Origin of the sequence: Stenotrophomonas sp. 22385 (assembly GCF_052045085.1) — a bacterium.
Classification (GTDB): domain Bacteria; phylum Pseudomonadota; class Gammaproteobacteria; order Xanthomonadales; family Xanthomonadaceae; genus Stenotrophomonas.
The window spans coordinates 56,620-111,981 of the sequence record NZ_JBQEOG010000007.1; the positions used below are offsets into that span (position 1 = coordinate 56,620).

54 protein-coding genes and 2 pseudogenes (2 of these 56 cut by a window edge) are annotated in these 55,362 nt (G+C 66.7%); 39 read left to right on the top strand and 17 right to left on the bottom strand.

Features of this window, described 5'->3' with window-relative positions:
• The 3 genes from ACTJI4_RS13425 to ACTJI4_RS13435 form a co-directional block, all read left to right on the top strand.
• A protein-coding gene (locus ACTJI4_RS13425; RefSeq protein WP_093535545.1) for a DUF4156 domain-containing protein crosses the window boundary here: on the top strand, positions 1–251 show its 3' portion. The gene continues 67 nt to the left of window position 1, outside the view; the window shows 251 of its 318 coding nt (coding positions 68–318); its start codon lies beyond the left edge, outside the window; the stop codon is at positions 249–251.
• Positions 252–364: 113 nt separating this feature from the next.
• Complete coding sequence (locus ACTJI4_RS13430; protein ID WP_282244530.1) at positions 365–1,381, top strand: 3-oxoacyl-ACP synthase III; 1,017 nt, start codon at positions 365–367, stop codon at positions 1,379–1,381.
• A gap of 80 nt (positions 1,382–1,461) precedes the next feature.
• The gene (locus ACTJI4_RS13435; RefSeq protein WP_440869612.1) at positions 1,462–2,352 is read left to right on the top strand and encodes an alpha/beta fold hydrolase; all 891 of its coding nucleotides are present in this window, start codon (positions 1,462–1,464) and stop codon (positions 2,350–2,352) included.
• 142 nt (positions 2,353–2,494) lie between these two features.
• Here the strand turns inward: ACTJI4_RS13435 and ACTJI4_RS13440 are convergent, their stop codons facing one another.
• Positions 2,495–2,872, bottom strand: coding sequence for a YkgJ family cysteine cluster protein (locus ACTJI4_RS13440; RefSeq protein WP_068848335.1), 378 nt, complete (start codon positions 2,870–2,872; stop codon positions 2,495–2,497).
• Between the two features lie 102 nt (positions 2,873–2,974).
• Here ACTJI4_RS13440 and oleC point away from each other — a divergent pair, with 102 nt between their 5' ends.
• From oleC to ACTJI4_RS13455, 3 genes are all read left to right on the top strand, one after another.
• Positions 2,975–4,630, top strand: coding sequence for an olefin beta-lactone synthetase (oleC, locus tag ACTJI4_RS13445; protein WP_440869613.1), 1,656 nt, complete (start codon positions 2,975–2,977; stop codon positions 4,628–4,630).
• Positions 4,627–5,637, top strand: coding sequence for a 2-alkyl-3-oxoalkanoate reductase (gene oleD, locus ACTJI4_RS13450; protein ID WP_392923505.1), 1,011 nt, complete (start codon positions 4,627–4,629; stop codon positions 5,635–5,637). The genes oleC and oleD overlap by 4 nt, the downstream gene beginning before the upstream one ends.
• A 61-nt stretch (positions 5,638–5,698) precedes the next feature.
• Positions 5,699–5,854, top strand: a complete 156-nt coding sequence (locus ACTJI4_RS13455) for a DUF1328 domain-containing protein (RefSeq protein WP_068854496.1) — start codon at positions 5,699–5,701, stop codon at positions 5,852–5,854.
• Positions 5,855–5,952: 98 nt separating this feature from the next.
• Here ACTJI4_RS13455 and ddlA read toward each other — a convergent pair.
• A pseudogene (gene ddlA, locus ACTJI4_RS13460) lies at positions 5,953–7,054 on the bottom strand (D-alanine--D-alanine ligase).
• A 121-nt stretch (positions 7,055–7,175) separates the two neighbouring features.
• On the opposite strand from ddlA, the gene ACTJI4_RS13465 reads away from it, so the two are divergent.
• The 3 genes from ACTJI4_RS13465 to ACTJI4_RS13475 are packed head-to-tail and all read left to right on the top strand — an operon-like array spanning position 7,176 to position 10,206.
• Positions 7,176–7,817, top strand: a complete 642-nt coding sequence (locus tag ACTJI4_RS13465; RefSeq protein ID WP_440869614.1) for a ubiquinone biosynthesis accessory factor UbiJ — start codon at positions 7,176–7,178, stop codon at positions 7,815–7,817.
• Positions 7,814–9,472 carry a ubiquinone biosynthesis regulatory protein kinase UbiB gene (ubiB, locus tag ACTJI4_RS13470; RefSeq protein ID WP_392923510.1) on the top strand — a complete coding sequence of 553 codons (1,659 nt, stop codon included), beginning with the start codon at positions 7,814–7,816 and terminating at the stop codon, positions 9,470–9,472. The genes ACTJI4_RS13465 and ubiB overlap by 4 nt, the downstream gene beginning before the upstream one ends.
• A gap of 11 nt (positions 9,473–9,483) precedes the next feature.
• Entirely contained in the window at positions 9,484–10,206 is a 723-nt protein-coding gene (locus tag ACTJI4_RS13475) for a pseudouridine synthase (RefSeq protein ID WP_440869754.1), read from the top strand.
• 42 nt (positions 10,207–10,248) lie between these two features.
• Here the strand turns inward: ACTJI4_RS13475 and ACTJI4_RS13480 are convergent, their stop codons facing one another.
• Positions 10,249–10,800, bottom strand: coding sequence for a DUF2059 domain-containing protein (locus tag ACTJI4_RS13480; RefSeq protein WP_392923616.1), 552 nt, complete (start codon positions 10,798–10,800; stop codon positions 10,249–10,251).
• A gap of 143 nt (positions 10,801–10,943) precedes the next feature.
• Here ACTJI4_RS13480 and arfB point away from each other — a divergent pair, with 143 nt between their 5' ends.
• The 3 genes from arfB (at position 10,944) to dcp (ending at position 14,245) form a co-directional block, all read left to right on the top strand.
• Positions 10,944–11,375 carry an alternative ribosome rescue aminoacyl-tRNA hydrolase ArfB gene (arfB, locus tag ACTJI4_RS13485; RefSeq protein WP_093535185.1) on the top strand — a complete coding sequence of 144 codons (432 nt, stop codon included), beginning with the start codon at positions 10,944–10,946 and terminating at the stop codon, positions 11,373–11,375.
• A 46-nt stretch (positions 11,376–11,421) separates the two neighbouring features.
• Positions 11,422–11,982, top strand: coding sequence for a lysophospholipid acyltransferase family protein (locus tag ACTJI4_RS13490; protein ID WP_392923618.1), 561 nt, complete (start codon positions 11,422–11,424; stop codon positions 11,980–11,982).
• A 106-nt stretch (positions 11,983–12,088) separates the two neighbouring features.
• Positions 12,089–14,245, top strand: coding sequence for a peptidyl-dipeptidase Dcp (gene dcp, locus ACTJI4_RS13495; protein ID WP_392923518.1), 2,157 nt, complete (start codon positions 12,089–12,091; stop codon positions 14,243–14,245).
• 61 nt (positions 14,246–14,306) lie between these two features.
• On the opposite strand, the gene ACTJI4_RS13500 is transcribed toward dcp, so the two are convergent.
• Both ACTJI4_RS13500 and ACTJI4_RS13505 read right to left on the bottom strand, forming a co-directional pair.
• Positions 14,307–14,750, bottom strand: coding sequence for a 3-dehydroquinate dehydratase (locus tag ACTJI4_RS13500; RefSeq protein ID WP_392923521.1), 444 nt, complete (start codon positions 14,748–14,750; stop codon positions 14,307–14,309).
• A 3-nt stretch (positions 14,751–14,753) separates the two neighbouring features.
• The gene (locus ACTJI4_RS13505; protein WP_440869615.1) at positions 14,754–15,158 is read right to left on the bottom strand and encodes a hypothetical protein; all 405 of its coding nucleotides are present in this window, start codon (positions 15,156–15,158) and stop codon (positions 14,754–14,756) included.
• Between the two features lie 169 nt (positions 15,159–15,327).
• Here ACTJI4_RS13505 and lepB point away from each other — a divergent pair, with 169 nt between their 5' ends.
• Positions 15,328–15,954, top strand: coding sequence for a signal peptidase I (gene lepB, locus ACTJI4_RS13510; RefSeq protein WP_392923527.1), 627 nt, complete (start codon positions 15,328–15,330; stop codon positions 15,952–15,954).
• A 179-nt stretch (positions 15,955–16,133) separates the two neighbouring features.
• Positions 16,134–17,405, top strand: a complete 1,272-nt coding sequence (locus tag ACTJI4_RS13515; RefSeq protein ID WP_440869616.1) for an MFS transporter — start codon at positions 16,134–16,136, stop codon at positions 17,403–17,405.
• Here the strand turns inward: ACTJI4_RS13515 and ACTJI4_RS13520 are convergent.
• Together ACTJI4_RS13520 and ACTJI4_RS13525 are read right to left on the bottom strand one after the other, a co-directional pair.
• Positions 17,395–18,300 carry a LysR substrate-binding domain-containing protein gene (locus tag ACTJI4_RS13520; protein WP_392923531.1) on the bottom strand — a complete coding sequence of 302 codons (906 nt, stop codon included), beginning with the start codon at positions 18,298–18,300 and terminating at the stop codon, positions 17,395–17,397. The two genes, ACTJI4_RS13515 and ACTJI4_RS13520, sit on opposite strands and share 11 nt — an antisense overlap.
• Positions 18,301–18,309: 9 nt before the next feature.
• Positions 18,310–19,278, bottom strand: a complete 969-nt coding sequence (locus ACTJI4_RS13525) for a LysR family transcriptional regulator (RefSeq protein WP_440869617.1) — start codon at positions 19,276–19,278, stop codon at positions 18,310–18,312.
• A gap of 106 nt (positions 19,279–19,384) precedes the next feature.
• Here ACTJI4_RS13525 and aceB point away from each other — a divergent pair, with 106 nt between their 5' ends.
• The 4 genes from aceB to ACTJI4_RS13545 all read left to right on the top strand — a co-directional run bounded on the left by aceB (position 19,385) and on the right by ACTJI4_RS13545 (position 26,208).
• Positions 19,385–21,034 (top strand): malate synthase A, encoded by a 1,650-nt coding sequence (aceB, locus tag ACTJI4_RS13530; protein ID WP_392923538.1) that lies wholly within the window; start codon positions 19,385–19,387, stop codon positions 21,032–21,034.
• Positions 21,035–21,053: 19 nt separating this feature from the next.
• Positions 21,054–22,337: an isocitrate lyase gene (aceA, locus tag ACTJI4_RS13535; RefSeq protein ID WP_392923541.1), complete on the top strand. Its 1,284-nt coding sequence runs from the start codon at positions 21,054–21,056 to the stop codon at positions 22,335–22,337.
• A 334-nt stretch (positions 22,338–22,671) separates the two neighbouring features.
• The gene (locus ACTJI4_RS13540) at positions 22,672–23,715 is read left to right on the top strand and encodes a GGDEF domain-containing protein (RefSeq protein WP_392923545.1); all 1,044 of its coding nucleotides are present in this window, start codon (positions 22,672–22,674) and stop codon (positions 23,713–23,715) included.
• 12 nt (positions 23,716–23,727) lie between these two features.
• On the top strand, positions 23,728–26,208 hold the full coding sequence (locus ACTJI4_RS13545; RefSeq protein WP_440869618.1) for a putative peptide modification system cyclase: 2,481 nt from the start codon (positions 23,728–23,730) through the stop codon (positions 26,206–26,208).
• A 24-nt stretch (positions 26,209–26,232) separates the two neighbouring features.
• Here ACTJI4_RS13545 and ACTJI4_RS13550 read toward each other — a convergent pair whose 3' ends face one another.
• A complete protein-coding gene (locus tag ACTJI4_RS13550; RefSeq protein WP_392923550.1) occupies positions 26,233–26,535 on the bottom strand; it encodes an NHLP-related RiPP peptide in 303 nt (100 codons plus the stop codon).
• Positions 26,536–26,714: 179 nt separating this feature from the next.
• On the opposite strand from ACTJI4_RS13550, the gene ACTJI4_RS13555 reads away from it, so the two are divergent.
• Positions 26,715–27,878, top strand: a complete 1,164-nt coding sequence (locus ACTJI4_RS13555; RefSeq protein WP_440869619.1) for a putative peptide maturation dehydrogenase — start codon at positions 26,715–26,717, stop codon at positions 27,876–27,878.
• On the opposite strand, the gene ACTJI4_RS13560 is transcribed toward ACTJI4_RS13555, so the two are convergent.
• From ACTJI4_RS13560 to ACTJI4_RS13570, 3 genes are read right to left on the bottom strand one after another with little or no spacing between them, the layout of a single operon-like run.
• Positions 27,873–29,858 (bottom strand): acetyl-CoA carboxylase biotin carboxylase subunit, encoded by a 1,986-nt coding sequence (locus ACTJI4_RS13560; RefSeq protein WP_440869620.1) that lies wholly within the window; start codon positions 29,856–29,858, stop codon positions 27,873–27,875. The two genes, ACTJI4_RS13555 and ACTJI4_RS13560, sit on opposite strands and share 6 nt — an antisense overlap.
• 32 nt (positions 29,859–29,890) lie before the next feature.
• Complete coding sequence (locus ACTJI4_RS13565; RefSeq protein WP_440869621.1) at positions 29,891–31,501, bottom strand: carboxyl transferase domain-containing protein; 1,611 nt, start codon at positions 31,499–31,501, stop codon at positions 29,891–29,893.
• A 10-nt stretch (positions 31,502–31,511) separates the two neighbouring features.
• The gene (locus tag ACTJI4_RS13570; protein ID WP_440869622.1) at positions 31,512–32,675 is read right to left on the bottom strand and encodes an isovaleryl-CoA dehydrogenase; all 1,164 of its coding nucleotides are present in this window, start codon (positions 32,673–32,675) and stop codon (positions 31,512–31,514) included.
• Between the two features lie 102 nt (positions 32,676–32,777).
• On the opposite strand from ACTJI4_RS13570, the gene ACTJI4_RS13575 reads away from it, so the two are divergent.
• The 3 genes from ACTJI4_RS13575 to ACTJI4_RS13585 all read left to right on the top strand — a co-directional run bounded on the left by ACTJI4_RS13575 (position 32,778) and on the right by ACTJI4_RS13585 (position 35,608).
• The gene (locus tag ACTJI4_RS13575) at positions 32,778–33,392 is read left to right on the top strand and encodes a TetR/AcrR family transcriptional regulator (RefSeq protein WP_392923564.1); all 615 of its coding nucleotides are present in this window, start codon (positions 32,778–32,780) and stop codon (positions 33,390–33,392) included.
• Between the two features lie 105 nt (positions 33,393–33,497).
• A complete protein-coding gene (locus ACTJI4_RS13580) occupies positions 33,498–34,016 on the top strand; it encodes a c-type cytochrome (RefSeq protein WP_392923567.1) in 519 nt (172 codons plus the stop codon).
• Between the two features lie 146 nt (positions 34,017–34,162).
• On the top strand, positions 34,163–35,608 hold the full coding sequence (locus ACTJI4_RS13585; protein WP_440869623.1) for an ExeM/NucH family extracellular endonuclease: 1,446 nt from the start codon (positions 34,163–34,165) through the stop codon (positions 35,606–35,608).
• A 54-nt stretch (positions 35,609–35,662) separates the two neighbouring features.
• Here ACTJI4_RS13585 and ACTJI4_RS13590 read toward each other — a convergent pair whose 3' ends face one another.
• Positions 35,663–36,520, bottom strand: a complete 858-nt coding sequence (locus ACTJI4_RS13590; RefSeq protein WP_440869624.1) for an EamA/RhaT family transporter — start codon at positions 36,518–36,520, stop codon at positions 35,663–35,665.
• A gap of 55 nt (positions 36,521–36,575) precedes the next feature.
• Between ACTJI4_RS13590 and ACTJI4_RS13595 the strand changes: the two genes are divergently transcribed.
• The 7 genes from ACTJI4_RS13595 to ACTJI4_RS13625 all read left to right on the top strand — a co-directional run bounded on the left by ACTJI4_RS13595 (position 36,576) and on the right by ACTJI4_RS13625 (position 45,114).
• Positions 36,576–37,250, top strand: coding sequence for an alpha/beta hydrolase (locus ACTJI4_RS13595; RefSeq protein ID WP_440869625.1), 675 nt, complete (start codon positions 36,576–36,578; stop codon positions 37,248–37,250).
• A complete protein-coding gene (zapE, locus tag ACTJI4_RS13600) occupies positions 37,247–38,347 on the top strand; it encodes a cell division protein ZapE (RefSeq protein WP_184126211.1) in 1,101 nt (366 codons plus the stop codon). Before ACTJI4_RS13595 ends, zapE begins: the two co-directional genes overlap by 4 nt.
• 544 nt (positions 38,348–38,891) lie before the next feature.
• Entirely contained in the window at positions 38,892–41,276 is a 2,385-nt protein-coding gene (locus tag ACTJI4_RS13605) for a ribonucleoside-diphosphate reductase subunit alpha (RefSeq protein ID WP_440869626.1), read from the top strand.
• Between the two features lie 146 nt (positions 41,277–41,422).
• A complete protein-coding gene (locus tag ACTJI4_RS13610; protein ID WP_422509792.1) occupies positions 41,423–42,442 on the top strand; it encodes a ribonucleotide-diphosphate reductase subunit beta in 1,020 nt (339 codons plus the stop codon).
• A gap of 105 nt (positions 42,443–42,547) precedes the next feature.
• Complete coding sequence (locus ACTJI4_RS13615; RefSeq protein ID WP_068848408.1) at positions 42,548–42,961, top strand: acyl-CoA thioesterase; 414 nt, start codon at positions 42,548–42,550, stop codon at positions 42,959–42,961.
• A gap of 48 nt (positions 42,962–43,009) precedes the next feature.
• On the top strand, positions 43,010–43,831 hold the full coding sequence (locus ACTJI4_RS13620; protein ID WP_440869627.1) for an NAD-dependent protein deacetylase: 822 nt from the start codon (positions 43,010–43,012) through the stop codon (positions 43,829–43,831).
• Between the two features lie 176 nt (positions 43,832–44,007).
• Positions 44,008–45,114, top strand: coding sequence for an NADH:flavin oxidoreductase/NADH oxidase (locus tag ACTJI4_RS13625; protein WP_440869628.1), 1,107 nt, complete (start codon positions 44,008–44,010; stop codon positions 45,112–45,114).
• 90 nt (positions 45,115–45,204) lie between these two features.
• Here the strand turns inward: ACTJI4_RS13625 and ACTJI4_RS13630 are convergent, their stop codons facing one another.
• Positions 45,205–46,131, bottom strand: a complete 927-nt coding sequence (locus tag ACTJI4_RS13630; RefSeq protein WP_440869629.1) for a LysR family transcriptional regulator — start codon at positions 46,129–46,131, stop codon at positions 45,205–45,207.
• A gap of 135 nt (positions 46,132–46,266) precedes the next feature.
• Here ACTJI4_RS13630 and ACTJI4_RS13635 point away from each other — a divergent pair, with 135 nt between their 5' ends.
• The gene (locus tag ACTJI4_RS13635) at positions 46,267–46,536 is read left to right on the top strand and encodes a DUF2798 domain-containing protein (RefSeq protein ID WP_440869630.1); all 270 of its coding nucleotides are present in this window, start codon (positions 46,267–46,269) and stop codon (positions 46,534–46,536) included.
• Between the two features lie 117 nt (positions 46,537–46,653).
• Positions 46,654–46,824, top strand: coding sequence for a hypothetical protein (locus ACTJI4_RS13640; RefSeq protein WP_440869631.1), 171 nt, complete (start codon positions 46,654–46,656; stop codon positions 46,822–46,824).
• Positions 46,825–46,853: 29 nt separating this feature from the next.
• Here ACTJI4_RS13640 and ACTJI4_RS13645 read toward each other — a convergent pair whose 3' ends face one another.
• The gene (locus ACTJI4_RS13645; RefSeq protein WP_440869632.1) at positions 46,854–47,102 is read right to left on the bottom strand and encodes a hypothetical protein; all 249 of its coding nucleotides are present in this window, start codon (positions 47,100–47,102) and stop codon (positions 46,854–46,856) included.
• 38 nt (positions 47,103–47,140) lie between these two features.
• Between ACTJI4_RS13645 and purU the strand changes: the two genes are divergently transcribed.
• The gene (gene purU / locus ACTJI4_RS13650; RefSeq protein ID WP_440869633.1) at positions 47,141–47,992 is read left to right on the top strand and encodes a formyltetrahydrofolate deformylase; all 852 of its coding nucleotides are present in this window, start codon (positions 47,141–47,143) and stop codon (positions 47,990–47,992) included.
• 130 nt (positions 47,993–48,122) lie between these two features.
• Complete coding sequence (locus tag ACTJI4_RS13655) at positions 48,123–48,761, top strand: LysE family translocator (RefSeq protein WP_440869634.1); 639 nt, start codon at positions 48,123–48,125, stop codon at positions 48,759–48,761.
• A 73-nt stretch (positions 48,762–48,834) separates the two neighbouring features.
• On the opposite strand, the gene ACTJI4_RS13660 is transcribed toward ACTJI4_RS13655, so the two are convergent.
• From ACTJI4_RS13660 to ACTJI4_RS13670, 3 genes are all read right to left on the bottom strand, one after another.
• A complete protein-coding gene (locus ACTJI4_RS13660) occupies positions 48,835–49,314 on the bottom strand; it encodes a GNAT family N-acetyltransferase (protein WP_440869635.1) in 480 nt (159 codons plus the stop codon).
• Between the two features lie 60 nt (positions 49,315–49,374).
• A complete protein-coding gene (locus ACTJI4_RS13665; protein WP_440869636.1) occupies positions 49,375–49,698 on the bottom strand; it encodes a SymE family type I addiction module toxin in 324 nt (107 codons plus the stop codon).
• A 458-nt stretch (positions 49,699–50,156) separates the two neighbouring features.
• The gene (locus ACTJI4_RS13670; protein WP_440869637.1) at positions 50,157–51,050 is read right to left on the bottom strand and encodes a LysR family transcriptional regulator; all 894 of its coding nucleotides are present in this window, start codon (positions 51,048–51,050) and stop codon (positions 50,157–50,159) included.
• 111 nt (positions 51,051–51,161) lie between these two features.
• Here ACTJI4_RS13670 and ACTJI4_RS13675 point away from each other — a divergent pair, with 111 nt between their 5' ends.
• The 6 genes and pseudogenes from ACTJI4_RS13675 to ACTJI4_RS13700 all read left to right on the top strand — a co-directional run.
• The gene (locus ACTJI4_RS13675) at positions 51,162–52,220 is read left to right on the top strand and encodes an alpha/beta hydrolase (RefSeq protein WP_440869638.1); all 1,059 of its coding nucleotides are present in this window, start codon (positions 51,162–51,164) and stop codon (positions 52,218–52,220) included.
• Positions 52,217–53,425, top strand: coding sequence for an MFS transporter (locus tag ACTJI4_RS13680; RefSeq protein ID WP_440869639.1), 1,209 nt, complete (start codon positions 52,217–52,219; stop codon positions 53,423–53,425). Before ACTJI4_RS13675 ends, ACTJI4_RS13680 begins: the two co-directional genes overlap by 4 nt.
• Before the next feature lie 137 nt (positions 53,426–53,562).
• A pseudogene (locus ACTJI4_RS13685) lies at positions 53,563–53,889 on the top strand (cyclophilin-like fold protein); the annotation flags it as partial.
• A 63-nt stretch (positions 53,890–53,952) separates the two neighbouring features.
• The gene (locus ACTJI4_RS13690) at positions 53,953–54,402 is read left to right on the top strand and encodes a (R)-mandelonitrile lyase (protein WP_440869755.1); all 450 of its coding nucleotides are present in this window, start codon (positions 53,953–53,955) and stop codon (positions 54,400–54,402) included.
• Complete coding sequence (locus ACTJI4_RS13695; protein WP_440869640.1) at positions 54,380–55,168, top strand: carboxymuconolactone decarboxylase family protein; 789 nt, start codon at positions 54,380–54,382, stop codon at positions 55,166–55,168. The genes ACTJI4_RS13690 and ACTJI4_RS13695 overlap by 23 nt, the downstream gene beginning before the upstream one ends.
• Positions 55,169–55,218: 50 nt before the next feature.
• Positions 55,219–55,362, top strand: partial view of a putative quinol monooxygenase gene (locus ACTJI4_RS13700; protein ID WP_392924634.1) — the 5' end (the start) only. Its footprint extends 234 nt past the window's final position; 144 of the gene's 378 nt are visible here — the first part of the coding sequence; it begins with the start codon at positions 55,219–55,221; the stop codon falls past the right edge of the window.

Consider the following 55,362-nt stretch of genomic DNA (forward strand, 5'->3'; position numbering starts at 1 on the left):
CGGTGGGCAAGACCGTCCGCGTGCTGCCGTCCGGCCCGGTTCCCACAGGCTGCGTAACCAAGGGAGAGGTGGTGGTCACCGTGAAGGACAAGGTCGGCTTCTATAACCGCAACCCGTTGCGGGTGCAGGAAGAACTGGAAACCCTGGCCCGCAATGAGGCCCCCAGTGCCGGTGCCAACGCGGTCCAGGCCTCCGGCCTGCCGGCGGATGGCAGCCAGCGCTTTGCTGCCTTCCAGTGCCCGCCACGCTGAACCCGTCAGGTCCGGGCCGCAACCATACGCCCGGACGTGAATTCGTAAAGGTGCGGTGAAGGCGCAGGGGGCTTACAATAGCGCCCCCTTTGCCTGAGCCTTGGCGCTAACTGATGCTCTTCAAGAATGTATCGATCGCCGGCCTGGCGCACATCGACGCGCCGCACACGCTGACGTCCAAGGAAATCAACGAACGTCTGCAGCCGACGCTGGATCGCCTGGGTATCCGTACCGACGTGCTGGGCGATATCGCCGGCATCCACGCCCGCCGCCTGTGGGACGCGGACATGCTCGCCTCCGACGCCGCCACCCTTGCTGCGCGCAAGGCGCTGGACGACGCCGGCATCGGCGCCGACAAGATCGGCCTGCTGGTCAACACGTCGGTCAGCCGCGACTACCTGGAGCCGTCCACGGCCAGCATCGTCTCGGGCAACCTGGGCGTCAGCGACCAGTGCATGACCTTCGATGTCGCCAATGCCTGCCTGGCCTTCATCAACGGCATGGACATCGCCGCCCGCATGCTTGAACGCGGCGAGATCGACTATGCGCTGATCGTCGATGGCGAGACCGCCAACCTCGTCTACGAGAAGACCCTCGAGCGCATGGCCCTGCCGGGCGTGACCGCCGACGACTTCCGTAACGAGATGGCCGCCCTGACCCTGGGCTGCGGCGCTGCCGCCATGGTCATGGCGCGCACCGAACTGGTGCCCGACGCGCCGCGTTACCGCGGTGGCGTGACCCGCTCGGCCACCGAGTGGAACCAGCTGTGCCGCGGCAACCTGGACCGCATGGTCACCGACACCCGCATGCTGCTGATCGAAGGCATCAAGCTGGCCCAGAAGACCTTCCTGGCCGCCCGCGAAGCACTGGGCTGGGCGGTGGAGGAACTGGACCAGTTCGTCATCCACCAGGTCAGCCAGCCGCACACCGCTGCCTTCATCAAGAACTTCGGGATCGACCCGAAGAAGGTGATGACCATCTTCGGTGAGCACGGCAACATCGGCCCGGCCTCGGTGCCGATCGTGCTGAGCAAGCTCAAGGAGCTGGGCCGCCTGAAGAAGGGCGACCGCATCGCGCTGCTCGGCATCGGTTCGGGCCTGAACTGCTCGATGGCCGAAGTGGTCTGGTAAGCGGCCACTTCCGCGCCGCTGCGCGGTTCTTCCCATACTCGAGGGCCGGTTCTACCGGCCCTTTTCACAGGTGCGCTTCCATGCCCAAGCTTCCCGGTTACCCCGCCCATCCCCAGCGCTTCGAGGTCCGCCCCGGCCTGACCATGGGCTACCTCGACGAAGGCCCGCGCGACGGCGAGGTGGTGGTGATGGTCCACGGCAACCCCTCGTGGAGCTATTACTGGCGCACGCTGGTGGCCGGGCTGTCGGACCGCTACCGCTGCATCGTGCCCGACCACATCGGCATGGGCCTGTCGGACAAGCCCGATGACGCGCACTACGAATACACCCTGCAGTCGCGCGTGGACGACCTGGACGCGCTGCTGGCGCACCTGGGCATCACCGGCCCGGTCACCCTGGCCGTGCACGACTGGGGCGGCATGATCGGCTTTGGCTGGGCGCTGTCGCACCATGACCAGGTCAAGCGCCTGGTGGTACTCAACACCGCCGCGTTCCCGATGCCGGCGGCCAAGCAGATGCCGTGGCAGATCGCACTGGGTCGGCACTGGAAGATCGGCGAGTGGATCATCCGCACCTTCAACGCGTTCTCGTCCGGTGCCTCGTGGCTGGGCGTGGAGCGGAAGATGCCGGCCGACGTGCGCCGCGCCTACGTGTCGCCGTACAACAGCTACGCCAACCGGATCAGCACCATCCGCTTCATGCAGGACATTCCGCTGAGCCCGGCCGACAAGGCCTGGTCGCTGCTGGACCGCGCCGGCAAGGCGCTGCCGTCGTTCGCCGACCGCCCGGCCTTCATCGGCTGGGGCCTGCGCGATTTCGTGTTCGACCACCACTTCCTGGCAGGCTTCCAGGCGGCGCTGCCGCAGGCGCAGGTGCACGCGTTCGAGGATGCCGGGCACTACGTGCTGGAAGACAAGCACGAAGTCCTGGTGCCTGAAATCCGAGCTTTCCTGGACCAGAACCCGATTTAACGGAGTACCGACCAACGGTCGGTACCTACCCCGAGGCGGTAGGTGACGCAGGCAGCGGCAACGCCGTTGCCAACGTCGCTCGTCGACGGCCCGAAGGGTGCCCGCCGCAGGCGGGCATACCGTTGGTCGTCACGCGCACCGGTCACGCCGCGTCGGGGTGGTCCGCGCCATCCCGCCAGGCCCAGCTCTCCAGGCTCAACGCCGGCAGCCCATGGATCGCCCGCGCCTTGTCGCACTGAGGGCTGGCCTTGCCGAACTCCCACGACGCATCCACCTCGCGGCACACGCTGGGGCGGTTGGGGTGGATGCTGCAGCGTGAATACACCCCGATCTCCGCATCCAGCGCCACGCAGCGCACCGGCTTGGAATGGGTGCCGCGCATGCACAGGCGATGCGGGTCGAGCGGTTCGGTCAGTTGATGCGGCACGCCGCCGGGGGTGACCTCGTCCGATTCCATCCAGTGAAAGGCCACGCGGTACTGGGTGCAGCAGGCGCCGCACGTCATGCAGGGATGGGACATGGGCGGGCCGCCTCGGGCGGCAGGGGATGGAAAGGCGAGGCGCGAATTTTCCACGCCTGCGGCCGCCGCGCAAGAATTTTCTGCAGCGGCGACAATGAACGGATGAACAGCCCGATCAACATCGCCGCGCGCCTGCCCGAACTGGCCCGCGAACGCCCCGACCAGATCGCCATCCGCTGCCCCGGCCGGCCCGGCCCCGGGGGGATGGCGCGCTATGACGTGACCCTCGATTACCGCACCCTGGACGCCCGCAGCGACGCGATGGCCGCCGGTCTGGCCGCCTATGGCATCGGCCGCGGCGTGCGTGCGGCAGTGATGGTGCGGCCCTCGCCGGAGTTCTTCCTGCTGATGTTTGCGCTGTTCAAGAACGGCGCGGTGCCGGTGCTGGTCGACCCGGGCATCGACAAGCGCGCGCTGAAGCAGTGCCTGGACGAGGCCCAGCCGGACGCCTTCATCGGCATCGGCCTGGCCCACGTGGCGCGGCTGGTGCTGCGCTGGTGCCCGGCCGCCACGCGCCTGGTCACGGTCGGCCGCCGTTGGGGCTGGGGTGGCACCACCCTGGACCAGCTGGAAGCGCAGGGCGCGCGCCAGCCGCAGCCGATGGCCGCCACCGACGGCGAGGATGTCGCCGCCATCCTGTTCACCAGCGGCTCGACCGGCGTGCCCAAGGGCGTGGTCTACCGCCACCGCCATTTCGTCGGCCAGGTGGACCTGCTGCGCTCGGCCTTCGGCATGGAAGCCGGCGGGGTCGACCTGCCCACCTTCCCGCCGTTCGCGCTGTTCGACCCGGCGCTGGGACTGACCTCGGTCATTCCGGACATGGACCCGACCCGCCCGGCCAAGGCCGACCCGCGCAGGCTGCACGATGCCATCGCCCGCTTCGGCGTGACCCAGCTGTTCGGCTCGCCCGCGCTGATGCGGGTGCTGGCCGACCATGGCCAGCCGCTGCCGGGCGTGCGCCGGGTGACCTCGGCCGGCGCGCCGGTGCCGCCGGACGTGGTGGCCCGCATCCGCCGCCTGCTGCCCGACGACGCCCAGTTCTGGACCCCCTATGGCGCCACCGAGTGTCTGCCGGTGGCGGTGATCGAAGGCCGCGAACTGGAAAGCACCCGCCAGGCCACCGAAGCCGGCGCCGGAACCTGCGTGGGCCGCGTGGTGGCGCCCAACGAAGTGCGCATCATCGCCATCGACGATGCCCCGCTGCCGCACTGGTCGAAGGCGCGCGAAGTCGCGCAGGGCGTGGTCGGTGAAATCACCGTGGCCGGCCCGACCGCCACCGACAGCTACTTCAATCGCCCGCAGGCCACCGCCGCGGCCAAGATCACCGAAACGCGCGCCGACGGCAGCACCCGCGTGGTGCACCGCATGGGCGATGTCGGCTACTTCGATGCAGACGGCCGGCTGTGGTTCTGCGGGCGCAAGACCCAGCGCCTGGAAACCGCGCACGGCCCGCTGTACACCGAACAGGTGGAACCGGTGTTCAACGCACTCGACGGCATCGCCCGCACCGCCCTGGTCGGCGTGGGCCCTGTTGGCAGGCAGCTGCCGGTGCTCTGCTATGAACTGCAGCCGGGCACCGCCGATTCACCGGCCCTGCATCAGCGGCTGCGCGATGAAGCCGCCGCACATGCCGGCACGCTGCGCATCGAACGCTTCCTGCTGCACCCCGGCTTCCCGGTCGATATCCGCCACAACGCCAAGATCGGCCGCGAGAAGCTCGCGCTCTGGGCGGCAACCCGAATGGAACAACCCGCATGAAGATCCTTGTCACCGGTGGTGGTGGTTTCCTCGGCCAGGCGCTGTGCCGTGGCCTGGTCGCACGCGGCCATGAGGTCCTCAGTTTCAACCGCGGCGACTACCCGCCACTGGCTGCGCTGGGCGTGGGCCAGATCCGCGGCGACCTGGCCGACGCCGACGCCGTGCGCCACGCGGTGGCCGGGGTGGATGCGGTGTTCCACAACGGCGCCAAGGCCGGCGCGTGGGGCAGCTACGAGAGCTACCACCTGGCCAACGTGGTCGGCACCGACAACGTCATTGCCGCCTGCCGCAGCAACGGCGTGCGCACGCTGGTGTACACCTCCACGCCCAGCGTCACCCACCGCGCCACCCATCCGGTGGAAGGGCTGGGCGCCCACGAGGTGCCCTACGGTGAGAACTTCCAGGCCCCGTACGCAGCCACCAAGACCCTCGCCGAGCAACGCGTGCTGGCCGCCAACGACGCCACCCTGGCCACCGTCGCACTGCGCCCGCGCCTGATCTGGGGCCCGGGCGACCAGCAGCTGGTGCCGCGCCTGGCCGAGCGCGCGCGCGCCGGCCGCCTGCGCTTCGTCGGCGATGGCACCAACCTGGTCGATACCACCTACATCGACAACGCCGCGCTGGCGCACTTCCTGGCCTTCGAACACCTGGCCCCGGGCGCAGCGTGCGCCGGCAAGGCGTACTTCATCTCCAACGGCGAACCGCTGCCGATGCGCGAACTGCTCAACAAACTGATGGCCGCCGTCGGCGCGCCGCCGGTGGAGAAGTCGATCAGCTTCAAGACCGCTTACCGCATCGGCGCGGTGGCCGAACGGCTGTGGCCGCTGCTGCGCCTGCGCGGCGAACCGCCGATGACCCGGTTCCTCGCCGAGCAGCTCTGCACGCCGCACTGGTACAGCATGGAGCCGGCGCGACGCGACTTCGGCTACGTGCCGCAGGTCAGCATTGACGAAGGACTCACGAGGCTGAAGGCTTCATCGCGCGGCGAGGAATCCATCACTTCCTGAACACCGGGGGTTGGTGAAGATGGCAGCACGCCAATCCGGCACGCACGACGCGAGGATCGACATGCTGCACTACGCCGTAATCTTTTTTGTCATCGCCATCATTGCGGCGGTGCTCGGCTTCTCCGGCATCGCCGGCGCTGCCAGCAACATTGCCTGGATCCTGTTTGTGGTGTTCCTGATCCTGGCGATCATTTCGATGTTCCGTAAGCGAGGGTAGTAGCGCAGGGTCCTGCGCGCCCCCTCTCTCCGGGCACGCCGGATCCAGCGCAGTCTCCGACGGCCCGGCGCTCGCAAGAGCGCCGGGCCGTCGTTGCATCAGGCGTCTGTGATCGAACTGCGCAGCGCGCGCTCGCTGGCGTGCCGTTCCAGCGCCAGCTCCAGCAGCCGCGTGATCAGCGCGGTGTAATCCAGACCGCTGGCCGCCCACAGCTTGGGATACATGCTGATAGGGGTGAAGACGGCCAGGTGTTGATCTCGTTGATGACCACCTCGCCACTGCGGGTGAGGAACACATCCACCCGCGCCAGCCCGGCGCAGTCCAACGTCTGGTAGGCGCACACCGCGATCTCGCGGATGCGCTGTTGGTCTGCCGCACTGATGCTGGCCGGCACCACCACGTCGGCGCCGTTTTCACTGATGTACTTGGTGTCGTACGAATAGAACTCGTCGTGCACCACCACCTCGCCGCACACGCTCGCCTCGGGCGAGGCGTGCCCAGCACCGCGCACTCGATCTCGCGGCCGTCGATGGCCGCTTCCACCAGTGCCTTGTGGTCGTAGTCCAGCGCCAATGCCAGCGCGGTCTGGAATTCCTGCGCCGTGCGCACCTTGCTCACGCCCACCGACGAGCCCTGGTTGGCGGGTTTGACGAACAGCGGGCTGCCCAGTTGCGCGGTCAGCGCGGCGTAATCGGCCGCGCCTGCGGAGCTCCGGGTGAAGCAGGCGAACGGGGCCACGGCCAGCCCGGCATCGCGCAGCAGGCGCTTGGCCACGTCCTTGTCCATCGCCACCGCCGAGCCCAGTACGCCCGAGCCCACGAAGGGCAAGTTGGCCATGCGCAGCAGCCCCTGCAGCGAGCCATCCTCGCCCAGCGTGCCGTGCACGATCGGGAATACCACGTCGATCTGGGCCAGCGCGGCGGCCGGGGTGGCCGGCACCAGCTGCTGGCGTTCGGCGCCGGGCAGCACCGCCACCCCCTGGCCGGAACGGTTCAGCGCGATTCGCGCCGGGTCGTCGGCGTGCAGCAGGAACCCGTCCGGGTCGCTCACGTGCCACTGGCCCTGCTTGTCGATGCCGATCAGGGTAACCTCGAAGCGGTCCTTGTCCAGCGCGTCCAGGATGTTTTTCGCCGACTGCAGCGAGACCTCGTGTTCGGCCGAACGGCCACCGAAAATGATGCCAACCCGGATCTTGCCCATGCCTGTTGCCGCTCCTGTCATGCGTGTGAGGACGTCCATCATGAACCCTCGGCACTGCACTGCACATCGGTGCCTCCCGGTAGAGCCACGCCCCGCGTGGCTGCCCGGGTAGAATGCATACATGCCCCGCTCCCTGCTCTCCTCCCTCAAGCCCCTGGTCGGCAATGCGCTGCAGCTCGCGCTCAACCGCACCCTGGCGCTGGATCCCGACACCCGCCGCGCGCTGGTCGCGCTGGATGGCCGCCACATTGCCCTGACCCTGGAATCGCCCGCGCTGGCGATGCGGATCGGCGTGGAGGGCGAGCGCCTCACGGTGGGCCCGGTGGACCCGCAGCAGGAACCGGACCTGGCCGTACGCAGCACGCTCGGTGGGGTGCTGGCGCAGCTGCCGTTTCTGGCCAACGCACGCCGCGGCGGCGATGCCCCGGCCGGGCGGGTCAAAGTATCGGGCGACGCCGAACTGGCGCGCCGCCTGCAGCAGCTGGCCAGCCGTTTCGATCCGGACTGGCAGCAGCCGTTCGTGCGGGTGTTCGGCGAAGTGCTGGGCGTACAGATCGCCAATGCCCTGCGTTCGGCCCTGCAGCATGCGCGCCGTGGCGCGTCCGACCTGGCGCACAGCGCCGCCGATTTTGTCACCGAGGAGTCGCGCGACGTGGTAGCCCGAGCCGAACTGGATGCCTTCCATGACGATGTGGACGTGATGCGCGACGACGTTGAACGCATCGCCGCCCGCGTGCAGCGCCTTGCCCAGGTGCGCGCATGAAGGCGCTGTTCCGGGCCAGCCGCATTGGTCGGGTTGTGCTGCGCTACCGCCTGGATGACCTGCTTGACGGCACCCCGCTGGAAGGCTGGCTGCGCCTGGCCAAGCCGTTCGTGCCGCGTGCCTCGGCCGATATCGCGGTGCAGTCGCGTGGCGCGCGCCTGCGCCTGGCGCTTCAGGACCTCGGCCCGATCTTCGTCAAGTTCGGGCAGATCCTGTCCACCCGCCGCGACCTGATCCCGGCCGACATCGCCAACGAACTCACCCTGCTGCAGGATCGGGTCAAGCCGTTCGATGGCGCCACCGCGCAGCGCATCGTCGAAGCTGCGCTCGGCCGCCCGGTCAGCGAGGCGTTCGCCAGTTTCGATCTTGAACCGCTGGCCTCGGCCTCGATCGCCCAGGTGCATGCGGCCACGCTGGCCGATGGTCGCCAGGTGGTGGTCAAGGTGCTGCGCCCGGATATCGAAAAGCAGATCGACGCCGACATCGCGCTGCTCCAGTCGGCCGCCGCGCTGGTCGAACGCACCCACCCGCGCGCCGACAAGATCCGCCCGCGCGAAGTCGTGGCCGAAGTCGAAAACACCCTCGCCGCCGAGCTGGACCTGCAGCGCGAAGGCGCCAATGCCAGCGTCCTGCGCCGTAACTGGGTGGACTCGGACGACCTGTACGTGCCCGAGGTGATCTGGAGCCACACCGCCGAACGCGCGCTCACCCTGGAACGGGTGTGGGGCATCCCGTCGGACGACATCGCCGCGCTGGACAAGGCCGGCATCGACCGCAAGGCGCTCGCGGCCAAGGGCGTGCGCGTGTTCTACACGCAGGTATTCCGCGACAACTTCTTCCACGCCGATGCGCATGCCGGCAACATCTGGGTCGATGTCGATCCCGCGCGCCGCGACAACCCGCGCTTCATCGCGCTGGATTTCGGCATCATGGGCCAGCTCTCCGAAGAAGATCAGTACTACCTGGCCGAAAACTTCATGGCCATCTTCAACAAAGACTACCGGCGCATGGCCGAGCTCCATGTCGAAGCCGGCTGGATGCCCAACAACGTGCGCATCGATGAACTCGAAGCGGCCGCGCGTTCGGTATGCGAACCGTACTTCACCCGCCCGCTGTCGCAGATCTCGCTGGCCGAAGTGCTGATCAAGCTGTTCCGCGTGGCCCAGCGTTACGAGCTCACCCTGCAGCCGCAGCTGATCCTGCTGCAGAAGACCCTGCTCAACATCGAAGGCGTGGGGCGCCAGCTGGATCCGGAACTGGATATCTGGGCAGTGGCGCGGCCGGTGCTGGAACGCATCCTGCGCGAACGCTACAGCCCGCGCCGGGTGTTCAAGGAACTGCGCAAGCGCCTGCCGGAAATCATGACCCACACCCCTGACATGCCGCGCCTGGTACACGCTTGGCTGCGCCAGCAGGTGGAAGGCGGGCATGAGCTGTCGATGCGCTCGCAGGACCTGGTGGCGCTCAACACGAATCTGCAGAAGCTGCAGAAGCGCGCCGTGGCCGCCATCGCCGGCGTCGGCCTGCTCATCGTAGCGGCCGTGCTGTACGGCATGCAGCCGGGCGGCTGGTACTTCGGCGACGCACCGGTGTGGAGCTGGGTAAGCGGCGCAGCGGGCCTGTTCTCGCTGGCCAGCGCGTGGTGGCGCCGGTGACCGATATCGAGATGTCCGCCGACGCCATGATCGAGGCGCCGGTGGCGCTGCCGCCGCTCCAACTGCTGCACGTGGACGAGCGCCTGGCCGTGGTCAACAAGCCGGCCGGGCTGATGGTCCATGACAGCAAGCTGGCCCGCGGCGAAGATGATTTCCTGGCCGACCGCCTGCGTGAGCAGCTGGGCAGGCCGATCTTCCTGGTCCACCGCCTGGACCGTGCCACCAGTGGCTGCCTGCTGCTCGCCTTTGATCGCGAAAGTGCCAGCGGGCTGGGCAAATCGCTGATGGCTGGAGACGTGATCAAGGACTACCTGGCGATCTGCCGGGGCTGGCCGGCCGAAGAAGCGTTCACGGTCGACCACGACCTGGATGGTGGCCCCGGCAAGCCGGTGAAGAAACAGGCCATCACCCATTTCCAACGTGTGGCCGTGGGCGAAATCGCGGTGCCGGTCGGCGAGTTCGCCACCTCGCGCTACGCGCTGCTGCGCTGCCAGCCGCAGACCGGGCGCTTCCGCCAGATCCGCCGGCACCTCAAGCACCTCTCACACCACCTGATCGGTGACACCAGCCATGGTGATGGGCGCCACAACCGCAGCTTCCGCATGCAGGGCATCCACCGCATGCTGCTGCACGCCGAACGCCTGCGCTTCCCGCATCCGGACGGCACGCTGATGGATGTCAGCGCGCCGGTGGAAGGCGAGTTCCGAAAGGCGATGGATCTCTTTGGGTGGTAGCGGGGGGCACACGACCAACGGTCGTGCGCTACCGATGGCGCATCATTTCCTGGCTGGAGCCGGCGCCGCCGGCGCGGCTTCTTCGTTCACGATCGCCTCCAGGTCCTTCTGCAGGTCCACGAACAGCGGCTGCATCTTGTCCTGGATGGCCACCATCACGTTCTGCATCAGCGCCGGGGTCTTGTCGAGCAGGCTCTGCCCGGCCGAGCTCTCGTAGAACTCGGCCATGGCCAGCACGTCTTCCTTGCTGAAGGTCTTCTTGTAGAGATCCACGTACATCGGCCGCAGCTGCTGCCATGACAACGCCTGGCGGATGGTCTGGTTGGTGCGCTGTTCGATGCGCTGCAGCTGCGCCTTCTTGGCATCATCCAGCTGGCGCTGCTGGGCGACCTGCTGGAACTGCTGGCGCTGCATCGCTTCGATCTGCGGCAGCATGGTGTCGAGCATGCTCTGCGCGCGCGAGGCGGCCAGCAGGCGGTTGATGTCCGCATCCGACGGCGGTGCGGCAAGCGCCGGGGCAATGGCGGCCAGGCCTAGCGTGAGGGTGAGGGCCAGGCGGGTCAGGCCACGGCGGGCCGGCGAACGGGTCGACATCATGGAGGTGCATCCTGCGTTGCGTGGAAGGCCGAGCATACCCGCGATACCGTCAAGCAGCCGTGCTTTTATGCACGTTATCGGCGGTATTGGTGAACATTGCGGTCACCTCAGGGGCGTGTCCTGCCTTTACAATGCCGCCCATGGGAAACGGGCCTGTCACCATCAACGCGCATCTGGCGATTCCGGACACGGAGATCGTTGAACGCTTCGTGCGCGCCAGCGGAGCCGGGGGACAGAACGTGAACAAGGTCTCCAGCGCCGTTGAACTGCGATTCGACGTGGCCGGCTCGCCCTCGCTGCCCGAGCCGCTGCGCACCCGCCTGCTGGCCCGGCGCGACCGGCGCATGACCGGCGAGGGCGTGCTGGTCATCGATGCCCAGCGTTTCCGCACCCAGGACCGCAACCGCGATGACGCGCGCGAGCGCCTGGCCGCCTTCATCCAGGCCAGCCTCAGCGTGCCCAAGCCGCGCGTGGCCACCAAGCCCTCGCATGGGTCCAAGCTGCGCCGGCTGGATGAAAAGAAGGGTCGCGCGCAGATCAAGCGCGGCCGTACCACACGCAATTGGGAGTGATTGCTTGAAGAACCAACGTCCGCTGCTGCCGGCCGTGCCGCCCAGCATGCCGCAGGTCAAACCGAACCGTTTCCTGCGCTGGCTGGCGCGCTGCACGCTGCGCCTGGGCGGCTGGAAAGTCACCGGCACCTTCCCGGACGTGCCCAAGCTGGTCTTCATCGTCGCCCCGCACTCGTCCAACTGGGACGGCTTCTGGGGCATGGCGGCCAAGATCGCGCTCGGCATGCAGGTGAAGGTGCTCGGCAAGGCCTCGCTGTTCTGGTGGCCGCTGTCGCCGCTGCTGCGCACCCTGGGCGTGATCCCGCTGGATCGCAGCTCGCCGCAGGGCACGGTGGAGCAGGCGGTCAGCCTGCTGCGCAACTCCGATCGCCTGTGGTATGCCATTACCCCCGAAGGCACCCGCAAGGCGGTCACCCACTGGAAGGCCGGCTTCCTGAAGATCGCCCGGATGGCTGACGTCCCGGTACTGGCCTGCTACTTCCACTACCCGGAAAAGACCATCGGCATTGGCCCGTTGTTCTATTCCACCGGCGACGATGTGGCCGACATGGCCGCCATCCGCGCGTACTACCGCCCTTGGCAGGGCAAGAACCGCGGCACCGTCTGAAGCAAGGCCAGGCGCCACGTCCGGCACATGCCGGGCGCGGGCAATGGGAGTAGGGTGACCGGCTGCGGTCGTGTGCCGCTTCACCTCATTCCAGGAGCCCGTTTTCATGTCGCGTACCGTTATCTTGGCCGCCGCCATCAGCCTGGCGCTGGCGGCCTGTTCCGGCAAGGAGTCCACCCCCGTGTCCGACGTCCAGACCCCCGCCGCGCCGCAACCGGCCGACGCCTCCACCAACCCCCTGTTGAGCGCCAGCACGCTGCCGTTCCAGGCCCCGCCGTTCGACCGCATCAAGGACAGTGACTACCTGCCGGCCTTCAATGAAGGCATGAAGCAGCACCTGGCCGAAGTGCGCAGGATCGCCGACAACGCCGAACCGGCCACCTTCGACAACACCATCGAAGCGCTTGAGCGCAGCGGCGAAACGCTGGACCGCGTGTCGCGCGTGTTCTTCGGCCTGGTCCAGGCCGATACCAACGAAGCGCGCCAGAAGATCCAGGAAGAAGTCGCCCCGAAGCTGGCCGAACACCAGGACGAAATCAGCCTGGATCCGAAGCTGTTCGCGCGCATCAAGACCATCTACGACCAGCGCGCCTCGCTGGGCCTGGACCCGGTGCAGACCCGCCTGGTCGAACGCGACTACCAGGAATTCGTCCGCGCCGGTGCGCAGCTGAGCGACGCCGACAAGGCGGCCCTGCGCAAGCTCAATGTGGAAGAAACCACGCTGGCCACCAAGTTCCATACCCGTCTGGTCGCTGCCACCGCCGCCGCTGCAGTGGTGGTGGACGACAAGGCCAAGCTGGCCGGGCTGAGCGAGGAAGAAATCAACACCGCCGCTGCCGATGCCAAGGCGCGCAACCTGGAAGGCAAGTTCCTGCTGCCGCTGCAGAACACCACCCAGCAGCCGGTGCTGGCCTCGCTGAGCAACCGCGACCAGCGCGCCGCCGTGCTCAAGGCCTCGGAAACCCGCGCTGAGCGCGGCGATGCCAACGACACCCGCGAAACGGTGCAGCGCCTGGCCCAGCTGCGGGCGCAGAAGGCCAAGCTGCTCGGCTTCGAGAACTACGCCGCCTACAGCCTGGCCGACCAGATGGCCAAGACCCCGGCGGCCGCGCTCAAGCTGCTGACCGATACCGTGCCGGCCGCCACCAGCAAGGCACGCGGCGAGATCACCGAGATGCAGAAGGTGATCGACGCGCAGAAGGGTGGTTTCCAGCTGGCCGCATCGGACTGGGACTTCTACGCCGAACAGGTGCGCAAGGCGCAGTACGACCTGGACGAATCGCAGATCAAGCCGTACTTCGAACTGGACAACGTGCTGCAGAACGGCGTCTTCTACGCCGCCACCCAGCTGTACGGCATCACCTTCAAGCCGCGCACCGACATTCCGACCTACCACCCGGACATGAAGGTGTATGAAGTCTTCGACAAGGACGGCACCTCGCTGGCGCTGTTCTACACCGACTATTTCAAGCGCGACAGCAAGTCCGGCGGCGCCTGGATGGACGTGTTCGTCGAGCAGAACGGCCTGACCGGCACCAAGCCGGTGGTCTACAACGTCTGCAACTTCACCAAGCCCGCTGCCGGGCAGCCGGCGCTGTTGAGCTTCGACGATGTCACCACGATGTTCCATGAGTTCGGCCATGCGCTGCACGGCATGTTCTCGAACGTGAAGTACCCGTCGATCGCCGGCACCAGCACTTCGCGCGATTTCGTCGAGTTCCCCTCGCAGTTCAACGAGCACTGGGCGCTGGACCCGAAGGTGTTCGCCAACTACGCCAAGAACTACAAGACCGGCGAGCCGATGCCGCAGGCGCTGGTCGACAAGATCCTCAAGGCGCGTACCTTCAACCAGGGTTACGCCACCACCGAGTACCTGTCGGCCGCACTGCTCGACCTGGCCTGGCACACCCAGCCGGCGGACGCCAAGCTGCAGGACGTGGCGCCGTTTGAAGCGGCCGCGCTGAAGAAGTACAAGGTCGACCTGGCCCAGGTGCCGCCGCGTTACCGCACCAGCTACTTCGACCACATCTGGGGCGGCGGCTACTCGGCCGGCTACTACGCCTACTTCTGGGCCGAAGTGCTGGACCACGACTCGTTCGAGTGGTTCAAGGAACACGGTGGCCTGACCGCTGAAAACGGCCAGGTGTTCCGCGACAAGATCCTCTCGCGCGGCAACAGCGTGGAACTGGCGGACCTGTACCGCGAATTCCGCGGCAAGGATCCGTCGGTCGAACCGCTGCTGGTCAACCGCGGCCTGAAATAATGCGGTCGATGTAACAACGAACGGCGGGGGAAACCCCGCCGTTCGCGTATCTGGACGCCGGTTACGTTCCCACGCGACACCCCACCTCGCTGCATCCCAGGTGATCCAGCGCGATCTCCAATGCATGCATGTAACTCTGCGCGCAGTAGCCGTGCGCCACGCCGATGCGCTGGCCCACGTCTGCCGGCAGGCAGTCCTCCGGGGCGCCCGCGTCATCGTCATGCACCTCCACGTACACGTTGTGCAGATGCGGCAGCAACCGCTGCAACCGCGGACTGCCCACGCACGCACCCGGATCCAGCAGCGTCACCTCGCCGCGGCTGTGGTCGGCCACGCGCAGCGCATCCAGCAACTCCTGCTCCGACCCACACGCACGGATCGCCACCGTGGTGCCCGCATCGATCGCCCGATGCACCAGCGCCTTGAGCACCGGTGCCGGCAGCGGCTGCGCCGTACGGATCAACTGCCCGCTCGCCTCCGGGCCACGAATGATGAAAATGGACATGGCTCAGGCACTCCCTGCAACGGTCTGCAACCGGCGCGCGGCGATCGCCAGCGACAGCCGGCACGCATCCTCGCGGCCACTGCTGCACACCACCCGCGCCACCGGTGCGTGCAGCGGGTGCAGGTGCGCATCCAATCCATCGTCATCGTTGGCCGCCATCTCGATGTAGGGCGCCGGCAACGCCTCCAGCGCCGCGCACAGTTCGCGGCCATGCGCGGCCCATTGCGCCGGCTCGGCGGCGCCGGCTTCGATCAGCACCCATGCCGGCTGGCTTTCCCGGGCCTGGCGCAGGCACTGCAGCAGCGCCGGCAGCGTCGCGCAGTCCTGGCAGTACACGGCGTGGCCGGCCAGCTGGGCCGGCACCGGCAGCGGGTCCGGCGACGGCTGCCGGAGCAACAGGATGGTCATGGAACACCTCGACAGAGCGCCCGGGGGCGCGGTGTCGACACGATGCGCGCGCCGGCCATAAAGAGGCGATGACCCGGATGCCCGGGGCGCGTAAACAACGTGTAGTTTTTTCGGAACTCCGGAACGCCGCAACGGTCAGACCCCACTCACGCCCGCAAGGACCGCCACCATGACCGCAGCTGCTGCCGAACCCCGCTCCAAAGGCCTGCTCTACTGGCTGAAGAAGGAAGCCCTGCCGCTGCTGGTCATGCTCGGCCTGCTCGCCGCCGCGCGCGACAGCCTGGCCAACCACTACCAGGTGCCCAGCGGCTCCATGCAGCACACCCTGATGCCCGGCGACCGGGTGGTGGTGGACATGCGCGCTTACGGCCTGCGCCTGCCGTTCACCTCGGTGGAACTGCTGCATACCGGCGTGCCGCAGCGCGGCGAGGTGGCGGTGTTCGATTCACCGCAGGACGGCACCCGCCTGATCAAGCGCATCGCCGCCGTCGGCGGCGACCGCGTGGACCTGCATGAAGGCCACCTCAGCATCAACGGCCACCCGCTCGGCCAGGTGGGCACCGATGACGTGGAAGACTTCGGCCGCACGCTGGCCCAGCTCGACCTGGGCCAGGGCGGCGGCCCGGACATCGACGGCCTGACCGTACCGGCCGGCAAGGTGCTGATGCTGGGCGACCATCGCGGCAACAGCGCCGATGGCCGCTACTTCGGGCTGGTCGATGCCAAGGCCCTGTATGGCAAGGCAGCGCGCGTGTACTACCGCCGCGGCCAGGGGTTTACCTGGCAGGCGCTCTAAGCGCGGGCGCGATCCATCCGGCAGGTGCCCACCGTGGGTGGGTACGCCTTTCGCGCAAACCTTGATTGATACATAAAACGTCTCAATCCAGACCCGTCAGGTTATGGATCGACCTGTACCTGCTGCCTATCCTGAGCGCTGATCCATACGCACCGGCCCGCCCCACGGGCCCAGACGCAATGAACGGCGACACCGCAGCGCTGATCGAGCGCAGTTCCTCCAGCCAGATGCCCGCCCGCTCGCAGCATATCGAGCAGGGCACGCCCGCCTTCCGGCGCACCGCGGCGGCGTTGTTCCTGGCCGGCTTCTCCACCTTCGGCCTGCTCTACACCGTGCAGCCGCTGCTGCCCGAGTTCAGCCGCCACTTCGGCGTGTCCGCCGCCAACAGTGCGCTGGCGCTGTCGCTCAGCACCGGCCTGCTGGCCGTGTCGATGCTGGTGGCCGGGTTGATCTCCGACCGGGTCGGCCGCCGTGGCGTGATGATCACCGCACTGCTGGCCTCCACCGTACTCTCGGCCGCCAGCGCCATGGTCGACGACTGGGCCACGCTGCTGATCCTGCGCACCCTGCTCGGCATCGCGCTCAGCGGCGTGCCGGCCGTGGCGATGACGTACCTGGTGGAGGAAATGGACAGCCGCGCGCTCGGCCTGGCCATGGGCCTGTACATCGGCGGCAATGCGGTCGGCGGCATGAGTGGCCGCCTGATTGCCGGCATCGTCGCCGACCATTGGGGCTGGCGCTGGGGCATCGGCGTAGTCTCGTTGATCGCCGTGCTCAGCACCGTGCTGCTGTGGGTGCAGCTGCCGCCGTCACGCCATTTCCAGAGCCGCCGGGGTGGCCTGCGCGAACTGCCCGCGCGTTGGCGCCAGCTGTTCGCCGATCCTGGCCTGCCCTCGCTGTTCGCCACCGCGTTCGTGCTGATGGGCGTGTTCGTCACCCTCTACAACTACCTCGGCTACCACCTGCTGGCGCCGCCGTACCGGCTCAGCCAGACCGTGGTCGGGCTGATCTTCAGCGTGTACCTGGTGGGCACCTTCAGTTCGGCGTGGATGGGCCAGCAGGCCAACCGGCATGGCCGTGGCCGCGTACTGGGCATCTGCTACGGGTTGATCGCGTTCGGCATCGTGCTGCTCACGCTGCCGTGGCTGGGCTGCATGGCGGCAGGCATCGCGCTGGTCACCTTCGGTTTCTTCGGCGGCCATTCGGTCGCCAGCAGCTGGGTCGGCAGCCGCGCCGGGATGATGCGTGCCGAAGCCTCGGCGCTGTACCTGTTCGCTTATTACCTCGGCTCCAGCCTGGCCGGTGCGGTCGGCGGCGTGTTCTACACCCACTGGGACTGGTGGGGCGTGTGTGCCTTCACCGCGGTGCTTACCGCGATCGGCGCCGGCATCGCCTGGCGGCTGGGCCGCCGCGCACAACCGCAGCCGGCCGCGCTGGCACTCAGCCGCTGAAACCGCCCTGCAGCAAGCGGGTGAAGTGGGTGATCAACGGCGATGGCCCGCCGCGCCGGTAGGCCACGTGCACTTCCGAACTGGCCGCCCGATCGCTCAGCGGCACGAAGCGCGCGCCTTCCACATGGATGTGGCTGCACGACGCCGGCAACACCGTCACCCCCAACCCGGACGCGGCCAGGCTGATGAGCGTGGACGCCTCGCCAGCCTCCTGGATGATGCGCGGCGTGAACCCGGCCCCACGGCACAGCGCGATGAAATGATCGTGGATGCCGGCCCCCACCTCGCGCAGGAACCCCACGAAGGGCTCATGCGCGAACTGGCGCAGCGCCACCGGCGCACCCGTGGGCAGGTCGCGGATCAGGGGATGCTGGTCATGCACCACCAGCGCCAGCGGATCGCTGAACAGCTTGCGTGACATCAACGGCGTGGGCAGCGCGCGCTTGCGGATCAGCCCCACGTCCAGCTCGTTGGCGACCAGCGCATCGATCTGCTGCAGCGTGTTCATTTCGCGCAGCTTCAACTGCACCTGCGGGAACTGCTGGCGGTAGGCGAAGATCGCGCGCGGAATCTGCGTGGACAGCGGGGTGGCACGGGTGAGCCCGATACGCAGCTCGCCGGTTTCGCCGCGCTGTGCGCGCTGGGTGAGTTCAATGGCCTGGTCAACCCGCGCCAACGCTTCGGTGGCCTGCACCTGCAGCACACGCCCGGCCTCGGTGAGCTCCACCCGGCGGTTGCTGCGCAGGAACAGGCGTGCGCCCAGCAGCGTTTCCAGCTGCCGGATCTGCTGGCTGAGCGGCGGCTGCGACATGCCCAGCCGCTCGGCCGCGCGCCCGAAGTGCAGGGTATCGGCCACCGCCAGGAAGTAGCGCAGGTGGCGCAGTTCAATCGACATGGCAGCGCATCAGCGTTCGGAATGACCGCTTTCATCATAGCTGCGCGGACTGAAGAGGTCCGGCTGGATCAGCTCGATGAAGGCGCGTGCCTGCGGCGACAGGAAGCGGCCCCGGCGCACGATCACCCCGTAGCTGCGCTCGGGGAACCAGGCGCTCATCGAGCGTGTCACCAGCCGGCCGCGATCGGTATCGTTGAGGCACAGCGCCGGCACGATCGAAATGCCCATGCCCATCGCCACGTACTGCTTGATCACCTCCCAGCCGCCGACCTCCAGCGCCACCGTGTACGGCACGCGCTGGCGCTGGAACACCTGGTCCACCAGCCGGTAGGTAATCTGGCGCTTGGGGGGCAGCACCAGCGGGTAGGCCGAAATGGCCTGCAGGGTCAGCTCCGGCGCGGTGGCCAGCGGGTGGTCGGGCGGGGCGATCAGCACCTGCTCGAAGCGATAGGCCGGTGCATAGCTCAGGTCGGCCGGCACATCGGTCATCGAGCCCACCGCCAGGTCGGCCGCATCGCTGCGGAGCAGGTCGGTACCGTCGGCGCTGATCGCGTTGTGCAGGGTCAGGCGCACGTCCGGGCGGCGCTGGCGGAAGCGCTCCACGATGCGCGGCAGCAGATAGAGGATGGTGGAGCTGTTGGCGGCGATGTTGAGCTCGCCCGCATCCAGCCCTTTCACCTTGTCGCGGAAGCTGGCCTCCAACCCGTCCAGGCTTTCCACCAGCGGCTGGGCCATTTCAAACAGCAGCTGGCCCTCGCGGCTGGGCACCAGCCGCCGCCCGCTGCGCTCGAACAGACCCACCCCCAACTCCCGTTCAAGCGCCTGCAACTGCTGGCTGATCGCCGGCTGGCTGACGAACAGCGCCTCAGCAGCACGTGAGACTGAGCCCAGGCGCACGGTCTGGCAGAACGCCCGCAGCGGCTTGAGCCGGTCAGACTTGTAGGAAAAACGGGGACTTGGCGACTTGGGTGTGGGCATAGCGTAACGAATATAAGCGCAAATTATGTAAAGCATTGCGATAACTGTTTTGTCAAATACCACACTCCGGCGCACGGTGGCATCACCCGCAACGCAGGAGTTGGACATGTCCGCTGTCGCCGCTTTCGCCACCGCCCAGCCCACCCCGGCCGACGCTCCGGCCACACCGGGCATCGCCCTGACCACCCAGCTTGCCGGCCAGTCGGCCCTGCTGCCGGCAGGGGTACTGGCGCTGCTGGTGTCGCTGCACCGCGCGGTGGAACCCGAGCGCCAGCGCCGCCTGCAGGCCCGCCGTGAGCGCCAGGCCTTTTTCGACGGCGGCGGCCTGCCGGACTTCCGCACCGACACCGCCGCGATCCGCAGCGAAGACTGGCGCGTAGCGCCGATCCCGGAAGCGCTGCAGGACCGCCGCGTCGAGATCACCGGCCCGACCGACCCAAAGATGGTCATCAATGCGCTGAACTCCGGCGCCAAGGTGTTCATGGCCGACTTCGAGGACTCTACCGCCCCGGCCTGGCGCAACCTGCTGGCTGGCCAGCAGGCGCTGATCGGCGCGGTGCGCGGCGACCTCACCTACACCGCGCCCGGCGCGGACGGCAAGCCCGGCAAGCACTACACGCTGCGCCCGCTCGACGAACAGGCAGTGTTGATCGTGCGCCCGCGCGGCTGGCACCTGGATGAGAAGCACGTGCGCATCGATGGCCAGCCGCTGGCCGGCGGCCTGTTCGACGCGGCGGTGTTCGCCTTCCACAACGCGCGCACCCTGATGTGCCGCCAGCGCGGCCCGTACTTCTACCTGCCCAAGCTGCAGTCGATGGAAGAGGCCGCGCTGTGGGAAACCGCGCTGTCGCACATCGAAGGCATGCTCGGCCTGCCGCATGGCCAGATCAAGGTCACCGTGCTGATCGAGACGCTGCCGGCGGTGTTCGAGATGGACGAGATCCTGCATGCGCTGCGCGACCGCATCGTCGGGCTGAACTGCGGCCGCTGGGATTACATCTTTTCCTACATCAAGACCTTCCGTAAGCACGCCGACAAGGTGCTGCCCGAACGCGGCCAGGTGACCATGACCCAGCCGTTCCTGAAGGCCTATTCGGAACTGCTGATCCAGACCTGCCACCGCCGTGGCGCGCATGCGATGGGCGGCATGGCCGCGCAGATCCCGATCAACCACGATGCCGCGGCCAACGAACAGGCGATGGCACGGGTGCGTGCCGACAAGCTGCGCGAAGTCACCGCCGGCCACGACGGCACCTGGGTGGCGCACCCGGCGCTGATTCCGGTGGCGCAGGCCATCTTCGACGCACACATGCCCGGCCCCAACCAGCACGCGGTGCTGCGCCGCGATGTGCGGGTGGGCCGCGACGAGCTGATTGCCGCGCCCACCGGCACCATCACCCGCACCGGGTTCGAGGGCAACGTGGAGGTGTGTGTGCGCTACCTGGCCGCCTGGCTGGACGGCAACGGCTGCGTGCCGATCCACCACCTGATGGAAGACGCGGCCACTGCCGAGATCAGCCGCAGCCAGCTGTGGCAGTGGCTGCACATGCCCGGCCAGCATCTGGACGACGGCACTGCCATCGACCTGGCCCTGCTCGATGCCACCCTGGCCGCACTGCCGGCACGGTTGGGCGAGCGCAGCGCGCTGCCGGGCGGGGCCCGCATCGACGAGGCCATCGCGCTGCTCGGTGAGCTGAGCCGCCGCAACGAACTGACCGATTTCCTGACCCTGCCGGCCTACGACCGGATCGATTGACCTTTCCTGGAGAAACGACATGAGCAAGCTGCCGACCGCCGAACAGATCCAGCACGAATGGAACACCGACCCGCGCTGGGCCGGCATCCAGCGCAACTACAGCGCCGCCGATGTGGTGCGCCTGCGCGGCACCGTGCACGTGGAGCATTCGCTGGCCCGGCTGGGCGCGGAGAAGCTGTGGAAGTACCTGCATGAAAAGGACTTCGTCAACGCACTCGGCGCGCTCACCGGAAACCAGGCCATGCAGCAGGTCAAGGCCGGCCTCAATGCCATCTACCTGTCCGGCTGGCAGGTTGCCGCCGACGCCAACCTGGCCGGCCAGATGTATCCCGACCAGTCGCTGTACCCGGCCGATTCGGTGCCGGCCGTGGTCAAGCGCATCAACAACACCCTGCTGCGTGCCGACCAGCTGCACCACGCCGAAGGCAAGGACGACATCGACTTCCTGCAGCCGATCGTAGCCGATGCCGAAGCCGGCTTCGGCGGCGTGCTCAACGCCTTCGAGCTGATGAAGGCCATGATCGAAGCCGGCGCGGCCGGCGTGCATTTCGAAGACCAGCTGGCCTCGGTGAAGAAGTGCGGGCACATGGGCGGCAAGGTGCTGGTGCCCACCCGCGAGGCCGTCGAGAAGTTGAACGCCGCGCGCCTGGCCGCCGACGTGCTGGGCGTGCCCACCCTGCTGGTGGCCCGCACCGACGCAGAAGCCGCCGACCTGCTGACCAGCGACATCGACGCCAACGACCAGCCCTTCGCCACCGGCGAGCGCACCGTGGAAGGCTTCTACAAAACCCGCAACGGCCTGGACCAGGCCATCAGCCGCGGCCTGGCCTATGCACCCTACGCCGACCTGGTCTGGTGCGAGACCGGCAAGCCGGACCTGGAGTTCGCGCGCAAGTTTGCCGAAGCCATCCATGCGAAGTACCCGGGCAAATTGCTGGCCTACAACTGCTCGCCCAGCTTCAACTGGAAGAAGAACCTGGACGACGCCACGATTGCGAAGTTCCAGAAGGAAATCGCCAGCTACGGGTACAAGTTCCAGTTCATCACCCTGGCCGGCTTCCACGCCCTTAATTACTCCATGTTCAACCTGGCCCACGGCTATGCCCGCCGCCAGATGAGCGCCTTCGTGGAACTGCAGGAAGCCGAATTCGCCGCCGCCGACCGGGGCTTTACCGCGGTCAAGCACCAGCGCGAGGTCGGCACCGGCTACTTCGACGCGGTCACCCAGGCCATCCAGCAGGGCCAGTCTTCCACCACCGCCCTGACCGGTTCGACCGAAGAGGAGCAATTCCGGGCGGCCTGACGGCCGGAATCGGCGCCGCCGCCGCCGCAGCGCGGTGGCGGCGCCCGGGTAACCCAGGCCATTGGCCGGATTCCCGGGCACCCCTCCAACCGACCAGAGCCGCCCGGCAGGGGCGGCCGTTCTTTTATATGCCCCCGCCAGATGCTACGGTCCGCAAAGGGCACCATGCGGTACGGGATGGCCGGTCTCAGCCGGTTGCCGCGTTGGGGATGTTTGGGCCGGAGCGCCGGATAGATCCGGGCGCCGGGGCATGGAAATGGGATGAGGCGCACACTTTTAAGGGGTGCTATCCTCATTCGCTCACCGGGGAACGCTGGGAAGCGGGTGTACGGGAATGACCGGCAAGCTTGCGACGAATGTGTGCGAACGAGCGTCAGACATCGCGCAGACCGCGATGGCTGAGATCGTGCACGCCGTCCTGAGCGCAGGCGAATTTGCCCTGTTCGCCGAATTCGGCCAGCACCGCGCGTTGCGTGCCGGCGAGCACCTGTTCCTGCGCAACCAGGCCGGCAGCACCATGTATGTCATCGTCACCGGTGCCATCGAGCTGGATTTCGGCGAAGACCTGGTGGTCAAGACACTGGGCCAGCATGAATTCTTCGGCGAACTGGGCCTGCTGATCGGCGACCACCCACGCAGTGCAGACGCCCGCGCCACCACCGATTCGCTGGTGCTCGAACTGGACCACACCGATTTCCAGCGCCTGGTCGACCGTGACCCGGGCCTGGTGGCGTACTTCCTGCGCCGCACGATCATGCGCGTGGTGAGCAACGAGCAGGTGCTGATCCGCCAGCTGCGCCGCCGCAACCATGATCTCGAAACCGCGCTGGACAACCTCTACGTCACCACCCACCAGCTCACCCACACGCGCGAACTGGTGCGTACCGACGAGTTGACCGGCCTGCACAACCGCCGCGGCCTGGCGCTGTACCTGCAGGAATGCCGCAGCCACGAAGACGGTGCGCCGCAGGGCCTGCTGCTGATCGACTGCGACCACTTCAAGCAGGTCAACGACGAGCACGGCCACCAGGCCGGCGACCGCGTCCTGCAGAGCGTGGCCAACATCCTGCGCTCGGTGGCCACTGAGAACGACCGGGCCTGTCGGTTGGGCGGTGACGAATTCTGCCTGCTGCTGCGCGAAGCAGACTCCGACAGCCTGCAGCACGCGGCCGAATTCATCCTCAGCGCGGTCCACGGCCTGATGGGCCGGCCGGGCGGCCAGCCGCATGTCTGCCCGGTCAGCATCGGCGTGAGCCTGCTCGAACCGAACAGCGACTGGAGCGATTGGTACGCCCGCGCCGACAATGCGCTGTACCAGGCCAAGCGCTTGGGCGGCAACCGGTTGCACTGGTCGCGTGCCGCGACCGCCACGCCCTGACGGGGTATTCGAATGAACGGCGACAACGGAACGTCGACCCAGCTGCCGCTGCTGCGGGCGCTGCTGTTCACTGATCTGTGCGACTCGCTGGTGCTGGTCGAGCGCATCGGCGATGCCGCCGCGGCCGAGCTGTTCCAGCAGCACGACAGACTGGTGCTCGCGCTCCAGCAGCAATGGAACGGGCAGCAGATCGACCGCTCCGATGGCCTGTTCCTGCTGTTCGACCGCGCCATCGATGGGCTCGGCTTCGCCCTGGACTACCAACGGGAGCTGCACGAGCTGGGCAAGCGCCGCAATGTGCCGCTGCGCGCCCGCGCCGGTCTGCATGTGGGCGAGGTGCTGATCTGGGACAACAGCCGCGAAGCGATCCAGGCCGGTGCCAAGCCGGTGGAAGTGGAAGGCCTGGCCAAGCCGATGGCCGCGCGCCTGATGGGGTTGGCGCGTCCCGGCCAGATCCTGCTCTCGGCCGTGGCCGAATCGCTGACCCGCCGTGCCAGCAGCGAACTGGGCGAGCGTGCTGAAGCGCTTCAGTGGCGCGCGCACGGCCCGTGGCTGTTCAAAGGCATTCCCACCGCCCAGGAGGTGTTCGAGGTCGGCGAACCGGGCTTCGCGCCGCTGCGCATGCCCAAGGCGCATCCCAAGGCGCAGCGCAAACTGCCGATCTGGCGCCGGCCGGCCGCGCTGGCCGCCGAAGTTGCCCTGCTGGCGGTACTGGGTATCGGCGGCTGGATGCTGCTGCGCCCCGAGCCGGCCATCGCCTTTGCCGAGCGCGACTGGGTGGTGCTGGCCGACGTCGACAATACCAGTGGTGAGGCGTTGTTCGACGACAGCCTGCAGCGTGCCCTGCTGCTGGGTCTGGAACAGTCGCGCTACGTCAACGTGTTGTCGGACAGCATGGTCAAGCAATCGCGCGAACTGCTGCGGGTGCCCCCCGCGCGCGCGCTGGACCGCGACGTGGCCGGCGACGTCGCCTCGCGCGAGGGCGCGCGCATGGTGCTGGTGCCCAGCATTCATCGTGCCGCAGGTCAGTACGTGGTGGCCGTGGACCTGATGGACCCGGCCAGCCGCGCAGTCGTGGGTTCCTACCACGCCGACGCCCGCGCCCCTGACGACGTGTTGGCCGCCGTCGATGACGTGGTGCGGCGCCTGCGCGCAGGTCTGGGCGAAACCGTGGCCTCGCTGCAGCAGTCGATGCCACTGCCGCAGGCATCCACCGAAAACCTCCAGGCACTCAAGTCGTTCGCGCTTGCCGAACGGGCCGTGGGCGGGGCGCGCTTCGCCGAGGCAGCCAAGTTGTATGAGGCGGCACTGGATGCAGATCCGGACTTCGCCATGGCGCACATGGGCCTGGCCAGGCTGCTGGTGCGGATCGACCGCCGTGCCGACGCCCTGCCTCACCTGAAGCGGGCACTGGCCCTCAAGGATCGCCTGCCGCACCGCGAGCGCCTCTACCTCAAGGCCTGGAGCAGCGAGCTGCGCCCGGAGGGCTGGCCGCTGGAAGACTGGCGCGTGCTGGCCGAAGTCTATCCCGACTCGTTTGCAGGGCAGGCCAATACCGCCGGGTTCCTGTTGATGGACAACCGCTACGAAGAGGCGGAGCGCTACGCGCGCGCAGCGTCGGTACCGCAGGCGCCCCTGCGCGCATACGCCATCGGCTATACCGGCTGGGTCCAGCTCGCCACCAACCGGTATGACGAGGCGCTGCGCAGTTTCCAGCAGGCCGAGCAGCTGACAGACCGCAGCGCCAGCGACACCCGCGTGGACGTGCTGATCGCCCAGCGCCGTTACAAGGATGCACAAGCACTGCTGGCACAGTTGCCCAACGCGCGCGATGAGCTGCAGACCATCATGTACCAGCGCGTCCGCGTCCTGCTCGCCGCCGATCAGGACGACTGCACCGGCATGACCGAAGCGTTGGCCAGCCAGGAGCCGCCTGCCGAATCGGTCGACTTCCGTACGCATGTGCTGCTGATGCACGCGGTGGTGGACACCGCGTGCGAGCAGCGCAATCCCGCTGCACTGGCCGCTGTGTCAGGCCAGCTGCTGCCGCTGCTCAAGGACCGCAACGACCCGAACCTGTCCGACCGGGTGCTGCGCCTGTTGTCGCTGGTGTACCTGGCGCAGCGCCAAGGCGATAGCGTGCGTGCCGATACGCTGCTGCGTGACCACGCGGCGTTGATCGCCTCGATGAAGAGCCCGGTGGTGGGCAAGTGGCACGCCATCGTGCTCGCCATGCAGCAGCTCGGCCGCAACCAGCCGGCGCAGGCCGAGGCGCTGTTGCGGCCGATCCTGGACGGTACCGAACCGGTGCAGGCGCGGGTGGCACTGCGGGAGGTGCAGCGCAAGCTGGGCAATGCAGAGGCATTCCACCAGCAGAACGAATGGCTGTATGCCCACCGGGGTCGCGCGATTGCCGAACTGGCTTCCATGCAGCTGATGCAGCCGCTGAGCCTGCATGACATGCTGGCCGACGCCAGCCTGCGTTCCAACTAGGTTGGGCCGAGGCTGGCGGGGTCGTCACTCCAGCGAGTCGGCGGCCTTGCCCGCCTCGAAGCAGTGCGGCACCAGCATCGCCTGGTACGACGTGCTCAGGTACTTCTCCAGTTGGGCCTGCACCGCGCGCAGTTCTTCCACGCTGGCCAGCTGCTGGATATCGCAGCACAGTGGCTGGACCTCGGTGCTCAACCCCAACTCGGTCAGAGCCTGCTGCGCATCCTGCTGGAACAACTCACGGAAAGCGGGGTCGTCGATCAACCTGCTGACCAGCCGCGCGGCGATTTCAGGGGAAATCTTGTTCGTTTCCGGTTTGTCGTTGCTCATTGCGCTCGATCCAGTGGGTGAAGTGAGGGTTATCGGCCGGGCCGGGCGGGAATGTAGCGCCCGGCCCGGCCAACGCGCGGTGCGAAGCAGCACGCAGGTTACGTCGGCAACCGGCCACGCACCACGGAAGCCAAGGTGCCCCGGCTAGAATGTCCGGGTCCCTCCACGGTCGGCCCCGAATGAAACTGCGCCGTTGCACCATCGTGATGTTCGAGCCGCGCGAAGAGGTCAGCGTCGACTTCAACGCGATGCTTGCCGGGCGTACGGAGCTGTCCACCACGATTGCCTGGTTTGCGCTGGCCGCACACCTGGAACAGCCCGTGCCGGTGAGTGCCGCACAGCGGGAACTGCTGGGTTCGGTGGGTTCCAGTGAGTGGACCGACGCAGGCGACATCCGGGGTGCCCCGGGTGACTGGCGGGCGCTGCTCGAGGCCGGGCTGCTGATCGCCGATGACGAGCAACACGCCACGCATCGCCTCCGCGACGAAGGCATGCGCGACGGCCACTGGTGGCCGTTGGCGGCGCTGGTCCACCGGCATGCCCGCTGGAGCGGTGTGAACAGCGCCGCGCAGATGCGCGACAGCAACATGGTCACCGCCAGGGATCTGCGCCGGCAGCTGGGTGCGCCGCCGCCGGCGGTACAGATCCACCCGGGCACCTATCAGCCGCTCCCTGCCGTGGACGCCACCGACTACGACCGGATGCTGGAACGCCGCACCACCTGCCGCAACTTCGATGCAGCGCGCAGCATCGCGTGCGGACAGCTGGCGCAGCTGCTGCAGCGCACGGTGAAGGCGCAGGCGGTGGTGCAGGTGGAAGCCGATACCGCGTTTCTGAAGAAGAACGTGCCATCCGGCGGTGGGCTGCACCCTACCGAAACCTATCTGCTGGTGCAGCGCGTGGACGGACTGGCGCCGGGCCTCTACCACTATCATCCGGTACGGCATGCCCTCGTTGCACTGCCGCGCCAGTGCGGGCGTCCGTTGCACGAGGTGGCCCTGGCCATGCTGTCCGGCCAGGACTGGTTCGCCAACGCGGCCGCCCACCTTGTGCTGGTGCCGCGCTTTGCACGCACCAACTGGAAGTACCGCAACCACGCCAAGGCCTACCGCGCACTGTTGCTGGACGTGGGCCACATTTCGCAGGCCGTGTACATGGCGGCAACTGAGTGCGGCCTGGCCGCGTTTGTCACCGCGGCCATCAATGAGGTGGACACCGAAGCGGTATTTGCCTTGGATGGCGTTACCCAGAGTCCCATCGCCGTGGTGGGCATCGGTTGGCGCGGTGATACGCCGGATACCGCAGAGTTCGATCCCAATGGCGTGGTCTGGGCCCGGTCATGACGTGGCGTCGAAGTCGATCAGCACCGCGCCGTCGGCGACCTGGTCGCCGGCCTTGACCCGATAGCCCTGCACCGTGCCATCGGCCGGGGCCTGCAGGGTGTGCTCCATCTTCATCGCTTCCAGCACCAGCAGCGGGGTGCCGCGTACCACCTGCGTGCCCGGTGCCAGCAGCGTGGCCACGATGCGGCCCGGCATCGGCGCCACCAGGCTGCCGGCGTCCGCTACAGCGTGGTCGGCTTCGCTGACCGGATCATGCAGGGTGAAGCGCTGTACGCCTTCAGTGCCGAACAGGTACAGCTCGCTGCCATCGCGTACCACGCGGGCGCGGTGCAGGCGCTCTCCTACCTGCAACGCCAGCCGCTCGCCCTCCATCCGGCCCTGCGCCGATACCGTGCTGCCGCCCACCTCGATGGACCACGCCTCGCCATGGCCTTCAACGGCCAGCACCTGCTGGTGGCCACGATGCTCCAGCGTCAGCCGCCGCGCGGCACGCTGGCCCAGCCGCCAGCCATCGCGCGCCTGCCACGGTGAGTGCGGGTCACGCGCATCCACCGAAGCTGCTGCGTCGGTGGCCATCGCAGCTACGGCCGCCTGCGCCCACAGGGCAGGATCGGTATCGCCCTGGTGCGGCGCCAGCGCGGCCTGCTCGCGTTCGATCAACGCGGTATCCAGCTTCGCGTTGGCGAACGAATCGGTCATCACCAGCCGGCGCAGGAACGCCGCGTTGGTGGTCACGCCGACGACTTCGCACTCGGCCAGCGCCTGCTGCATGCGGCGCAGCGCCGCATCGCGGTCCACGTCCCATACGATCAGCTTGGCAATCATCGGGTCGTAGAACGGGGTGATCGCATCGCCCTGTTCCACACCCGCATCCACACGCACGTGCGCGCTGCCAGCCGGCAGCCGCAGGTGGTGCAGGGTGCCGGTGGAGGGCAGGAAGCCCTTGTCGGCATCTTCGGCGTACAGGCGCGCTTCCAGTGCATGGCCGTTGATCTGCAGCTGTTCCTGCTGCAGCGGCAGCGGTGCGCCGCTGGCCACGCGCAGCTGCCACTCCACCAGGTCGGTGCCGGTGATGCACTCGGTGACCGGGTGCTCCACCTGCAGGCGGGTGTTCATTTCCATGAAATAGAAATCGCCGTCGGGCCCGGCGATGAACTCCACCGTGCCCGCACCCACGTAGTTCACCGCACGCGCGGCATCCACCGCGGCCTTGCCCATGGCGGCGCGGCGTTCAGCGGTCATGCCTGGCGCGGGCGCTTCTTCCAGCACCTTCTGGTGGCGGCGCTGCACCGAGCAGTCGCGCTCGAACAGGTACACCACGTTGCCGTGGCTGTCGCCGAATACCTGGATTTCGATATGGCGCGGGCGCTCCACGTACTTTTCCACCAGCACGTGCGCATTGCCGAATGCGGACCGCGCCTCGCGCTGGCAGCTGGCCAGCGCCTCGGTGAAGGCCGCGCTGTCGTCCACCTTGCGCATGCCCTTGCCACCGCCGCCGGCGCTGGCCTTGATCAGCACCGGATAGCCGATGCCGTCGGCCTGTTCGCGCAGGAACGCCGGTTCCTGCGCATCGCCGTGGTAGCCCGGGGTCAGCGGCACCCCGGCCTGCGCCATCAGCGCCTTGGCCGCGCTCTTGTCGCCCATCGCGCGGATCGCCGCAGCGGAGGGGCCGATGAACACGATGCCCGCCTCGGCGCAGGCCTGGGCGAAGTCCGCGTTCTCGGACAGGAAGCCGTAACCGGGGTGGATGGCCTGTGCACCGGTGCGGCGTGCCGCGTCCAGGATCGCATCGGCGCGCAGGTAGCTTTCGCGCGCGGGCGCCGGGCCGATGCCCACGGCCTCGTCGGCCAGGCGCACATGGCGTGCGTCGCGGTCGGCGTCGGAGTACACCGCCACCGTGGCAATGCCCAGGCGCTGGCAGGTGGCGATGACGCGGCAGGCGATTTCGCCACGGTTGGCGATCAGGATCTTGGTGAACATGGAAGTCTCGTTGCGCATGCCAGGGGGCCGGATCACATCCGGAACACGCCGAAATCGGTCTTGCGGGCCGGGGCGTTGAGGCTGGCCGACAAGGCCAGGCCCAGCACGCGGCGGGTGTCGGCCGGGTCGATCACCCCGTCATCCCACAACCGCGCGCTGGCGTAGTAGGGGTGGCCCTGCTGCTCGAACTGGTCGCGGATCGGGCTCTTGAAGGTGTCTTCGTCCTGCGCCGACCACTGCCCGCCCTTGGCTTCAATGCCATCGCGCTTCACCGTGGCCAGCACGCTGGCCGCCTGCTCGCCACCCATCACGCCGATGCGCGCGTTCGGCCACATCCACAGGAAGTTGGGCGAATAGGCGCGGCCGCACATGCCGTAGTTGCCGGCGCCGAACGAACCGCCGATCACCACCGTGAACTTGGGCACCTTGGCGCAGGCCACCGCCATCACCAGCTTGGCCCCGTCCTTGGCGATGCCGCCGTGTTCGTACTTGCGGCCCACCATGAAGCCGGTGATGTTCTGCAGGAACACCAGCGGAATGCCGCGCTGGGTGCACAGCTCGATGAAGTGCGCGCCCTTGAGTGCCGATTCGGAGAACAGGATGCCGTTGTTGGCGATGATCCCCACCGGGTAGCCGTGCAGGTGCGCGAAGCCGGTCACCAGCGTGTTGCCGTAGCGCGGCTTGAATTCGTCGAAGCGCGAATCGTCCACGAGGCGCATGATGACTTCGCGCACGTCGTAGGGCTTGCGGGTGTCGGCCGGGATCACCCCGTACAGTTCCTGCGCGGCGTAGCGCGGTTCTACCGGAGCCTGCACCGCCAACGCCGGCTCGGGCTTGCGCCAGTTGAGCTGGGCAATGATCGCGCGCACCCGCGCCAGCGCCTGCAGATCGTTGTCTGCCATGTGGTCGGCCACGCCCGAAATGCGCGTGTGCACATCGGCACCGCCCAGTTCCTCGGCGGTGACCACTTCACCCGTAGCCGCCTTCACCAGCGGCGGGCCGCCCAGGAAGATGGTGCCCTGTTCGCGCACGATCACCGTTTCATCGCTCATCGCCGGCACGTACGCACCGCCGGCGGTGCACGAGCCCATGACGCAGGCGATCTGCGGAATGCCCTGCGCCGACAGGTTGGCCTGGTTGTAGAAGATCCGGCCGAAATGGTCGCGGTCCGGGAACACCTCGTCCTGCAGCGGCAGGAACGCGCCACCGGAATCCACCAGGTAGATGCACGGCAGCCGGTTCTGTTCGGCCATTTCCTGCGCGCGCAGGTGCTTCTTCACCGTCATCGGGTAATAGGTGCCGCCCTTGACCGTGGCATCGTTGGCCACGATCACGCATTCCACCCCGGAAACGCGGCCGATGCCGGCCACCACGCCCGCACTGGGAATCGGGTCGTCGTACATGCCGTGCGCGGCCAGCGGTGCGATCTCCAGGAACGCGCTGCCCGGGTCGAGCAGGGCATCGATGCGATCGCGCACCAGCAGCTTGCCGCGCGCGGTGTGTTTCTGCCGCGCAGCTTCGGTGCCGCCCAGCGCGGTCTGCGCCAGGGTGGCGCGCAGGTCGTCGACCACCGCCTGCAACGCAGTGCGGTTGGCCTCGAAGCTCTCGCTGCCCGGTTGCAGCTGGGTGCTCAGTACCGTCATGGCATCGTCCTTACTGGGTGCGCTGGAACAGTTCGCGGCCGATCAGCATGCGGCGGATTTCCGAGGTGCCCGCGCCGATTTCATACAGCTTGGCATCGCGCCACAGGCGCCCGGTCGGGTATTCGTTGATGTAGCCGTTGCCGCCCAGGATCTGGATCGCCTGGCCGGTCAGCCAGGTGGCCTTCTCGGCCGAATACAGGATCGCACCGGCCGCATCCTGGCGGGTGGTGCGGCCCAGGTCGCAGGCGCGCGCCACTGCATACACATACGCGCGGCAGGCGTTGAGGCCCACGTACATGTCGGCGAGCTTGGCCTGCATCAGCTGGAACGTGCCGATCGCCTGGCCGAACTGCTTGCGCTCATGCACGTACGGCATCACCACATCCATCGCGGCCGACATCAGGCCCAGCGGGCCACCGGACAGCACCACGCGCTCGAAATCCAGCCCGGACATCAGCACGTTCACGCCACCGCCGACTGCGCCCAGCACGTTCGCTTCGGGCACTTCGCACTCCTCGAACACCAGCTCGCAGGTGTTGGAGCCACGCATGCCCAGCTTGTCCAGCTTCTGCGCGGTGGAGAAGCCCTTCATGCCCTTTTCGACCAGGAAGGCGGTGATGCCCTTGGCGCCGGCTTCGACGTCGGTCTTGGCGTACACCACCAGCACGTCGGCATCCGGGCCGTTGGTGATCCACATCTTGTTGCCGTTGAGCACGTAATGGTCGCCGCGCTTGTCCGCGCGCAGCTTCATCGACACCACGTCCGAACCGGCACCCGGTTCGCTCATGGCCAGCGCACCCACCTTCTCGCCACTGCACAGGCCGGGCAGGAAGCGCTGCTTCTGCTCCTCGGTGCCGTTCTTGCGCAGCTGGTTCACGCACAGGTTCGAGTGCGCGCCGTAGGACAGGCCGATGCCGCCGGAGGCGCGCGAAATTTCTTCCATCGCCACCACATGGGCCAGGTAGCCCATGCCGCTGCCGCCGTATTCTTCTTCCACGGTCAGGCCGAGCAGGCCCTGTTCGCCGAGCTTGCGCCACAGCGGGTGTGGGAACAGGTTTTCCTCGTCGGCCCTGGCCGCCAGCGGCGCGATCTCGGCCGAGGCAAAATGGGCCACGCTCTGGCGGAGCATGTCGATCTCTTCGCCGAGGTCGAAGTTCATGGTGGGGACGTGCATGAGGCGGCTCCGCAACGGCTGGAAGGGATCGAAGGCTCCCAGCCTAGTCCTCCCGGAGGTAAAAGTGAACACAAATTCAAAAATTGAACATAGAATCAACAAATGGCCTATAAACGCTCAGCTTTGATGGAAGAACGCCTGGCCGGAGCCCGCGAGCGGATCCTGCTGGCCACCCGCCGCCTGGTGGCCGCCGGCGGCTACCGCAATGCCCCGGTGACTGCAGTGGCGGCCGAAGCGGGCGTGTCCACCGGGCTGATCTACCGGCACTTCCCGTCCAAGGCTGAGCTGTTCGTGGAGGTGCTGACCGACGCGGTCGAACACGAGTTGCGCATCTTCGAGGCCATTGCCGCCGAACCGCTGCCCGCACCCGAGCGTCTGCGCCGGGCGATCACCGCATTCGTACGCCGCGCACTGGCTGGCCCGGGGCTGGCCTATGCCTTCATCGCCGAACCGGTGGACCCAGAGGTGGAAGCCGAGCGCATCCGCTGCCGCCGCCTGTTCGGTGACGTGTTCCGCCGCATCGTGGCCGATGGCATTGAAGCCGGCAGTTTCCCTGCGCAGGACACCGATGTGGCCGCCGCCTGCATCGTCGGCGCGTTCACCGAAGCACTGGTCGGGCCGACCGCGCCCAGCCGCGATGCACATGGCGACCAGACCGCACTGGTCGAATCCATCTGCGTTTTCTGCCTGCGTGCTGCAGGGGCCCCCCAAGTCTGATGCTGCATTGCGGTAGTGGGAGGCGGCTTGCAGAGCGCCGCACACGCTGGTCATACTCGGCCGACAAGCCGTGGTCCAACGACTACCAGCCAGGGGTAACAGAGAGTGCGGAATTACGACCTCGAGTTCCTGAAACGCTTTTCCATGGTCATTGCCTTGTTGATGGCCATCACGCTCGGATTGATCCTGTTCGCTGCGTACCTGCACACCCGCATTCCTCCTGAGGTCTCGCCCCAGGCCGCCAAGCGCACCGAACTGCGCATTGCCCCGGCCGGTGCCGTGTATGCCGGCGCCACCGGTGCTGCCGACCAGGCTGCGGCCAAGGCCGCAGCGATGGCCAAGGCCGCCTCGCAGGTGGCCTACGGTGGCACCACCGATGGCAAGGTGATCTTCGACAACCTGTGCACCGCCTGCCACACCACCGGCGTCGGCCAGGCGCCGACCCTGGACCACGCCCATTGGGATGCACGCCTGGCCCAGGGCAAGGACACCCTCTACAAGCACGCCATTGAGGGCTACACCGGCCCGGATGGCGGGATCATGCCGCCCAAAGGCGGCAACCCCGCCCTGAGCGAAGAGCAGATCCACGCCACCGTGGATTGGATGCTGGCGAACCTGAAATAACCGGCGGGGGGCGCCGCGCCCCCATGCGTGTCCCACGTGGACCCAACCCGGCGCGGCTTTGCCAAACCCGCCCAAATCCCCACCGGCGACCGCTTCCCGCCACAATTCCGCATTACCCTGTGCACCCGTTTCCGGAATTGCCGTCGATGCGCCGTCGCACCCTCGCTCTTGCCCTGTCGCTGCTGCTGCTGCTGCCCGCCACCGCCTTCGCCCAGGCCCAGCCGCAGGCACGGCCGACCGCATCGACCCCGGCGACGTCCGCCCCCGTCACCCTCACCGCCGCGCCCGCCGACTGGCGCGCGCTCGATGGCCAGCACGTGCGCATTGCCGCCCCGCTGACCCTGGCTGGCACCGACGGCCTGACCCGTTTCGGCGAGCTCACCGTCGCCTTCGATGGCCGCCTCTGGCAGCCCAGCGAAGTGGCCGCCCCCGGCACCGACGCCCACGCCAGGGTGATCGCCGACAACCAGCGCCGCCGCCTGCTGCTCGATGACGGCAGCAGCGCGCGCGACCCCGGCCCGGTCGCCTACCTGCCGGCCGGCGCCACCCTGCGCACCGGCACCGTGCTGCGCAACGTCGAAGGCATCGTCCACGTGGACGCAAAGGGCACCCCGCGCCTGCAGGTCACCACCCCGTTGAAGCTGCCGGCGCTGAACCGACCGGCCGCCCCGGTGGTGCCCGGCGCGCTCAAGGTGGCTGCCTTCAACCTGGAAAACTTCTTCAACGGCGACGGCCAGGGCGGCGGTTACCCGACCCTGCGCGGCGCCCGCACCCTGGCCGAACACCAGGCCCAGACCGCCAAGCTGGTGGCCACCGTCAACGCGCTCGGCGCCGACGTGGCCGCGCTGATGGAACTGGAAAACGACGGCTACGGCCCGCAGTCGGCGATCGCCGAACTGGTCACCGCGCTCAATGCCAACCTTGGCAAGGGCGCGGACTGGCGCTTCATCGACGCTGGCAAGGGCCCGGGCGAGAACCCGATCCGCGTGGGCATCATCTACCGCAGCGCGCGGGTGGCCCCGGTCGGCGCCCCCGCCGTGCTGGACACCGCCCCGTTCGGCCCGCACAGCCGGGTACCGCTGGCCCAGGCGTTCCGCGCCGGCAAGGGCGCGCCGTTCGTGGTGGTGGCCAACCACTTCAAGTCCAAGGGCTGCTCGGAAGCGGCCGGCGCCGATGCCGACCAGAACGACGGCCAGGCTTGCTGGAACGCCACCCGCGTCGAATCGGCGCGGCTGCTCAACCAGTGGCTGGGGACCGACCCGACCGGCGCCGGCACCACCGACGCGATCCTGCTGGGCGACTTCAACGCCTATGCGATGGAAGCCCCGATCCGCACCCTGCACGACGCCGGCTGGCGCGACGCCTTCGCCGTGGCCAAGGTTGAGCGCCCCTACAGCTATGTCTACAACGGCATGACCGGCCGCCTCGACCACGCCCTGCTCAGCCCGGGCATGGCCAAGCGCCTGCGCGGCGCGGCCGAATGGCATATCAACGCCGACGAAGCCGACGACATCGGCTATCGCGACCGCAACGAAGCCGGCCCGTGGCGCAGTTCCGACCACGACCCGTTGATCCTGGGTTTCGACAAGTAACGCCCCGACATCGCGCCGGTAGGTGCCGACCGTTGGTCGGCACTGCGCGTGGTCTCAGCCCCAGGCGATAAATCCGATCGCCACCACCGCCAACACCAGCCCCGCGCGGTTCCACCGCGTGGTCGGCTCGCCAAACGCAAACACCCCCACCAGCGCTCCCAACACCACCACCCCGATATTCATCCCGGCAAACACCGTGGCCGGGCTGTCCGGCATGGCCTGGTGGGCATGCACGTAAAACAGGATGTTGCCGCCGTTGAGCAGCCCCAGCAGCGCCCCCGCACCCGCGTTACGCGCGCGCAACCGGCTGCGCCCACTGAAGTGCCGCCACAGCTGCATCCCCAGCATCAACACAAAGGCGATGCTGAAACAGACCAGCAGCGCCGCCATCGACGGCGTCCCCGACAGCGCAACCTGCTTGAGCAGCACATCCACCAGGGCAAACCCCACCCACACCGCCAGCAGCCAGCGCCAGCTGCCCGCCTCATTGGCCACCGTTGGCCCACGCGGGCGCAGGCTGATGCCCAGCATCGCCACCAGCCCCAGCCCGAGGCCAAGCAGCTTGAGCGGGGTGGCGCTCTGCCCAAAGAACAGAAACGCAGCCAACAACGACAGCAACAGCGACAACCGCTGCGCCACATCCGTGCGCACGATCCCGGCCACCGCCACCGTGCGGCCCAGCACCAGGAAGAGCGAAGGCAGCACCACCGCCAGCACCAGCAGCGCCGGCCACGGCGCATGGCTTGATTGCAGCGCCTCCAGCGGCGGCCGCAGCACCACTGCCGTAAGCCCGGCGGCCACCAGGTAATTCCAGGTCACCATCTGGGCGACATCCAGCTGCCGGCGCGCGGCCAGCTTCAGCAGCACCGACACCAACACGCTGCAGACCACGCTGAAAAGCAGATAGAACATGGGGTTCCAGGCAGGCGCGGCAGTGCAGCCCGCAGGGGAGCGGTATTATGACGCCATGCACAATCCCCCTTTTCCCAATGAAAGCACCACTCTGCAGCTGGCCGGCCCGGTCGGCGCGCTGGACGTGGCGGTCGACCTGCCCAAGGCCGATGTGCCCGCGCAGCCGGTGGTGGCGGTCATCTGCCACCCGCTGTCCACGGAGGGCGGCAGCCTGCACAACAAGGTGGTGACCATGGTCGGCACCACCCTGCGCGAGCTGGGCATTGCCACCGTGCGCTTCAACTTCCGCAGTGTGGGCACTTCGGCCGGCGAGTTCGACCACGGCGTGGGCGAACAGGACGACCTCAAGGCGGTGGTGGCCTGGGTCCGCGAACAGCGCCCCGACGCCACCCTGTGGCTGGCCGGCTTCAGCTTCGGCGCCTTCGTCTCCCTGCGCGCGGCCGCCGAACTGCAGCCGCAGGTACTGGTCTCGATTGCCCCGCCCGCCGGGCGCTGGGACTTCGACGGCGTGCAGCCGCCGGCCAACTGGCTGGTCATCCAGGGCGAGGCTGACGAAATTGTCGATCCGCAGGCCGTCTACAACTGGCTGGACAGCCTGGGTGCCCCGCACGAGCTGGTGCGCATGCCCGAAACCAGCCACTTCTTCCACCGCAAGCTGATCGATCTGCGCGGCGCGGTGCTCCACGGCGTCAAGGGCTGGCTGCCGAACCCGGAAAGCGCCACCGCATGAGTGATACCGCACTGACCCCGTCGCAGCGCTACGCCGAAGGCGTGGCCCGGGGCGAATGGCAGAACGACCCGGCCCAGCACGCCGCCCTGGCCGAGCTGGACCGCATCCACCTGGCCCTGGTCGACAGCGCCCAGGACGGCTGGCTGGACCGCCTCTCGGCCTTCTGGAAGAAGCCGGACCCGGTCAAGGGCCTGTACTTCTGGGGCGGGGTAGGGCGCGGCAAGACCTTCCTGGTGGACCTGTTCTACGACGGGCTGCCGATCGAACAGAAGTACCGCACCCACTTCCACCGCTTCATGCGCGGCATCCACGAGCGCCTGCGCGAACACCAGGGCCAGAGCGACCCACTGGCCCGCATCGCCCAGGAATGGCGCGCCAAGCTGCGCGTACTGGTGCTGGACGAGTTCTTCGTCACCGACATCGGCGATGCCATGCTGCTGGCGCGCCTGCTCGAGCGCCTGTTCGCCGAAGGGGTCACCCTGGTCACCACCTCCAACACGGCGGTGGAGAACCTGTACTTGAATGGGCTGCAGCGCGACAGCTTCCTGCCTGCCATCAGCCTGCTGCAGACCTACTGCGTGGAGCTGTACGCCGAGGGCACTGAAGACTACCGGATGCGCGCGCTGACCCACTCGCCGGTCTACCAGGCCCCGCGCGACGAGCACAGCGACGCCTGGCTGGCCAGCCGCTGGGCCGCGCTGAGCGGCGGCCAGCCGCCCAAGCCGGGCAACATCGAGATCGAAGCACGCAAGATCCCGGTGCGCGCCCGTGGCAAGAGCATCGTCTGGTTCGACTTCAAGGCCCTGTGCGAAGGCCCCCGCGGCCCCTCGGACTACATCGAGATCGCCCGCGAGTTCAACACGGTGCTGTTGGGCGACATCCCACATTTCGACCGGATGAATGAAGACGCCGCGCGCCGATTCGTGAACCTGATCGACGAGCTGTACGACCGCCACGTCAACCTGGTCTGCACCGCCACCGACGCGCCGGTAGCCCTTTATACCGGCACCCGCCTGCAGGGTGCCTTCGAGCGGACCGCCTCGCGCCTCATAGAAATGCAAAGCGCCGAATACCTCGGCACGCCCCACCGGGCGTGATCGAGGAAACCGGCTGTCACCCGGTCGCAGGGACACGCCAGGCGTGTCCACGTGGTGCCAGACCGCCCGCAATTGTTACGTCCGCGTGACGCCCATCGTTCCGTTTTTCGAACGCTTGAATCGCACGAAAAGTCGCCCCCAACCCTTGACTGCGCACTCGCTTTCTACAGGTCGCGACCGTTCGTCGGACACCCCCGACACCGAATCCTTGCGCCGCAAGGGATTGCCCTGATTCCCTACATTTGGCGTTGACGGCCCCCTACACCCCCACTATCTTGTGGCCGTCGGTCTCTTCGACCACAAGTCGAAGGGTCCAACGGGGCCAACGCCCACCGACAACCGCATGCCGTACAGGGTGCGGCGCTGGCAGCACCAGTCTCCGGGGGGAGATGACCGGTGACGCAAGGGGATCGTCCGCAGCGCCATCGCGCCGGTCGCGTCCCATGCGACACCGATGGTCCACCCTGAGCGCTGAGCGCACCGGCCCACGCCTGCCCCGCAGGTGACCCTGCACCACCCCAAATCACGCCAAGAGGAAAACGCCGTGAGCACCGAAACCAGCGCAGCCACCGACCAGGAAAGCGAATTCCTGTTGACCTCGCCGCCGACCGCGACCGCCATGAGCGTGACCAAGCGCAACGGCACGACCGAGCTGGTGGATCTGAACAAGATCGTGCGCGCGGTGCAGCGTTCGGCTGAAGGCCTGCACTCGGTCGACCCGATGCGCGTGGCCACCCGCACCATCTCCGGCCTGTACAACGGCGCCACCACCCAGGAACTGGACGAGCTGTCCATCCGCACCGCCGCCCTGCTGATCGGTGAAGAGCCCGAGTACGGCCGCCTGGCCGCGCGCCTGCTCGCCAACTACATCGCCAAGGAAGTGTCGGGGCAGGAAATCCACGCCTTCTCGCAGTCGGTCGGCCGTGGCCACGAAGTGGGCCTGATCAACGACCGCCTGCTGAACTTCGTGCAGACCAACGCGCGCAAGCTCAACGATGCCATCGACATCTCGCTGGACCTGAACTTCGATTACTTCGGCCTGCGTACCCTGTACGACCGCTACCTGCTGCGCCACCCGCACACCCGCAAGGTGATCGAGACCCCGCAGCAGTTCTTCCTGCGCATCGCCAGCGCCCTGAGCGAAGACGTGGCCGAAACCCTGGCGCTGTACAAGCGCATGGGCAACCTGGACTACCTGCCGTCCAGCCCGACCCTGTTCAATTCCGGCACCACCCACGAACAGCTGTCCTCGTGCTTCCTGCTCGATTCGCCGCAGGATTCGCTGGAATCGATCTACGCCAAGTACGGCGACATCGCCCAGCTGTCCAAGTTCAGCGGCGGCATCGGCGTGAGCTACACCCGCGTGCGTTCGCGCGGCTCGCTCATCAAGTCCACCAACGGCCATTCCAACGGCATCGTGCCGTGGCTCAAGACCATGGATTCGTCCGTGGCCGCGGTGAACCAGGGCGGCAAGCGCAAGGGCGCGGCCTGCGTCTACCTGGAAACCTGGCACGCCGACATCGAGGACTTCCTCGAACTGCGTGACAACACCGGTGACGAATCGCGTCGTGCGCACAACCTGAACCTGGCGAACTGGGTCCCGGACCTGTTCATGAAGCGCGTCGAAGCCGACCAGGAATGGTCGCTGTTCGATCCGCGCGTGGTGCCCGAGTTCACCGACCTGTTCGGTGAAGCCTTCGAGCAGGCGTACCTGCAGGCCGAAGCGCAGGGCAAGGCCAACCGCACCATCTCCGCGCGCAAGCTGTACTCGCGCATGATGCGTACCCTTGCCGAAACCGGCAACGGCTGGATGACCTTCAAGGACAAGTGCAACCGCGCCAGCAACCAGACCCTGCGCGCCGGCAACGTGATCCACCTGTCCAACCTGTGCACCGAAATCCTGGAAATCACCTCGGCTGAAGAAACCGCGGTGTGCAACCTGGGCTCGATCAACCTGGGCAACCATTTCGATGCCCACGGCGAGTTCGACTACGACAAGCTGGCCGACACCGTGCGCCTGGCCATCCGCCAGCTCGACCGCGTGATCGACCTGAACTTCTACCCGATCGAATCGGCCCGCCGCGGCAACCTGCGCTGGCGCCCGGTCGGCCTGGGCTGCATGGGCCTGCAGGACGTGTTCTTCCGCAAGCGCCTGGCCTTCGACAGTGCCGAAGCCCGCGCGCTCTCGAAGAAGATTGCCGAAACCATCTACTTCCACGCCCTGGAAACCTCGGTGGAACTGGCCCAGGAACGCGGCAAGCACCCGTCGTTCGCCGACACCCGTGCCGCCAGCGGCGAGCTGCAGTTCGACGCCTGGAACGTGGTGCCCGAAGACACCGCACGCTGGGATGCCCTGCGTGAGCGCATCAAGGAACACGGCCTGCGCAACTCGCTGATGATCGCCATCGCCCCGACCGCGACCATCGCGTCCATCGCCGGCTGCTACGAGTGCGTCGAACCGCAGGTGTCCAACCTGTTCAAGCGCGAGACCCTCTCGGGCGACTTCCTGCAGGTCAACCGTTACCTGGTGAACGAGCTGAAGAAGCTGGGCCACTGGACCCCGGAAATGCGCGACGCCATCAAGCTGGCCGAAGGCTCCATCCAGGGCATCGCCCAGATTCCGGAAACCCTGCGCCAGGTGTACCGCACCGCGTGGGAACTGCCGATGCGTTCGCTGATCGACATGGCCGCCGAGCGTGGCGCGTTCATCGACCAGTCCGCCTCGCTCAACCTGTTCATGGAAAGCCCGAACATCGGCGCGATGTCCTCCATGTACATGTACGCCTGGAAGCAGGGCATCAAGACCACCTACTACCTGCGTTCGCGTCCGGCCACCAAGATCGCCAAGACCACCGTCAGCAGCTACACCCCGGTGGAAGCCGTGGCCTGCTCGCTGGAAAACCCGGAAGCCTGCGAGGCCTGCCAATAAAAGGCGTGCCGGCCCAGCGGGCCGGCACCCGCCGGAGGCACCGACCAACGGTCGGTGCCTGCCCCGGAATGCCGGTTATGCCGGGAAAATCAAACATTCGGTAGGTACCGACCGTTGGTCGGTACCCCCAAGAAGGACGAAACACCATGGCCGACAAGCCCCGTCAAATGCTGCTCGATCCCGGTTTTGAACTGACCCTGCGCCCCATGCGCTACCCGCAGTTCTATGACATGTATCGCAACGCGATCAAGAACACCTGGACCGTGGAAGAAATCAACTTCCAGATCGACATCAGCGACCTGCATGGCAAGATGTCGCCCGGCGAGCGCCACCTGATCCACCGCCTGGTCGCGTTCTTCGCCACCGGCGACTCGATCGTGTCCAACAACCTGGTGCTGAACCTGTACCAGCACTTGAACGCGCCCGAAGCGCGCATGTACCTCTCGCGCCAGCTGTACGAAGAAGCGCTGCACGTGCAGTTCTACCTGACCCTGCTCGACAACTACCTGCCGGACCCGGAAGAGCGCGCCAAGGCGTTCGACGCGGTGGAGAACATCGACTCGATCAAGAAGAAGGCCGACTTCTGCTTCAAGTGGATCGACTCCATCCAGAACCTCAAGCGCATCGAAACCCGTGACGAGCGCCGCCAGTTCCTGCTCAACCAGATCTGCTTCGCCGCGTGCATCGAGGGCCTGTTCTTCTTCGCCGCGTTCGCCTACGTGTACTACTTCCGTTCGCGCGGCCTGCTCAACGGCCTGGCCTCGGGCACCAACTGGGTGTTCCGCGACGAAAGCGCGCACATGGAGTTCGCCTTCGAATGCGTGGACGTGATCCGCGAAGAAGAGCCGGACCTGTTCGACGATGCCATGAAGCAGCAGGTCTATGACATGCTCGCCGAAGCCATCGAATGCGAAGTGCAGTTCGCCGAAGACGTGCTGTCCGGCGGCGTGGCCGGTATCTCCACCCGCGACATGCGCCAGTACCTGCAGCACTGCGCCGACAACCACTTCCATCGCCTGGGCATGGAAAAGAAGTACAACGTGCGCAACCCGCTGAGCTTCATGGAACTGCAGGACGTGCAGGAGCTGACCAACTTCTTCGAACGCCGCTCCTCGGCCTACCAGGTCGGCGTGAAGGGCGAAGTCGCCTTCGACATGTCGTTCTGATCCAAGCGCACCACGCTTAGCCAGAAAGCCCCGGCACTACCGGGGCTTTTTGTTTGCGGGCGCTGCCGTATCATCCTCGTCGACCCCACCGCACGGCCCACCGCCATGACCGCCACCCCTGACGTCGTCCCGCCCACTGAAGTGCGCATGGCCGAAATCGTCTTCCCCAACCACACCAACCACATGGGCACGCTGTTCGGTGGCCAGGCACTGGCATGGATGGACAAGGCCGCGTTCCTGGCCGCCGCGCGCTACTCGCGCCGCACCGTGGTCACCGCCCGCTCGGACCAGGTGGACTTCAAGCTGCCCATCAGCATCGGCCAGATGGTGGAAACCGTGGGCCGTATCGTCGAAGTGGGCCGCAGCTCAATGAAGGTGGAAGTGGAACTCATCGCCGAAGACCTGCACACCGGCGAGCGCAAGCTGTGTACCCGCGGCCACTTCGTGATGATTGCCCTGGACGAGAACCACAAGCCCACCGCCGTGCCGGCACTGCCGGCCGACATCGCAGGACCCTGAACGGACAGGGGCGATTGCGAACCCTCCAATCGCCCCCATCTAGCTGGCATGTCTACCCCTCTGGCTGACTTCATCGACCGCGCCCGCCGCCTGTTCGTCCTCACCGGCGCCGGCTGCAGCACCGACTCGGGCATTCCCGATTACCGCGATGCCGACGGCCAGTGGAAGCGCACCCCGCCGGTGAATTACCAGGATTTCATGGGCGAAGCGGCCACCCGCCAACGCTACTGGGCGCGCAGCCTGCTCGGCTGGCCGCGCTTCGGCCAGGCCCAGCCCAACGCCACCCACGCCGCTTTGGCCGCGCTGGAAGCGCGCGGCAAGATGGAAGTGCTGCTCACCCAGAACGTGGATTGCCTGCACCAGCGCGCCGGCAGCGCCGCCGTGATCGACCTGCACGGCCGCCTCGACCAGGTGCGTTGCATGGGCTGCGAAACCCGCAGCGGCCGCGAAGCGTTCCAGCAGGCGCTGCTGGCGGCCAACCCCGGCTGGGACCGCCTCGATGCCGCACAGGCCCCGGACGGCGATGCCGACCTCGACGGCGTGGATTTCAGCACCTTCAACGTGCCCGCGTGCGCTAGCTGCGGCGGCATCCTCAAGCCAGACGTGGTGTTCTTCGGCGAAAACGTACCGCGCGCCCGCGTCGACGCCGCACACGCCCACCTGCAGCAGGCCGACGCCGTCCTCGTCGTCGGCTCGTCCCTGATGGTCTATTCCGGCTACCGCTTCGTCCAGGCCGCCGCCAAGGCCGGCCTGCCCGTCGCCGCCCTGAACATCGGCCGCACCCGGGCCGACGACCTCCTCACCTTAAAGGTCGAACAGTCCTGCGCAGACGCCCTGTCATTCCTCCTGCCAGCCACCGCATCGGCCTGACCCGCGAACGCTTGCCTACGCGCCCTTTGCCCGGCCCGCAGGCATTGGCCTGGACGCCACCCCGGTAGAGCGAGGCCCTGCCTCGCTAGCCTCACCGTTCCACACATACGGTTGCCCGCAAACCCGCTTCGCGGTGCAATACCACCCCTGTTTCATCTCCCCCGAGTCGCCCGCCCGTGAGCCAGCTTTTCTCCCCCGTGTCATTCGGACCGCTGACGCTGTCCAACCGCATCGTCATCGCCCCGATGTGCCAGTACTCCTCCACCGACGGCCTGGCCAACGACTGGCACCGCCAGCACCTGGGCCAGCTTTCCCAATCCGGTGCCGGCCTGCTGATCCTCGAAGCCACCGCCGTACTGCCCGAAGGCCGCATCAGCTACGCCGACCTCGGCCTGTGGGACGACGCCACCGAAGCCGCGCTCACCTCGGTCATCGCCTCGGTCAAGCAATGGTCGCCGATGCCGCTGGGCGTGCAGCTGGCCCACGCCGGCCGCAAAGCCTCCTCCTCGCGTCCGTGGGAAGGCGGCGGCCAGCTGCCCCCGACCGACCCCAACGGCTGGACCGCCGTCGCCCCCTCCGCACTGCCGTTCGCTGCCAACGGCCCCACCCCTGACGCGCTGGACGAAGCCGGCATCGACGCCGTCGTCGAAGCCTTCGCCGTCGCCGCCCGCCGCGCCGAACGCGCCGGCCTGGACCTGATCGAACTGCACGCCGCCCACGGCTACCTGCTGCACCAGTTCCTCTCGCCGCTGAGCAACAAGCGCCAGGACCAGTACGGCGGCTCGCTCGAAAACCGCATGCGCCTGCTGGTGCGCGTGTTCGACGCCGTGCGCGACGCCGTCTCCGATCGCATCAGCGTTGGCGTGCGTATTTCGGCCAGCGACTGGGTGCCCGGCGGCTGGGATATCGAACAGAGCACTACCCTGGCCCAGATCCTGGACCTGCGCGGCTGCCAGTTCCTGCACGTCTCCAGCGGCGGGCTCGACGCGCGCCAGCAGATCCCGGTGGAGCCGGGCTACCAGGTGCCTTTCGCCGCCGCCATCAAGGCCAAGGTGAAGATGCCAGTGATCGCCGTGGGCCTGATCACCGATCCCTCGCAGGCCGAATCGATCCTGCGCCACGGCCACGCCGACGCGGTCGCACTGGCGCGCGGCATCCTCTACGACCCGCGCTGGCCGTGGCACGCCGCCGCCGCCCTGGGCGACTCGCTCACCCCCGCACCGCAGTACCTGCGCTGCGAACCGCGCGAAGCCCGCGGCGTGTTCACCGCCCCGTCGGCCTAAGGTCGCCCTCGGCCGAACCGGCATCGCCCCGAAACGGGCAATGCTGCAGAAATCGGTAGCGCCCGACCGTTGGTCGGGCGTGGCCAGATCTCATTCGAGATCCACCCGCCAAGCAGCAGGCAACCCCTCCACCACGTGCTGCATCAACGCCCGCACCTTAGGCGTCAAATCCCTTCGATCACTCACACACAAAAACAACCGCATCGGCTCCGGCGACGTCCGCGCCCCATCGCCCGACGCAAACAACACCCGCAACTCCCCCCGCGCCAACCAAGGCGCCGCCACGAACGCCGCCAACCGCGCGATCCCACCGCCAGCAGCCGCCATCGCCGCCAACGCATCAATGTCATCCGACACCAGCGCCGGCCGCATCTCCGCCTCGAAGCGGATCCCCTCGCGCACGAATCCCCACGGCAGCAACCGCCCATCCACCGGGTAGCGGAACACCAGGCAACGGTGCTCACGCAGCTCCTCCGGTGTCCCCGGCACTCCCGCCTGCGCCAGGTACGAAGGCGCCGCACACACCTGGAACGGCACCTGCGCAATCGCACGCGCCACCAGGCCTTCCACCAGCTGCGGCTCGATCCGGAAACTTACGTCCACATCTTCATGCGCATGGTCCACGCTGCGGTCGGCCAACAGCAGCTCGATCGACAACCGTGGATAGCGCGCCTGCAATGCCGGCAGCATCGGCGCCAGCACATGGCGGCCAAATGCGGAGGTGCTGGCAATGCGCAGCCGACCATGCGGTGTCGCCTCCGGATCGGTCACCGCCGCCTGCGCCCGTTGCAGGTCGCGCTCGATATGCCGCACCTCGGCCAGGTACAGCGCGCCGCGCTCGGTCAGCGCCAGCGTGCGCGTCGTGCGGTTGAACAGGCGCACGCCCAGATGCGTTTCCAGCCGTGCGATGTTCTGCCCCACCGCCGCCGGGCTGATCCCCAGCGTGCGCGCCGCCGCCGCCAGGCTGCCGGCATCGGCGGTACGGATGAAACTGCGGATTGACTGCAGAATGTTCATGGTGGCGTCGATTCTGGCCGGTCATTGCAAAGAATTACTTTATAAAGAGCCAACGCCCGACGGTCTACCCGTGCCGCAGCCCGCTGACTATCGTGCCGGTCCCGCAACCGCTGGTTGCCGCCCACTGGACCCCTGATGTCGCAACAAGCTCAAACCCTGGCTACCGCCCGCTGGAAGCTCGGCGCCCGCGCCACCCCGTATGTCTTTGCCTTCTTCATGGCCTCCATCATGGCCATGCTGATGTGCCTGGTGATCACCGCCGCCAACGCGGGCATCAATGCCGAGTTCCCGATGCGCGTACTCGGCGCCTACCAGCTCGCCATGCCCACCGCGTTCTGCTGCGTGCTGCTGGTGCGCCCGGTGGTGATGCGGCTGGTCGCGTTGACCGTGCATCCGGCGCGCTGATCGGAATATGCGCCGTGATTGATTTTCGTGATACCGCAATCACGCGCACACTTCGAGATCGTCGAAGACTTCACTCTCCGGATGCGGCGAACCTGCCGCGTTGAACGGGAGAAGAGAATGAAGGTTGTGCTGACCGCCGCAGCGTTGTTGACCGTGTTGATGCTACCAACGGCAGAAGCGTGCAGTACGGCCGCTGTATCCGGCGCACAGCGCTCGACCCTGGAACAGCGTGCCGCACCCATCAGCAGCGCAGCCACGCTGGCCGCCTACCTCGAAGTGTTGCCCTAAGCGAGCCAGCGCGCAAGCGATTCACCAAATCACTGACCTTCAGTAGTAGCGGGGTCACCGGGTTCTCGTTCGCGGATATCCAGCGCGAGCTCACGGTAAGCCAGGCACACGCCCTGCTGGAGTTGATCGATTCGCAGCGCGCGATAGCGCATCTGAATCGCCTCGCGATACGAACGGACCTTGATCGCTCGATCCGAACCGCGATAGCCGCCCGCTGCGCCGGCGACGAGCCAGTCGCAGACAGGGACCCTCGGTTTTAAAGTTTCACCTGACAGCATCGCTGCAGGGCAGGGCGCCAGTCCTCTACACTCGGGACATGCGCCCTGATTCCATCCTCACCCTCTCATGCCCGGATCGAACCGGTATCGTCTACCGCGTCTCCGGCCTGCTGTTCGAGCAGGGCTGCAACATCCTGGATGCGCAGCAGTTCGGCGATGACGAAAGCGGCCGGTTCTTCCTGCGCGTGCATTTCGACCGCGACCCGCGCCAGCCCATCGACACCATCCAGACCCGCATGAACGGGCTGGCCACCGACTTCAAGATGGACTGGCAGCTGCACGACGCCCGCCGCCGCGCGCGCCTGCTGGTGTTGGTGAGCAAGCAGGGGCACTGCCTCAACGACCTGCTGTTCCGCGCGCACAGCCGCCAGCTGCAGGTGGATATCGCCGCAGTGGCCTCCAACCACGAAGACTTCGGCCCGCTGGCCGGCTCCTACGGCATCCCGTTCCACCACCTGCCGGTGAATGCAGACAACCGGGACGTGCAGGAGCAGCAGATCATCGATCTGGTCGAACGCGAACAGATCGATCTGGTGGTGCTGGCCCGCTACATGCAGATCCTGTCACCACGCCTGTGCCACGCACTGGCGGGCCGGGCGATCAACATCCACCACAGCTTCCTGCCCAGCTTCAAGGGCGCGCAGCCGTACCACCAGGCCCACGCGCGCGGGGTAAAGATCATCGGCGCAACGGCCCACTACGTCACCTCCGATCTCGACGAAGGCCCGATCATCGAACAGGATGTGGCGCGGGTAGACCACGCCATGACCCCACGCGACCTGGTCCGCCTCGGCAGCGACACCGAATCGCAGGTACTGGCCCGCGCCGTACGCCGGCACGTAGAGCACCGCATCATCCTCAACGGCCACCGCACCGTAGTCTTCCGATAGCGACAAGGCCGAAAGAAAACGGGTAGCGCCGGCCGCGTGGTCTACCCCCAACCGCCAGCCCGGTAGTGCCGGCCCCCAGGCGGCACCGCACGGAAAAACAGAGCGCCACCGCCCCATCACGGAGTACCAAGTGTTAGCACCCTACTGGGCAGAATTCCTAAGCCTGGCCATAGTCCACCTGCTGGCAGTGATAGCCCCAGGCCCGGACTTCGCAGTAGCCGTCCGCCAAACCGTCCGCTACGGCCGAAAGGCGGGCATCTACACCTCGCTGGGGATAGGCGCCGGCATCTCGGTCCATGTCCTCTACACCCTCATCGGCGTAGGTGCACTCCTGCACACAACCCCTTGGCTGATGACAGCAGCCAAGTGGCTCGGCGCGGCCTACATCTTCTACCTCGGCATCAAGTTCCTCCGCAGCAAGCCCAGCACGGGCGGCGAAGCGCATCCCGATGTGCCGATTGAGGCTGTGCAGCAAACCCCCAGGCAGGCCTTCGTCATCGGCTTCATGACCAACGCCACCAACCCCAAGGCGACGCTGTTCTTCCTGGCTGTGTTCACCACACTGGTCAGCGCAAAGACACCGCTCCCTGTGCAGATGCTCTACGGCCTGTGGATGTGCCTGGTCAATGCAGCATGGTTCGTCCTGGTCAGCGTAGCGCTCTCCGCAGCAGCGGTACGCCAGCGTTTCATGCGCGCCAGCCACTGGTTCGAACGGGTGATGGGCGTGCTGCTGATCGGGTTTGCGCTGCGGCTGGTGTTCGTAGCGTAAGCAGTCGGGCCGATCCCTAAGGGCATCCGCGAAACCCCCCGCAAGGGGGTTTGTCTTCTAGAACTCGTACGGGTCACTGTCCGATCAGGCGTTTGCTCATGAAGACACGTTCGTGGCCCAGTGGATAATCGCCAAGTCTGGCGAATGCAGTGTAGCCGTGGCGCGCGTAGAACCCCTCGGCCTGCCAGTCGAAGGTGTCCAGGCGGGCAGAGTGGGCACCCAGCTCACGTGCTTGGCTTTCACACGCTTCCAGCAACGTGGACCCCAGCCCTGTCGACCGTTGTCCGGGCTCCACCCAGAGCACGTGGACCTCGAGCCAGCCCAGAGCGACGTCCGCCAGAATACCGCCCAGCAGCGCACCTTCAGGCGACCGCGCCACAATTCTCAGCTCGGACTCATTGGCATTTGCAGTGAAAGGGCGATTGAACTGTTGAAGCGAAGTGCAGAGCTGTTCAACCTCCTCCGAGGCAGCCAGCATCAGCACAACACCCTCCTGACTATCCATACGTTCTCTTCCGGCATTCGCTTCTGCCGGTACGTTAACGGAATTCATGGCGACGCGGCACGGCAAAAGCAGCAGCCGGGCAGAGCCCGGCTCTACCGGGGTTCCGCGTCACTTTTCCGAACGCTCCTTGCGTGAGCGCTCCTTCTTTGGCTCGTGCTTGCGATAGCGATAGGGCAATGGCACCGGCGTCTCATCCAGCGTCAACGTAACGCGCCCGGGTGTCACTTCCACAAACACCCGATGACCGGTCCTGAACCCCAACCGCTCCAACCACACCCCGCACAACGACAGGTAGGGAATGGACAGGCCCGGCGGCAGGATGTTGCCGGCAGGGTGCCGCAGGGCGGAAATGCGTAGGCTCTTGGGCTGATACCAGCCGATGCCAACCTGCTGGCTGGGATCGTTGCATGAATCCATCTTTGAACTGCGCATGCGTCTACTCCATCGGAAGTACTGCCTTGTCGGCGACAAGGGAGTCGGGAGGTTGATATCCGTTAGACCATCGGCGTGACTTATTTCCCAAGGGGGTGTTGTATTCGCCACCCTCCCGACGCAGAACTTCATGCTTTCATGGGTCTAACAAGGGGATATCAAGCCCCGAATCCAGACGATGCACAGCTGATCAAACTAAGAGAAGTTGATACTTCGCCAGCATACCGGCATGTTCGATTTACTTGATCAATGGTGTGACGCAAGTGAACCGGAATTCTGGCCTCCGCTTGTGATTGCTGGAACGGACGTCCCAGAATCAGTGGCGTACCCTCGTGCCAAGTGCTTCTCTTCACTGACCTCATCGCACCAGAAGAGAAGTCGCAAGCGACCCGGGATGCGCTGAACATTGCTACGCAGTGCCGGCGCGGCCCACACACACAGCCGCTGCCTTTCTACACCTACTCATCCCGCTTCAACCAAGCGACCAGCGCCGAAAAGGCAGGTGAGGGCTGCCGGCGGTTAGGGTAGTAAAGATGGTAGCCGGGGAAGGGGACGCACCACTTGTCCAGCACAGCCACCAACCTGCCCTGCGCAATGTGCTCAGCTACCATCGGTTCCGGCGCATAGGCCAAGCCCAGTCCGTCCAGTGCGGCATTGATTACGTGGGTCATGCTGTTGAAGACCAACGGTCCGTCGCCGCGTACGGTGAATTCCTTGCCCTTCTCTTCGAACTCCCAGGCATAGATGGCGCCATTTGGGCGATGCCGGATGTGCACGCAGCGGTGGCGGGTGATGTCGGCGGGTTTCCTGGGCTTGGGATGTTTCTCGAAGTAGTCGGGAGATCCAACCACCACCAGGCGCCAATCCGGTCCGACCCTGACAGCGATCATGTCCTTGCTCAGCGCTTCTCCGAGCCGGATGCCGGCGTCGAAGCGCTGCTCCACCACGTTGGTAAAGCCGTAATCCACGTAGAACTCAAGCGTGATGTCCGGGTACTCGGCCAGAAACCCGGCAAGCCGTGGTCGGATGATGGTCTCCATCGAATCATCCGTGCAGGAGATCCGCAGCGTTCCCGCCGGCCGGTCGCGCAGGTCTCCCAGCGCTTCCACGCTGGCACCGATGGCCTCGAAGTGCGGTGCGATGGAGCGCATGAGGCGCTCGCCCGCCTCGGTGGGAGAAACGTTGCGGGTGGTGCGGGCCAGCAGGCGAATGCCCAGGCGCTCTTCCAGCAACCGCATCGAATGGCTCAGCGCAGAGGGCGTTATCCCAAGGCGAACGGCGGCCTTGGTGAAGCTCTGCTCCTGGGCCACCACGAGAAAGGCTTGCAGATCATTGGTCTTCACGGCGCTCATGGACCAATTGTGAGCTCAACTCAACAATGCATCAACTTTCAGCCGGCTTATCGCGGTAGCGGGCGGAGCCTATCGTGGCGACCTCAGTCCCCCAACCGAGGCCGCACTCGCATGAAACCGACCACGTTGCTGCTGGCGCTGCTTGCCAGCTACGTACTTCCGCTTCCCGCCATGGCTGCCGATACGCCTGGGGCAGCACGTCCCGCCGGGGCAGACAACTTCTACCGCAGCCCCACGGTCACTGGTGAGCGCGTCAGCTTCCACAACCAGTACCAGCTGGAAGTGGTGGGCACGCTGTACCGCCCCCAAGGCCTGCCTCGCGGCAGCCGCGCCCCCGCCGTGGTGGTTGGCCATCCAATGGGCGCGGTGAAGGAGCAGAGCTCGCAGCTCTACGCGCAGAAGTTGGCCGAGCAGGGCTTCGTTACGCTGGCGATCGATCTTTCCTTCTGGGGAGAGAGCGGTGGCGCCCCGCGGCACCTGGTGGCGCCGGAAATCTATTCAGACGACATCAGTGCCGCCGTGGACTTCCTGAGTACGCAGGCCTATGTGGACCCGGAACGGATTGGCGGCCTGGGTATCTGTGGCAGCGGCAGCTTTGTGATCAGCGCCGCCAAGATCGACCCGCGCATCAAGGCCATTGCCACGGTAAGCATGTACGACATGGGTGCGGCGGCACGTCAGGGGCTGAACAACGGGCAGTCGCTGGAACAGCGCAAGACGGTGATCCAATCCGCAACCGAGCAGCGCTTGGCCGAGTTCAAGGGCGGCGCGGCTGTGTACGTGCCAGGCACAGTGAACAGACTCGATGCTGACACCCCTGCCATCCAACGTGAGTTCTTCGACTTCTACCGTACCCCGCGCGGCGCCTACACGCCAAAGGGCGATACGGCAGAGCTGACCACCCAGCCGCTCTTCAGCAGCCTGGTCAAATTCATGAACTTCTATCCCTTCAATGACATCGAGACCATCTCGCCCCGGCCAATGCTGTTCATTTCTGGCGACGCCGCGCATTCCCGCGAGTTCAGCGAAGACGCATACCAAAGGGCGGGCCAGCCGAAGGAGCTCTACTGGGTGAAGGGTGCGGGGCACGTGGACCTGTATGACCGTACCAACCTGATTCCCTTCGAGAAACTGACGACGTTCTTCCAGCACGGCCTGGCGGGGAAATGAGCCGCACCCACGTGAACGCAGATCGCGCCAACTGGGGGGGCGTGCTCGCGATGACGCTGTGCGTCTTCGCGTTGATCGCCTCCGAATTCATGCCGGTGAGCCTGCTTACCCCCTTGGCGGCAGATCTGGGCGTGACCGAAGGGCTTGCGGGGTACGGCATTGCCATTTCGGGAGCCTTTGCGGTGCTGACCAGCCTGTCGATCTCCCGGTTGGCGGGCAACTTGAACCGACGAACGTTGCTGCTGATCCTCACCGCATTGATGGCGGTGTCGGGTGTGGTGGTGGCCCTGTCTCCGAACTATCTGGTCTACATTACGGGGCGTGCACTGATTGGCGTGGTGATCGGTGGGTTCTGGTCACTGTCTGCCGCAACGGCCATGCGGCTGGTGCCCGCCGCAAAAGTCCCGCGCGCCTTGGCGATATTCAACAGCGGCAACGCGCTTGCAACGGTAGTTGCGGCGCCATTGGGCAGCTACCTGGGTGGCATGATTGGTTGGCGCGGCGCTTTCTTGTGCCTTCTGCCCGTGGCTGTCATAGCCCTCGCATGGCAGTGGGTTTGTCTGCCCTCCATGCCTGCGGAGAGCGGGCAGTCACAAGGCGGGTTGATCGCGTTGTTCCGGCGACGTGTGGTGGCACTTGGGATGCTTGCCTGCGGTGCCTTCTTCATGGGGCAATTTGCCCTGTTTACCTACGTGCGGCCGTTCCTGGAGCGGGTGACCAGTGCAGGAACGTCTGCTGTACCGCTGGTGCTGCTGGCTATCGGCGTAAGCGGCTTCGTGGGCACGCTCGTCATTGGCGTGTTCATCAGGCGTGGGCTTTACCGAACGCTGGTGACCATTCCAGCCTTGATGGCGCTCATTGCTGTGGCCTTGGTTCCACTGGGGCCCCAGCTTTGGCCGACCGCCGCACTGCTCTCGGCTTGGGGCCTGCTGGCAACGGCCGCACCGGTGGGCTGGTGGAGCTGGCTGGCTCGCACTTTCACTGACAACGCAGAGACCGGCGGAGGGCTGATGGTGGCGGTAGTGCAGTGCTCCATCGCACTCGGTTCGACCGTGGGCGGGCTGCTGTTTGACAGTCTCGGCTTTGCCAGCACGTTCCTGGCCAGTGCTGGCCTGCTGCTGTGCGCCGCGCTGCTCGCTTATGCCACGGCGTCCGAGCGGGCGACCACGTCGGGGCCGGTGGTCGCTGTGGAGGCCCGGGGCTGATGAGGTGCGTTACGTCGATCACAGGAACGCTGCTTTGCCTCCTGCTTGCATTGGGGGCAATAGCGGCATGCTCTGCCGAGCCCACTCATCAGGCCATTGCAGCCAGGAAGGTAGAGTCAAACCCGGGGGTTCATTCGATGAAGATTCGACTGATCATCAACGATCAGATGCTGTCGGCCACCATGGAAGACAGTATCCCGGCGCGCGAGTTCATCGCCCAGTTGCCGCTGACGCTGCAGCTTGAGGACTACGCCGCGACCGAGAAAATCGCGCAGCTTCCGCGCCGTCTCGGTGTGGCGGGTGAGCCGGAGGGAGTCACGCCGGCGGCGGGCGATATCGCCTTTTATGCGCCGTGGGGAAATCTGGCGATTTTCCACAGGCCCTTTGCGTACTCGAAGGGTCTGATCCGACTGGGTCGAATCGAAGGAGGACTGCAGCTCCTTCGCACGGAAGGGCCGCTCGCGGTTCGGATTGAGTCCGGCCAGCCGTTGTTTGCATACCCAACACACCACAACGAGGTGAGCAAAATGGAAATCAAACGCCTTGGCACCCAAGCGTCCATCAAAGGATCGACGGACTGGTTTACGGGCACGGTCCGCATCGATCCGCTCAATGCCGCCCCTGCGCCATCGAGGGTATCCTGCGCGGCAGTCACCTTCGAGCCGGGCGCGCGCACTGCGTGGCACACCCATCCGTTGGGGCAGACGCTTATCGTTACAGCCGGCTTCGGTTGGACACAGTGCGAAGGCGGCCCGATCGTGGAGATCCGCGCGGGTGACGTGATCTGGTGCCCGCCGGGTCACAAACACTGGCACGGTGCATCGCCCACTACCGCCATGACGCACATCGCAGTCCAGGAGGCATTGGATGGCAGGAACGTTGACTGGCTGGAGCATGTGACCGAAGAGCAGTACCTGGCCGGACCCAACATGAACTGGTTGGAGAAGGTGACCGATGCCCAGTACCAAGGCGATTGACTGGAAACGGCGGTCCAGGCGCCTCGCCTGTCTGATGGGTGCGGCGATGCTTGCCTCCGGTCCGGGACAGATGGCTTTCGCACACGAAGGAGCAGCTATGAACGTCACATCAAACGGGGGTTCTACCACCGAGCTGGACGCCCGCCAGCAAGCGATTATTCCGATCAGCGCCTCGGCAGCGGCTGGCAACATGGATAACCTTCGGGGCGCGCTGAATCAAGGCTTGGACGCGGGACTGAGTCTGGCCGAAGCACGAGAGATTCTTGTGCAGGTTTACGCCTATGCGGGGTTTCCGCGGAGCCTGAACGCATTGAGCGAACTCATGAAGGTGGCGGAGGCCCGCAGGCAGAAGGGCATCCAGGATGAAGCCGGGCGCGAGCCGGGCAAGCCGATTCCCAAGGGCGACGCGTTGCTCGCTGCAGGCACCGCGAACCAGACCAAGCTGGCGGGTGGTCCAGTCTCAGGGCCATTGTTCGATTTCGCACCGCAGGCAAATGAGTATCTGCGTACGCATCTATTTGGCGACATCTTCGAGCGCGACAACCTTGATTGGCAGAGCCGCGAGCTGGCCACGGTCAGCATGCTGGCTGCCATGTCCGGGGTCGAAGCCCAGTTGCAGTCTCACATAGAAATCAGCATGAACATAGGCGTGCGTCCTGAGCAGCTGTCCGGGCTGGCCGATGTTCTAGAAGCCCACTCCAGCGTGGACGCTGCCGAACGTGTCCGCGTTGGTATTCGACGCCAGCTCGAGGCTCGGCAGGAATGATCTTCCGGGAAAATTCTGCGGCGAGTGGTACGCGCCCATTGGAGGGTGGAATGAAAAGGATACTCATCGGAACCCTGATCGGCATGGCTGCATGCTCCTTCAGTGTTGGAGCCGAGGAGCTACAGATGACAAGGCTGTCAAAGATAACCGTAGACGCGGACCATCTGTCCGCCTATCGAGACGCCCTGGCTGAA

Coding starts and splice junctions, on each gene's coding strand:
- ACTJI4_RS13430 (WP_282244530.1), top strand. CDS start 365: ATGCTCTTCAAGAATGTATCGATCGCCGGCCTGGCGCACATCGACGCG.
- ACTJI4_RS13435 (WP_440869612.1), top strand. CDS start 1,462: ATGCCCAAGCTTCCCGGTTACCCCGCCCATCCCCAGCGCTTCGAGGTC.
- ACTJI4_RS13440 (WP_068848335.1), bottom strand. CDS start 2,872: ATGTCCCATCCCTGCATGACGTGCGGCGCCTGCTGCACCCAGTACCGC.
- oleC (WP_440869613.1), top strand. CDS start 2,975: ATGAACAGCCCGATCAACATCGCCGCGCGCCTGCCCGAACTGGCCCGC.
- oleD (WP_392923505.1), top strand. CDS start 4,627: ATGAAGATCCTTGTCACCGGTGGTGGTGGTTTCCTCGGCCAGGCGCTG.
- ACTJI4_RS13455 (WP_068854496.1), top strand. CDS start 5,699: ATGCTGCACTACGCCGTAATCTTTTTTGTCATCGCCATCATTGCGGCG.
- ACTJI4_RS13465 (WP_440869614.1), top strand. CDS start 7,176: ATGCCCCGCTCCCTGCTCTCCTCCCTCAAGCCCCTGGTCGGCAATGCG.
- ubiB (WP_392923510.1), top strand. CDS start 7,814: ATGAAGGCGCTGTTCCGGGCCAGCCGCATTGGTCGGGTTGTGCTGCGC.
- ACTJI4_RS13475 (WP_440869754.1), top strand. CDS start 9,484: ATGTCCGCCGACGCCATGATCGAGGCGCCGGTGGCGCTGCCGCCGCTC.
- ACTJI4_RS13480 (WP_392923616.1), bottom strand. CDS start 10,800: ATGTCGACCCGTTCGCCGGCCCGCCGTGGCCTGACCCGCCTGGCCCTC.
- arfB (WP_093535185.1), top strand. CDS start 10,944: ATGGGAAACGGGCCTGTCACCATCAACGCGCATCTGGCGATTCCGGAC.
- ACTJI4_RS13490 (WP_392923618.1), top strand. CDS start 11,422: ATGCCGCAGGTCAAACCGAACCGTTTCCTGCGCTGGCTGGCGCGCTGC.
- dcp (WP_392923518.1), top strand. CDS start 12,089: ATGTCGCGTACCGTTATCTTGGCCGCCGCCATCAGCCTGGCGCTGGCG.
- ACTJI4_RS13500 (WP_392923521.1), bottom strand. CDS start 14,750: ATGTCCATTTTCATCATTCGTGGCCCGGAGGCGAGCGGGCAGTTGATC.
- ACTJI4_RS13505 (WP_440869615.1), bottom strand. CDS start 15,158: ATGACCATCCTGTTGCTCCGGCAGCCGTCGCCGGACCCGCTGCCGGTG.
- lepB (WP_392923527.1), top strand. CDS start 15,328: ATGACCGCAGCTGCTGCCGAACCCCGCTCCAAAGGCCTGCTCTACTGG.
- ACTJI4_RS13515 (WP_440869616.1), top strand. CDS start 16,134: ATGAACGGCGACACCGCAGCGCTGATCGAGCGCAGTTCCTCCAGCCAG.
- ACTJI4_RS13520 (WP_392923531.1), bottom strand. CDS start 18,300: ATGTCGATTGAACTGCGCCACCTGCGCTACTTCCTGGCGGTGGCCGAT.
- ACTJI4_RS13525 (WP_440869617.1), bottom strand. CDS start 19,278: ATGCCCACACCCAAGTCGCCAAGTCCCCGTTTTTCCTACAAGTCTGAC.
- aceB (WP_392923538.1), top strand. CDS start 19,385: ATGTCCGCTGTCGCCGCTTTCGCCACCGCCCAGCCCACCCCGGCCGAC.
- aceA (WP_392923541.1), top strand. CDS start 21,054: ATGAGCAAGCTGCCGACCGCCGAACAGATCCAGCACGAATGGAACACC.
- ACTJI4_RS13540 (WP_392923545.1), top strand. CDS start 22,672: ATGACCGGCAAGCTTGCGACGAATGTGTGCGAACGAGCGTCAGACATC.
- ACTJI4_RS13545 (WP_440869618.1), top strand. CDS start 23,728: ATGAACGGCGACAACGGAACGTCGACCCAGCTGCCGCTGCTGCGGGCG.
- ACTJI4_RS13550 (WP_392923550.1), bottom strand. CDS start 26,535: ATGAGCAACGACAAACCGGAAACGAACAAGATTTCCCCTGAAATCGCC.
- ACTJI4_RS13555 (WP_440869619.1), top strand. CDS start 26,715: ATGAAACTGCGCCGTTGCACCATCGTGATGTTCGAGCCGCGCGAAGAG.
- ACTJI4_RS13560 (WP_440869620.1), bottom strand. CDS start 29,858: ATGTTCACCAAGATCCTGATCGCCAACCGTGGCGAAATCGCCTGCCGC.
- ACTJI4_RS13565 (WP_440869621.1), bottom strand. CDS start 31,501: ATGACGGTACTGAGCACCCAGCTGCAACCGGGCAGCGAGAGCTTCGAG.
- ACTJI4_RS13570 (WP_440869622.1), bottom strand. CDS start 32,675: ATGCACGTCCCCACCATGAACTTCGACCTCGGCGAAGAGATCGACATG.
- ACTJI4_RS13575 (WP_392923564.1), top strand. CDS start 32,778: ATGGCCTATAAACGCTCAGCTTTGATGGAAGAACGCCTGGCCGGAGCC.
- ACTJI4_RS13585 (WP_440869623.1), top strand. CDS start 34,163: ATGCGCCGTCGCACCCTCGCTCTTGCCCTGTCGCTGCTGCTGCTGCTG.
- ACTJI4_RS13590 (WP_440869624.1), bottom strand. CDS start 36,520: ATGTTCTATCTGCTTTTCAGCGTGGTCTGCAGCGTGTTGGTGTCGGTG.
- ACTJI4_RS13595 (WP_440869625.1), top strand. CDS start 36,576: ATGCACAATCCCCCTTTTCCCAATGAAAGCACCACTCTGCAGCTGGCC.
- zapE (WP_184126211.1), top strand. CDS start 37,247: ATGAGTGATACCGCACTGACCCCGTCGCAGCGCTACGCCGAAGGCGTG.
- ACTJI4_RS13610 (WP_422509792.1), top strand. CDS start 41,423: ATGGCCGACAAGCCCCGTCAAATGCTGCTCGATCCCGGTTTTGAACTG.
- ACTJI4_RS13615 (WP_068848408.1), top strand. CDS start 42,548: ATGACCGCCACCCCTGACGTCGTCCCGCCCACTGAAGTGCGCATGGCC.
- ACTJI4_RS13620 (WP_440869627.1), top strand. CDS start 43,010: ATGTCTACCCCTCTGGCTGACTTCATCGACCGCGCCCGCCGCCTGTTC.
- ACTJI4_RS13630 (WP_440869629.1), bottom strand. CDS start 46,131: ATGAACATTCTGCAGTCAATCCGCAGTTTCATCCGTACCGCCGATGCC.
- ACTJI4_RS13635 (WP_440869630.1), top strand. CDS start 46,267: ATGTCGCAACAAGCTCAAACCCTGGCTACCGCCCGCTGGAAGCTCGGC.
- ACTJI4_RS13640 (WP_440869631.1), top strand. CDS start 46,654: ATGAAGGTTGTGCTGACCGCCGCAGCGTTGTTGACCGTGTTGATGCTA.
- ACTJI4_RS13645 (WP_440869632.1), bottom strand. CDS start 47,102: ATGCTGTCAGGTGAAACTTTAAAACCGAGGGTCCCTGTCTGCGACTGG.
- purU (WP_440869633.1), top strand. CDS start 47,141: ATGCGCCCTGATTCCATCCTCACCCTCTCATGCCCGGATCGAACCGGT.
- ACTJI4_RS13660 (WP_440869635.1), bottom strand. CDS start 49,314: ATGAATTCCGTTAACGTACCGGCAGAAGCGAATGCCGGAAGAGAACGT.
- ACTJI4_RS13665 (WP_440869636.1), bottom strand. CDS start 49,698: ATGCGCAGTTCAAAGATGGATTCATGCAACGATCCCAGCCAGCAGGTT.
- ACTJI4_RS13670 (WP_440869637.1), bottom strand. CDS start 51,050: ATGAGCGCCGTGAAGACCAATGATCTGCAAGCCTTTCTCGTGGTGGCC.
- ACTJI4_RS13675 (WP_440869638.1), top strand. CDS start 51,162: ATGAAACCGACCACGTTGCTGCTGGCGCTGCTTGCCAGCTACGTACTT.
- ACTJI4_RS13680 (WP_440869639.1), top strand. CDS start 52,217: ATGAGCCGCACCCACGTGAACGCAGATCGCGCCAACTGGGGGGGCGTG.
- ACTJI4_RS13690 (WP_440869755.1), top strand. CDS start 53,953: ATGGAAATCAAACGCCTTGGCACCCAAGCGTCCATCAAAGGATCGACG.
- ACTJI4_RS13695 (WP_440869640.1), top strand. CDS start 54,380: ATGCCCAGTACCAAGGCGATTGACTGGAAACGGCGGTCCAGGCGCCTC.